Source organism: Pseudomonas sp. SM4 (assembly GCF_051913165.1).
Classification (GTDB): domain Bacteria; phylum Pseudomonadota; class Gammaproteobacteria; order Pseudomonadales; family Pseudomonadaceae; genus Aquipseudomonas.
On the sequence record NZ_JBODOE010000020.1, the window covers coordinates 57,522 to 100,210 of the forward strand.

Annotated in this window: 43 protein-coding genes and 1 tRNA gene (1 of these 44 only partly in view); 9 read left to right on the plus strand and 35 right to left on the minus strand. The window is 59.8% G+C overall.

Annotation, left to right across the window (positions count from 1 at the left end; all coding sequences use genetic code 11):
- The 14 genes from ACQ4MY_RS27425 to ACQ4MY_RS27490 form a co-directional block, all read right to left on the minus strand.
- A protein-coding gene (locus tag ACQ4MY_RS27425; RefSeq protein ID WP_007908276.1) for a TetR/AcrR family transcriptional regulator crosses the window boundary here: on the minus strand, nt 1–524 show its 5' portion. Its footprint begins 115 nt before the window's first position; 524 of the gene's 639 nt are visible here — the first part of the coding sequence; the start codon lies at nt 522–524; its stop codon lies beyond the left edge, outside the window.
- Between the two features lie 439 nt (nt 525–963).
- Nucleotides 964–1,755, minus strand: coding sequence for a TatD family hydrolase (locus ACQ4MY_RS27430; protein WP_008086260.1), 792 nt, complete (start codon nt 1,753–1,755; stop codon nt 964–966).
- 15 nt (nt 1,756–1,770) lie between these two features.
- The gene (locus ACQ4MY_RS27435; protein WP_008086261.1) at nt 1,771–2,127 is read right to left on the minus strand and encodes a PilZ domain-containing protein; all 357 of its coding nucleotides are present in this window, start codon (nt 2,125–2,127) and stop codon (nt 1,771–1,773) included.
- A 42-nt stretch (nt 2,128–2,169) separates the two neighbouring features.
- Entirely contained in the window at nt 2,170–3,153 is a 984-nt protein-coding gene (locus ACQ4MY_RS27440) for a DNA polymerase III subunit delta' (RefSeq protein ID WP_008086262.1), read from the minus strand.
- The gene (tmk, locus tag ACQ4MY_RS27445) at nt 3,146–3,778 is read right to left on the minus strand and encodes a dTMP kinase (RefSeq protein WP_008086263.1); all 633 of its coding nucleotides are present in this window, start codon (nt 3,776–3,778) and stop codon (nt 3,146–3,148) included. The genes ACQ4MY_RS27440 and tmk overlap by 8 nt, the downstream gene beginning before the upstream one ends.
- A 19-nt stretch (nt 3,779–3,797) precedes the next feature.
- Nucleotides 3,798–4,979, minus strand: a complete 1,182-nt coding sequence (gene mltG, locus ACQ4MY_RS27450) for an endolytic transglycosylase MltG (RefSeq protein WP_008086264.1) — start codon at nt 4,977–4,979, stop codon at nt 3,798–3,800.
- Between the two features lie 3 nt (nt 4,980–4,982).
- A complete protein-coding gene (gene pabC, locus ACQ4MY_RS27455) occupies nt 4,983–5,798 on the minus strand; it encodes an aminodeoxychorismate lyase (protein WP_440097083.1) in 816 nt (271 codons plus the stop codon).
- Entirely contained in the window at nt 5,798–7,042 is a 1,245-nt protein-coding gene (fabF, locus tag ACQ4MY_RS27460) for a beta-ketoacyl-ACP synthase II (protein WP_008086266.1), read from the minus strand. Before fabF ends, pabC begins: the two co-directional genes overlap by 1 nt.
- Nucleotides 7,043–7,153: 111 nt before the next feature.
- The gene (gene acpP / locus ACQ4MY_RS27465; protein WP_003175607.1) at nt 7,154–7,390 is read right to left on the minus strand and encodes an acyl carrier protein; all 237 of its coding nucleotides are present in this window, start codon (nt 7,388–7,390) and stop codon (nt 7,154–7,156) included.
- 196 nt (nt 7,391–7,586) lie between these two features.
- Nucleotides 7,587–8,330: a 3-oxoacyl-ACP reductase FabG gene (gene fabG / locus ACQ4MY_RS27470; protein ID WP_008086267.1), complete on the minus strand. Its 744-nt coding sequence runs from the start codon at nt 8,328–8,330 to the stop codon at nt 7,587–7,589.
- 16 nt (nt 8,331–8,346) lie between these two features.
- On the minus strand, nt 8,347–9,285 hold the full coding sequence (gene fabD / locus ACQ4MY_RS27475; RefSeq protein ID WP_440097084.1) for an ACP S-malonyltransferase: 939 nt from the start codon (nt 9,283–9,285) through the stop codon (nt 8,347–8,349).
- A gap of 123 nt (nt 9,286–9,408) precedes the next feature.
- Nucleotides 9,409–10,419 (minus strand): phosphate acyltransferase PlsX, encoded by a 1,011-nt coding sequence (plsX, locus tag ACQ4MY_RS27480; RefSeq protein WP_440097085.1) that lies wholly within the window; start codon nt 10,417–10,419, stop codon nt 9,409–9,411.
- A 4-nt stretch (nt 10,420–10,423) separates the two neighbouring features.
- Complete coding sequence (gene rpmF, locus ACQ4MY_RS27485) at nt 10,424–10,606, minus strand: 50S ribosomal protein L32 (protein WP_003179396.1); 183 nt, start codon at nt 10,604–10,606, stop codon at nt 10,424–10,426.
- A gap of 13 nt (nt 10,607–10,619) precedes the next feature.
- Nucleotides 10,620–11,147 carry a YceD family protein gene (locus ACQ4MY_RS27490; RefSeq protein ID WP_008086273.1) on the minus strand — a complete coding sequence of 176 codons (528 nt, stop codon included), beginning with the start codon at nt 11,145–11,147 and terminating at the stop codon, nt 10,620–10,622.
- Nucleotides 11,148–11,252: 105 nt separating this feature from the next.
- Between ACQ4MY_RS27490 and ACQ4MY_RS27495 the strand changes: the two genes are divergently transcribed.
- Entirely contained in the window at nt 11,253–11,831 is a 579-nt protein-coding gene (locus ACQ4MY_RS27495) for a Maf family protein (protein ID WP_440097086.1), read from the plus strand.
- A gap of 95 nt (nt 11,832–11,926) precedes the next feature.
- Here ACQ4MY_RS27495 and sppA read toward each other — a convergent pair whose 3' ends face one another.
- Genes sppA through rluC form a run of 3 tightly spaced genes read right to left on the minus strand, consistent with a single transcriptional unit; the run spans nt 11,927 to nt 14,549 of the window.
- Nucleotides 11,927–12,916 carry a signal peptide peptidase SppA gene (gene sppA, locus ACQ4MY_RS27500; RefSeq protein WP_440097087.1) on the minus strand — a complete coding sequence of 330 codons (990 nt, stop codon included), beginning with the start codon at nt 12,914–12,916 and terminating at the stop codon, nt 11,927–11,929.
- A 24-nt stretch (nt 12,917–12,940) separates the two neighbouring features.
- Nucleotides 12,941–13,603 carry an HAD-IA family hydrolase gene (locus tag ACQ4MY_RS27505; protein WP_053122618.1) on the minus strand — a complete coding sequence of 221 codons (663 nt, stop codon included), beginning with the start codon at nt 13,601–13,603 and terminating at the stop codon, nt 12,941–12,943.
- Nucleotides 13,590–14,549, minus strand: coding sequence for a 23S rRNA pseudouridine(955/2504/2580) synthase RluC (gene rluC, locus ACQ4MY_RS27510; RefSeq protein WP_440097088.1), 960 nt, complete (start codon nt 14,547–14,549; stop codon nt 13,590–13,592). The genes ACQ4MY_RS27505 and rluC overlap by 14 nt, the downstream gene beginning before the upstream one ends.
- A 697-nt stretch (nt 14,550–15,246) precedes the next feature.
- Here rluC and rne point away from each other — a divergent pair.
- The gene (gene rne, locus ACQ4MY_RS27515) at nt 15,247–18,474 is read left to right on the plus strand and encodes a ribonuclease E (RefSeq protein ID WP_440097089.1); all 3,228 of its coding nucleotides are present in this window, start codon (nt 15,247–15,249) and stop codon (nt 18,472–18,474) included.
- A 158-nt stretch (nt 18,475–18,632) separates the two neighbouring features.
- Here the strand turns inward: rne and ACQ4MY_RS27520 are convergent, their stop codons facing one another.
- The 12 genes from ACQ4MY_RS27520 to ACQ4MY_RS27575 all read right to left on the minus strand — a co-directional run bounded on the left by ACQ4MY_RS27520 (nt 18,633) and on the right by ACQ4MY_RS27575 (nt 30,089).
- Complete coding sequence (locus tag ACQ4MY_RS27520; RefSeq protein WP_008086288.1) at nt 18,633–19,223, minus strand: nucleotidyltransferase family protein; 591 nt, start codon at nt 19,221–19,223, stop codon at nt 18,633–18,635.
- Nucleotides 19,220–20,200: an XdhC family protein gene (locus tag ACQ4MY_RS27525; protein ID WP_440097091.1), complete on the minus strand. Its 981-nt coding sequence runs from the start codon at nt 20,198–20,200 to the stop codon at nt 19,220–19,222. Before ACQ4MY_RS27525 ends, ACQ4MY_RS27520 begins: the two co-directional genes overlap by 4 nt.
- On the minus strand, nt 20,200–22,521 hold the full coding sequence (locus ACQ4MY_RS27530) for a molybdopterin cofactor-binding domain-containing protein (RefSeq protein WP_440097092.1): 2,322 nt from the start codon (nt 22,519–22,521) through the stop codon (nt 20,200–20,202). The genes ACQ4MY_RS27525 and ACQ4MY_RS27530 overlap by 1 nt, the downstream gene beginning before the upstream one ends.
- Complete coding sequence (locus tag ACQ4MY_RS27535; protein ID WP_440097093.1) at nt 22,518–22,988, minus strand: (2Fe-2S)-binding protein; 471 nt, start codon at nt 22,986–22,988, stop codon at nt 22,518–22,520. Before ACQ4MY_RS27535 ends, ACQ4MY_RS27530 begins: the two co-directional genes overlap by 4 nt.
- A gap of 246 nt (nt 22,989–23,234) precedes the next feature.
- Entirely contained in the window at nt 23,235–24,254 is a 1,020-nt protein-coding gene (murB, locus tag ACQ4MY_RS27540) for a UDP-N-acetylmuramate dehydrogenase (RefSeq protein ID WP_440097094.1), read from the minus strand.
- Nucleotides 24,251–24,715, minus strand: coding sequence for a low molecular weight protein-tyrosine-phosphatase (locus ACQ4MY_RS27545; protein WP_440097095.1), 465 nt, complete (start codon nt 24,713–24,715; stop codon nt 24,251–24,253). Before ACQ4MY_RS27545 ends, murB begins: the two co-directional genes overlap by 4 nt.
- The gene (gene kdsB / locus ACQ4MY_RS27550; protein ID WP_440097097.1) at nt 24,715–25,479 is read right to left on the minus strand and encodes a 3-deoxy-manno-octulosonate cytidylyltransferase; all 765 of its coding nucleotides are present in this window, start codon (nt 25,477–25,479) and stop codon (nt 24,715–24,717) included. Before kdsB ends, ACQ4MY_RS27545 begins: the two co-directional genes overlap by 1 nt.
- Entirely contained in the window at nt 25,476–25,661 is a 186-nt protein-coding gene (locus ACQ4MY_RS27555; protein WP_003174668.1) for a Trm112 family protein, read from the minus strand. The genes kdsB and ACQ4MY_RS27555 overlap by 4 nt, the downstream gene beginning before the upstream one ends.
- Nucleotides 25,662–25,682: 21 nt before the next feature.
- Nucleotides 25,683–26,693: a tetraacyldisaccharide 4'-kinase gene (gene lpxK / locus ACQ4MY_RS27560; RefSeq protein ID WP_440097098.1), complete on the minus strand. Its 1,011-nt coding sequence runs from the start codon at nt 26,691–26,693 to the stop codon at nt 25,683–25,685.
- Nucleotides 26,693–27,121: an ExbD/TolR family protein gene (locus ACQ4MY_RS27565; RefSeq protein ID WP_008086304.1), complete on the minus strand. Its 429-nt coding sequence runs from the start codon at nt 27,119–27,121 to the stop codon at nt 26,693–26,695. Before ACQ4MY_RS27565 ends, lpxK begins: the two co-directional genes overlap by 1 nt.
- A complete protein-coding gene (locus tag ACQ4MY_RS27570) occupies nt 27,118–27,753 on the minus strand; it encodes a MotA/TolQ/ExbB proton channel family protein (RefSeq protein ID WP_007908216.1) in 636 nt (211 codons plus the stop codon). Before ACQ4MY_RS27570 ends, ACQ4MY_RS27565 begins: the two co-directional genes overlap by 4 nt.
- Before the next feature lie 101 nt (nt 27,754–27,854).
- Nucleotides 27,855–30,089: a DNA internalization-related competence protein ComEC/Rec2 gene (locus ACQ4MY_RS27575; RefSeq protein ID WP_440097099.1), complete on the minus strand. Its 2,235-nt coding sequence runs from the start codon at nt 30,087–30,089 to the stop codon at nt 27,855–27,857.
- A 136-nt stretch (nt 30,090–30,225) separates the two neighbouring features.
- Between ACQ4MY_RS27575 and ACQ4MY_RS27580 the strand changes: the two genes are divergently transcribed.
- The gene (locus ACQ4MY_RS27580; RefSeq protein WP_008086309.1) at nt 30,226–30,744 is read left to right on the plus strand and encodes a DUF2062 domain-containing protein; all 519 of its coding nucleotides are present in this window, start codon (nt 30,226–30,228) and stop codon (nt 30,742–30,744) included.
- 151 nt (nt 30,745–30,895) lie between these two features.
- On the opposite strand, the gene ACQ4MY_RS27585 is transcribed toward ACQ4MY_RS27580, so the two are convergent.
- From ACQ4MY_RS27585 to ACQ4MY_RS27600, 4 genes are all read right to left on the minus strand, one after another.
- Complete coding sequence (locus ACQ4MY_RS27585) at nt 30,896–31,675, minus strand: ABC transporter permease (RefSeq protein ID WP_008087860.1); 780 nt, start codon at nt 31,673–31,675, stop codon at nt 30,896–30,898.
- Nucleotides 31,672–32,604 (minus strand): ABC transporter ATP-binding protein, encoded by a 933-nt coding sequence (locus ACQ4MY_RS27590; RefSeq protein ID WP_440097100.1) that lies wholly within the window; start codon nt 32,602–32,604, stop codon nt 31,672–31,674. The genes ACQ4MY_RS27585 and ACQ4MY_RS27590 overlap by 4 nt, the downstream gene beginning before the upstream one ends.
- 123 nt (nt 32,605–32,727) lie before the next feature.
- Nucleotides 32,728–33,351 (minus strand): glutathione S-transferase family protein, encoded by a 624-nt coding sequence (locus tag ACQ4MY_RS27595; protein ID WP_440097101.1) that lies wholly within the window; start codon nt 33,349–33,351, stop codon nt 32,728–32,730.
- A gap of 43 nt (nt 33,352–33,394) precedes the next feature.
- On the minus strand, nt 33,395–34,054 hold the full coding sequence (locus ACQ4MY_RS27600; protein ID WP_440097102.1) for a transglutaminase-like domain-containing protein: 660 nt from the start codon (nt 34,052–34,054) through the stop codon (nt 33,395–33,397).
- Between the two features lie 249 nt (nt 34,055–34,303).
- Here ACQ4MY_RS27600 and ACQ4MY_RS27605 point away from each other — a divergent pair, with 249 nt between their 5' ends.
- Complete coding sequence (locus ACQ4MY_RS27605) at nt 34,304–36,751, plus strand: acyl-CoA dehydrogenase (protein ID WP_440097103.1); 2,448 nt, start codon at nt 34,304–34,306, stop codon at nt 36,749–36,751.
- A 74-nt stretch (nt 36,752–36,825) separates the two neighbouring features.
- The gene (locus tag ACQ4MY_RS27610) at nt 36,826–37,233 is read left to right on the plus strand and encodes a PA2817 family protein (RefSeq protein ID WP_008087850.1); all 408 of its coding nucleotides are present in this window, start codon (nt 36,826–36,828) and stop codon (nt 37,231–37,233) included.
- 94 nt (nt 37,234–37,327) lie between these two features.
- Here ACQ4MY_RS27610 and ACQ4MY_RS27615 read toward each other — a convergent pair whose 3' ends face one another.
- The gene (locus tag ACQ4MY_RS27615; protein ID WP_158829183.1) at nt 37,328–38,326 is read right to left on the minus strand and encodes a LysR family transcriptional regulator; all 999 of its coding nucleotides are present in this window, start codon (nt 38,324–38,326) and stop codon (nt 37,328–37,330) included.
- A gap of 90 nt (nt 38,327–38,416) precedes the next feature.
- On the opposite strand from ACQ4MY_RS27615, the gene ACQ4MY_RS27620 reads away from it, so the two are divergent.
- The 4 genes from ACQ4MY_RS27620 (at nt 38,417) to ACQ4MY_RS27635 (ending at nt 42,469) form a co-directional block, all read left to right on the plus strand.
- Nucleotides 38,417–39,043 carry an alanyl-tRNA editing protein gene (locus tag ACQ4MY_RS27620; RefSeq protein ID WP_440097104.1) on the plus strand — a complete coding sequence of 209 codons (627 nt, stop codon included), beginning with the start codon at nt 38,417–38,419 and terminating at the stop codon, nt 39,041–39,043.
- An 88-nt stretch (nt 39,044–39,131) separates the two neighbouring features.
- Nucleotides 39,132–39,902, plus strand: a complete 771-nt coding sequence (locus ACQ4MY_RS27625) for a 2OG-Fe(II) oxygenase (protein WP_008087844.1) — start codon at nt 39,132–39,134, stop codon at nt 39,900–39,902.
- Nucleotide 39,903: 1 nt separating this feature from the next.
- Nucleotides 39,904–40,542 (plus strand): LysE family translocator, encoded by a 639-nt coding sequence (locus tag ACQ4MY_RS27630; RefSeq protein ID WP_008087842.1) that lies wholly within the window; start codon nt 39,904–39,906, stop codon nt 40,540–40,542.
- 187 nt (nt 40,543–40,729) lie between these two features.
- On the plus strand, nt 40,730–42,469 hold the full coding sequence (locus tag ACQ4MY_RS27635; RefSeq protein ID WP_440097105.1) for a dipeptidase: 1,740 nt from the start codon (nt 40,730–40,732) through the stop codon (nt 42,467–42,469).
- A 143-nt stretch (nt 42,470–42,612) separates the two neighbouring features.
- Here ACQ4MY_RS27635 and ACQ4MY_RS27640 read toward each other — a convergent pair.
- Nucleotides 42,613–42,688, minus strand: a tRNA-Gly gene (locus tag ACQ4MY_RS27640).
- Nucleotide 42,689 lies beyond the last annotated feature (1 nt).

A 42,689-nucleotide genomic window follows, 5' to 3' on the forward strand; every position in this document is an offset into this window, starting at 1 on the left:
GAGTGATACAGCGCCACAGCGCCATGCACCAGCGCCCAGGATGCGCAGTAGTGGAAATACGGCGGCACGTCTTCGAGCTTGCCTTCGCTGATGCGGCCCTTGATGAGCAGGGTCAGACGTTCGAAGTTCGAGGCACGAATCTTGTGCAACTCCTCGACCATCTCCGGCACTTGATTGCCCTTGACCACCTTCTCTTCGAGACGGTCGAACAGACGATAGCGCTGCGGGTCACGCATGCGGAATTCGAAGTAGGCGCGGGACAGCGCTTCCTTGTCCTTGTCGACATCGGCCGAATGCAGCAGCTCGTTCAAATCGCGCTCGTAATCGAGCATCAGGCGCAGATAGATCTCGGCCTTGGATTTGAAATGCTTATAGATCGTGCCTTTGCCGATACCCACGGCATCAGCAATCATCTCGACGGTGACACTGTCTTCACCTTGGTCGAGGAACAGCTTGAGCGCGGTATCGAGAATTTCTTGCTCGCGGCGACGAAACTCACGGACCTTACGAGGTTCTTTGTGCATAAGAAAAGGTCTGAAGGGTCAAAATTCGAAGCCGCGTATTATGCCTAACTTGCGCAAAAATGCACGGATCATCCGACCATATCTGTGTTTCTTGTTCATTTTGAGAACGTTTTGGGCGCAATGAGAACTCAACTGAAGCAAACGTATTCCAAATTTGTTTAAAAACCCCGACCGGCTCACTGGACTGCACGCCAGACTGATCAATACTTCAACTGTCGGGCGACATCTCCCCCAAGTGTCGCGCCGATAAAGGTACCAACGGACCGCGTGCCTTTGTTTTACTCCTAATGGTCTTAACCCGGATTCACCCCCCAGAACCCGGGTTTTTTTTGCCCGCGATTTGACCTTTATCCCACATCACACCTGTAGGAGCTGCCGCAGGCTGCGATCTTTTGATCTGACTTTTTTAAGATCAAAAGATCGCAGCCTGCGGCAGCTCCTACAGGGCAGATTTGACCGAAGCCAGCGGGAACAGACGCTTGAAGTTCTCGGTGGTCTGTTCGGCAAAGCGCTCGTAATTCTCACCGCGCAACATCGCCAGGAATTCCGCAACCTCACGCACATACTGCGGCAGGTTTGGCTTGCCGCGATACGGGATCGGCGCCAGATACGGCGAATCGGTTTCCACCAGCAGGCGGTCGGCCGGAACCTTGCTCGCGACATCGCGCAACGCATCGGCATTACGGAACGTGACGATCCCCGACAGGGAAATGTAATAACCCATGTCCAGCGCTGCTTTGGCCATGTCCCAGTCTTCGGTGAAGCAATGCAGCACACCGGCCTGCGGCAACGCCGCTTCGCGCAGCAGTTCAAGGGTGTCGGCCCGCGCGCCACGGGTGTGGATGATCACCGGTTTGCCAGTCTGCTGCGCCGCTTGCAGGTGCAGACGAAACGACTCCTGCTGCAATTCAGCGGCTTCCGGCTCGTAGTGATAGTCCAGACCGGTTTCGCCGATCGCCACTACTTTCGGGTGATTGAGTTCGTGCAGCAACCAATCCAGCGCCGGCGCCGCGCCCGGTTGTACATCCAGCGGGTGCACGCCAACCGAGCAATCAACGTCGTCGTACCGTTCAGCCAGGGCTTTGACGTCGGCGGCGTTGTCGGCACTGACGCCGATGCACAGAAAGTGCCCTACTCCGCGCTGCCGGGCTGCATCGAGTGCGGCATCCAGCGAGCCATCATGGGCGGCGAGGTCGAGGCGATCGAGGTGACAATGGGAATCTACGAGCATAAAAAGGACGGCTACTTACATCGTATGAGTGGGACGGTCGGACTTGAGGGCTCCGGCCAGATGGGTTTCGATGCGACTGCGCGCGGTGTTGTCGCCATCATTGAACTGCACGCCGACACCGGCGGCGCGATTGCCTTGCGCCCCTTTGGGCGTGATCCAGGTGACCTTGCCGGCCACCGGAATCTTTTCAGCTTCGTCCATCAGATTGAGCAGCATGAACACCTCGTCGCCCAACTTGTAGCTCTTGTTGGTCGGGATGAACAAGCCACCGTTCTTGATGAATGGCATGTAGGCGGCGTAAAGCACCGATTTGTCCTTGATCGTCAGGGACAAAATGCCGTTGCGCGGCCCCGGGCTGACAGGTTCATTCATGTTGACCTCCACTGCTGATGTTCAGAGTCTAGGTACACATTGTTATCTTTGGCCAGGCAATCCCGCCCATTGCACCAACAACGCTTCCAGCAACAGCGCCGGATTGAGGTTGGCCTTGCTCATGACTTTCTGCCGCTGGGCGAGAATCCAGTCCTGAATCTCAAGGACTTTGCCCTGCGCACTTTTCTGCGCAAGGTACTGCACGACTTTACGCATATCGGTCAGGCCAAGGCCCGCTTCATCCTGCGTCAGTTGATAGCGCAGGATCAGGCTCGACCAGTCGCAGAACCAGTCGAACAGGCGCAGCATCGGAATGCTTTTCCATTCTTCGGCCAGTTGCGTCGGCGATTGCTGCTGCTTGAGCAACTTCTTCACGCCTTCGACCACTTGCGCGCGCTGTTCACGCACGCCCTGGGATTGCAGACTGACTGCCATCAACGGCGAACCGGCCGCCAGCGTCAGCAGTTCGACACGTTCTTCTTCAGAGCAATCCGGCAACGCCTGAGCCAGCCATTGCAAGCTCATCGCTTCGCCCGGCAGCGGACAAGCCTGCTGCACGCAACGGCTTTTGATCGTCGGCAGCAAACGGCTGGTCTGATGGCTGACCAACAGCAACACAGTATCGCCGGACGGTTCTTCAAGGCTTTTCAGCAAGGCGTTGGCGGCGTTGATGTTCATCGCCTCGACCGGCTCGATCAGCACCACTTTGCGCCCGCCCAGTTGCGCGGTCTGCACCACGAAACTGACCAGATCGCGCACCTGATCGACTTTGATGGCCTTATCGGCTTCTTCCGGCTCGAGGATGTAATTATCGGGATGACTACCCGCCCTGAGCAGCAGGCAGGATTTGCACTCGCCGCACGCTTCTGGCGTCGGACGCTGACACAGCAGGCTCGCCATCAAGCGCTCGGCCAGCGCGCGCTTGCCGATCCCGGCGGGGCCATGCAGCAGATAGGCGTGCGCGTGCTGCTTGCGGCCGGCCAGTTGCTGCCAGAGGCTGTCCTGCCATGGATAGGCCTCAGCCACGGGCCAGCTCCAGCAAGTTCGGCAGCAAGGTATCCAGCGATTGTTGAACTTTGGCTAACGGCTGACCGGCATCGATGCGCACATAGCGCGCAGGGTCGGCTTCAGCGCGCTTGAGAAACGCATTGCGCACCGCCTCGAAAAACGCCCGGCCTTCCAGCTCGAAACGATCCAGACGGCCACGAGCGCTGGCGCGGGCCAGGCCGATTTCCACCGGCAGATCGAAAATCAGCGTCAGGTCAGGACGCAGATCGCCCTGAACAAAGGTTTCCAGCGTGGCGATACGCTCCAGCGACAAACCGCGACCGCCGCCCTGATAGGCATACGTCGAATCGGTGAAGCGATCACACAGCACCACCGCGCCACGGGCCAGTGCCGGGCGGATGACTTCGGCCAGGTGCTGAGCGCGCGCGGCAAACACCAGCAGCAGCTCGGCGTCCGGGGTCATGACTTCGTCGGCCGGTGCCAGCAACACTTCGCGAATCCGCTCGGCCAGCGGCGTACCGCCGGGCTCACGGGTCAGCACCACCTCAATACCGGCGGCGCGCAGGCGCTCGGCGAGGTATTCGCGGTTGGTGCTTTTGCCGGCACCTTCCGGGCCTTCCAGGGTAATAAACAAGCCAGTCACAGGCAGTCCTTAATCAAAGTCATTGCGCGTTTTGTGGAGCAGCGGCTTCCGGGGCCGGGGTCGGCGCAGGTTCCTCGGCGGGAACTTGCGGCAACGCCTCCGGCGCCGTATCAGGTGAAGCCGCAGGAATCGTTTCCTCGGCAGGCGCAGCGGCTTCAGGCGTCGCCGTCGGGGCCGGGCTCGAACGATAATCTGCGCGGCGCTTGAGCTGGAATTCACGCACCGCACTGTTGTGCGCATCAAGATCGTCGGAGAACACATGGCTGCCGTCGCCGCGTGCGACAAAGTACAGGCTGGAGCCTTCCACGGGGTTCAGCGCCGCGTGAATCGCTTCACGCCCGACCATCGCAATCGGGGTCGGCGGCAAGCCGGGAATCACGTAAGTGTTATACGCCGTCGGCTCTTTCAAATGCGCGCGCGTGAGTTTGCCGGTGTAGCGATCGCCGAGGCCATAAATGACCGTCGGGTCGGTCTGCAATTGCATCCCCAACGCCATCCGGCGCACGAACACACCCGCGATCTGCCCGCGCTCCTGCGGCACGCCGGTTTCTTTCTCGACCAGCGAGGCCATGATCAACGCTTGATACGGCTCGCTGTACGGCGCATCGGCCGAACGTTTTTCCCATTCATTGGCCAACACTTCGTCGAGACGCTCAAAGGCTTTTTTCAGCAACTCGGCGTCGGACATGCCGCGCACGAAGCGGTAAGTGTCAGGGAAAAAGCGGCCTTCCGGGAACAGACCCTTATGACCGATCTTCGCCATGACGTCGCTGTCGCTCAAACCATTGAGGGTCTGGGTGAGTTTTTCGTCTTTGGCCAGTGCCGCGCGTACTTGATGGAAATTCCAGCCTTCGACCAGCGTCAGGCTGTATTGCACCACGTCGCCACGCTTCCACAAGTCGATCAGGCCGTTGACGGTCATGCCCGGCTGCATGCGGTATTCACCGCTGTGGATTGGTGTACCTGCGAGGTTGAAGCGCCAATAGACCCGCAACCAGAACGCGTCCTTGATGACGCCATCGGTTTCGAGTGAAAGGAAAGTACGGGTAGGGGTGGAGCCTTTCGGCACATCCAGCAGTTCTTCCTGCGTGATGTTCAGGGGCTGTTCCAGCGCGGAGTGAATCTTCCAGGCGCTGGCGCCCAACAGCAGCCCTGCCAGAACCAGTCCGGTTTCCAGCAGCAGCAAAAGTTTACGTCTCACGAATCAGGCATCCAGTAGGGCGCGGGCAATGGTTTGCAGTTTACGGGTGAGCGAGCCAACCGGCCAGCTCAGTGCAGCGTAGGCGCGTACCGGCCAGACGCCATAAACGCTGTTGCAGAGAAACACTTCGTCAGCCCATTGCAGCTGTTCGAGGCTGATGTCGGCGATTTGCGTGGGGATGGCCAAGGACTCGGCCTGAAACAATATTTCGGCGCGCATCACACCGGCGACGCCGCAGCGCTTCAAGTCCGGGGTGATCAACACACCGTCGCGCAGCAGAAACACATTACTGAACACCCCTTCGATCACTCGACCGGCCTGATCGAGCATCAAGCCTTCGGCGTGCTCGCTGTCCTGCCATTCGGCACGGGCGAGAACCTGTTCAAGGCGATTGAGGTGTTTGAGTCCGGCGAGCAACGGCTGCGTAGCCAGACGCGTGCTGCACGGGAACAGGCGCACGCCGTGCTCGGCATGAGCAGCAGGATAAACAGCAGGAGGATTGCCTTGCAGGATGCGTCGGCCCGGCGCCGCCGGATCGGGCGCATAACCACGCAAACCGTCACCACGGCTGAGGATGAGCTTGAGCACGCCCTCGCCCATCGCTGCCGCATAGCTCAGCAGCTCGTGGCGAATCAGCTCGATATCGGCCGCGATGGCCAGACGCGAACAGCCATCGGCCAGTCGCGCCAAGTGCCGATCCAGCAGGATCGGCTGGCCGCGATGCACAGCGATGGTCTCGAACAGACCATCGCCGTAAGCCAGGCCGCGATCTTTCAGCGACAGACTGTCAGCCGGTTGACCGTCGACCCAGCTTTCCATCAGCCTGCGAACCGACGGAACGCCAAGGTGCCGTTGGTGCCGCCAAAACCGAAGGAGTTGGACAGTACGACATCGATGTCCATGTTGCGCGCGGTGTGCGGCACGAAATCGAGATCGCAGCCTTCATCCGGCTCTTCAAGGTTGATGGTCGGCGGTGCCACCTGGCTGTTGATCGCCAGCACGCTGAAGATCGCTTCGACCGCGCCCGCTGCACCCAACAGGTGACCGGTCATCGACTTGGTCGAGCTGACCGCCAGTTTGTAGGCGTGCTCACCGAACACCGACTTGAGCGCATTGGCTTCGGCGAGGTCGCCGGCCGGGGTCGAGGTGCCGTGGGCGTTGATGTACTGCACTTGATCGACGTTGATCTTGGCATCGCGCAATGCATTGGTGATGCAGCGTGCGGCACCGGCGCCGTCGGCCGGTGGCGAGGTCATGTGGAACGCATCGCCGCTGGTACCGAAGCCGATCAGCTCGGCGTAGATGGTCGCACCGCGAGCCTTGGCGTGCTCCAGCTCTTCGAGAACCAGAGCACCGGCACCGTCGGACAGGACGAAACCGTCACGGCCCTTGTCCCACGGACGGCTGGCGCGGGTCGGCTCATCGTTGCGCGTCGACAGCGCACGGGACGCGCCGAAGCCGCCCATGCCCAGACCGCACGCAGCCATTTCGGCACCGCCGGCAATCATCACATCGGCTTCGTCGTACATGATGTTGCGCGCCGCCATGCCAATGCAGTGCGTACCGGTGGTACACGCGGTGGCGATGGCGTAGTTAGGTCCCTGTGCACCCAGATGGATAGACAGGAAACCGGAAATCATATTGATGATCGAGCCAGGCACAAAGAACGGAGAAATCCGGCGCGGGCCAGTCTCGTGCAGGGTGCGGCTGGTTTCTTCGATGTTGGTCAGACCGCCAATGCCCGAACCCATGGCCACGCCAATGCGTTCACGGTTGGCGTCGGTAACTTCGAGCCCGGCATTGCGCACGGCTTGAAAGCCCGCGGCGAGACCGTACTGAATGAACAGGTCGAGCTTGCGCGCTTCCTTGACCGACAGGTATTCCTCGACATTGAAGCCTTTTACCGAGCCGCCAAAGCGGGTGGAATAGGCAGAAAGGTCGGTGTGTTCGATCAGACCAATGCCACTGCGGCCAGCCAGAATGCCCTGCCAACTGCTCGGCACATCCGTGCCCAGTGGCGACAACATACCCATACCGGTGACTACGACGCGTCTACGCGACACAGCACTCTCCTTTTTCAAATGACGACGACTTTGCATCAGGCCTAAAGAAAAAACCGCACGCCATGATGGCAGTGCGGTTTTTCCATGACAGCAAACAACGATTACAAACTATTACGCCTGGTGGCTAGTAACGTAGTCGATTGCAGCTTGTACAGTAGTGATCTTCTCAGCTTCTTCGTCAGGGATTTCGGTCTCGAATTCCTCTTCCAGAGCCATCACCAGCTCAACGGTGTCAAGGGAGTCGGCACCCAGGTCTTCAACGAAGGAAGCAGTGTTGACCACTTCTTCTTCTTTAACGCCCAGTTGCTCGGCAACGATTTTCTTGACGCGCTCTTCGATGGTGCTCATACCTTGTTTTCACTCCTAATGGACAAATTCAGGCAGCTGGCCAGTGGGTAAGTGTATAGAAAGACTTTTCAGCTTTTCAACTGAAAGCTTCACTCCTCAAACCCTGCGGCCCTCTGCCTATAAATAGATTGCAGCTTTATAACGGATTTTAGACAGCTCGTATGACATTTTTTTGAAGCAATCCGTCACATTTTACTTACATGTACATCCCACCGTTCACCGGGATTGTAGCCCCAGTGACGTATGCCGCACCGTCGGATGCAAGAAAAGCGACCACAGACGCGATCTCTTGAGCTTGTCCCAGACGACCCAGCGGAATCTGCGTCTGCAAGGCTTCACGCTGTGCTTCAGGCAGTTCGCGGGTCATATCGGTGTCGATGAACCCTGGGGTTACCGAGTTGACCGTAATCGAACGCGAACCGACTTCACGCGCCATTGCACGGCTGAAACCTTCCAGACCGGCCTTGGCGGCTGCATAGTTTACTTGGCCAGCGTTGCCCATGGCACCCACCACCGAGCCAATACTGATAATTCGACCCCAACGCGCCTTGGTCATGCCGCGCAGAACGCCCTTGGACAGGCGGAATAGACTGTTCAGGTTGGTATCGATCACGTCGTACCACTCATCGTCTTTCATGCGCATCATCAGGTTATCGCGGGTGATACCGGCATTATTGACCAGGATCGCCACTGGCGCACCGAACTGCTCCTGAATGCTCGCCAGCACCGCGCTGACGGACTCGTCGCTGGTGACGTTCAGCTCAAGGCCAGTGCCCTGAATACCGTTTTCCTTCAGGGTCGCAGCAATGCGCTCAGCACCCGACGCGGAGGTCGCGGTGCCAACAACGATGGCGCCCTGACGACCCAGTTCCAGCGCGATGGCCTGGCCGATACCGCGGCTTGCACCGGTGACCAGTGCAACTTTACCTTGCAGACTCATGCAAGTTTCTCCTGATTCAGGCTTGCGCTGCACGAGCGGCAGCGAAAGCGTCTGGGGTATTGAGATTGGAAGTCGCCACGCCTTCGGCGCAACGTTTGTTCAGACCGGCCAGCACTTTGCCCGGGCCGCATTCGACCAGATTGGTCGCGCCCTTGGCGGCCAGCGTCTGTACCGACTCGACCCAGCGCACTGGCTTGTAGAGTTGTTCGAGCAGATCACGCTTGAGGGTTTCCAGATCGGCCGGCACTTGCGCGCTGACGTTCTGTACCACCGGGATCTGCGGCGCCTGCCAGTCGATGGCGGCAATGGCTTCGGCAAAGCGCTCGGCGGCCGGACGCATCAGCTCGCAGTGCGAAGGCACGCTCACCGGCAGCGGCATGGCACGCTTGGCGCCACGGGCCTTGCAACCTTCAATGGCGCGCTCGACGGCAGCCTTGGCGCCGGCGATGACGACCTGGCCCGGCGAGTTGAAGTTGACGGCGCTGACCACCTCGCCTTGCGCAGCTTCAGCGCAGGCCGCCAGCACATCAGCGTCTTCCAGACCGAGAATGGCAGCCATGCCGCCCTGCCCGGCCGGAACCGCTTCCTGCATCAGTTGACCACGGCGCTCAACGAGCTTGACCGCGTCAGCCAGCGTCAGGCTGCCCGCAGCAACCAGCGCGCTGTATTCGCCCAGGCTGTGACCGGCAACAAAGGCCGGGCGCGCGCCACCTTCCGCCAGCCACAGACGCCACAGGGCGATCGAAGCGGTCAGAATGGCCGGTTGGGTTTTATCGGTTTGATTGAGCAGCTCTTCCGGCCCCTGCTGGGTCAGTGCCCACAGGTCATAACCCAGAGCCTCAGAGGCTTCTTTGAATGTTTCGAGGATCAACGGATATTCCGCGCCCAGCTCGGCCAACATGCCGAGGGACTGCGAACCCTGTCCTGGAAAGACGAATGCGAGGGAAGCAGACATGTAACAAGCCCCTAATGATCTTGTCGTCGGAAAATGACGCCCCGCTTGGGGACGCAAGAAACTGACAGTTGGATGGCCCTTTGAACCGGGCGGTCACATTTAAGCATTGTCCGACGAAAACGCCTAAGACAACAAATCCTCCAGACGACCGTGGAGGCGCTCAGGCAAGTTCTCCTGAATCTCGATCAGCGCACGCTGAATCGCACTCTGAAAGCCCTGCACCCCGGCCGAACCGTGACTTTTCACGACGATGCCCTGCAAGCCGAGAAAGCTTGCTCCGTTATGTCGCGCCGGCGCCAGATCCGCCTGCAAACGCTTCATCAATGGCAGCGCCAAAGCACCGACCGCACGGGAAGCGAGATTCTTCTTGAACAGCGCCTCGATACGCGCAGCAATCATCGTCGCCAGACCTTCGCTGGACTTGAGCAGGATGTTGCCGACAAAACCGTCGCACACCACAACATCAGCCTCACCACGATACAGGCCATCGCCTTCGATGAAGCCGATGTAGTTGATGCCACGAGCAGCCTGCAACAACGTCGCCGCGAGCTTGACCTGCTGATTGCCCTTGATGTCTTCAGTGCCGATGTTCAGCAGCGCTACACGCGGGCGGTGGATACCCAGCGTCTGCGCTGCCACCGAGCCCATCACCGCAAACTGCAGCAGATGCTCGGCACTGCAATCGACATTGGCACCCAGATCGAGCAACTGACAAAAACCCTTCTGTGTCGGAATCGCCGCCACCATCGCCGGGCGATCAATACCGGGCAGCGTCTTCAGCACAAATCGCGACAACGCCATCAGCGCACCGGTATTGCCGGCACTGACACACGCTTGCGCCTTGCCATCACGCACCAACTCCAGGGCGATACGCATCGATGAGTCCGGCTTGCCACGCAAGGCCTGGGTCGGTTTTTCATCCATGGTGATGACTTCGCTGGCCGCAACAATCGTCAGGCGCGCGCGATCGGCAGCCGATTGGCCGTGGATCAGTTCTTCAAGAAGGGAGGGTTGACCGACGAGGGTCAGGTGTAGCGAGGGCGTAGCAGACAGGCAAGCGAGGCTGGCCTGAACAATGCTGCGGGGACCGAAGTCCCCGCCCATTGCGTCAATCGCGATGACTTGAGCGGACAAGTGATTACTCGTCAGCGCCCTTGTCGATCACTTTACGGCCACGGTATACGCCTTCTGGCGATACGTGGTGACGCAGGTGAACTTCACCAGTGGTTTTTTCTACAGACAGGGTGCTAGCCTCGAGAGCGTCGTGCGAACGGCGCATGTCACGGGCAGAGCGGGATTTTTTGTTCTGCTGAACAGCCATAATTGATTAACTCCTAAACGTTTGGGTCACGCTTTAACTGCGCCAATACACTGAACGGGTTGGACCGCGTTGACTCGTCCTCGCTCGGTTCGGGCTCATCGAGACCCGCCGGCTGCTGGCATTCTTCCGGATGATGAGCAGGCACAATGGGCAAGGCGAGCAGAAGCTCCTCCTCGATCAGTGACTGCAGATCCAATGGATCTTCGCCCAGTTCCAGCACGTCATAACCTTTCGGCAACGACTGGGTATTCGCACCCTCTTTCACCACAGCATAACTGCATTCGCTGTGGATCGGCAGGGTGACCAGCTCAAGACAACGCTGGCAAACCATTTTGACTTCGGTGTCGATAAAGCTGTGGATTACCACAGATTTACGTTCATCTCGTTCAAAAACGAATTTCGCCTGCACCGTACCGACATCGTCGGAAAGCGGGTCGCAGAGTCTCTTCAAATCGGCTAGCAGCAATTCACCTTGAAGGGTGGTGCCACGATCAGCCAATTTGCGCGGGTCAACGTGAGGTGGAATCGGGTCATTCAACATAGGCGCAGCATTATAGGGATGCACCCACCCATGTCAAAGGAAATTGTGCCCTGTCCGTCACTTGCGTGCCTCCGCTAGAATCTGCACCTGCCTCAGGAGACGCGAATGCTGCCTTTATTACTCGCTTCAAGCTCGACCTATCGTCGCGAATTGCTCGCCCGCCTGCACCTGCCGTTCGTCTGCAGCTCGCCGGATATCGATGAAAGTCATCGCCCGGGCGAGTCAGCCATGGAACTGGTCAAACGCCTCGCCGAACAAAAAGCCCGGGCATTGGCCGACAGCCATCCCGCTCATCTGATTATCGGTTCCGACCAGGTTGCCGTACTCGGCGAACAGATCATCGGCAAACCGCACACCTTCGAAAAGGCCCACGAACAACTGATGGCCGCCAGTGGCGCCAGCGTGACATTCCTCACCGGCCTGGCGCTGCTGAATAGCCAGACCGGCGAATGCCAGGTCGACTGCGTACCGTTTACCGTGCACATGCGTCAGCTCGATCAGGCGCGCGTTGAGCGCTACCTGCGCATTGAGCAGCCGTATGACTGCGCTGGCAGCTTCAAGGCCGAAGGGTTGGGGGTGAGTCTGTTTCAGTCCACTGAAGGGCCTGACGCTACCAGCCTGATCGGTTTGCCGCTGATTCGGCTGATCGACATGTTATTGGCTGAGGGCGTGCAGATTCCTTAAAAGCAAAAGATCGCAGCCTTCGGCAGCTCCTACAAGGGAATGTAAAACCCTGTAGGAGCTGCCGCAGGCTGCGATCTTTTGATCTTTACAACGAATTAACGCAACGAAGGCCCGTGGAAACCCATCCACATCGCCAACTGCTCGGCCACGCTGGCACCAAGCTTTTTCGAGAAGCGATCAAACGGCGATTCCTGAACGGTGAAATCCACCAACTCTTTCTCGCCAATCACATCCCGCGCAACCGAACTGGCATTGCCCAGCCCATCGATCAACCCCAGCGGCAGCGCCTGCTCGCCCGACCAGACCAAACCCGAGAACAGCTCCGGATGCTCTTTGTCTTTCAAGCGATCGCCACGACCCTGCTTGACGCTATTGATAAACTGCTTGTGCGTGGTATCCAGCACCGTCTGCCAGAACGCCGTTTCATCCGGCTTCTGCGGCTGGAACGGATCGAGGAACGACTTGTGCTCGCCCGAAGTGTACGTGCGACGCTCAACGCCAAGCTTCTCCATGGTGCCGACAAAACCGTAACCGGCCGCCGTCACCCCGATCGAACCGACCAGACTCGCCTTGTCGGCATAAATCTGATCCGCCGCGCTGGCGATGTAATAAGCACCGGAGGCACCCAGGTCGGAAATCACGGCATACACCTTGATATCCGGGTGCAGGCCGCGCAGGCGCTTGATCTCGTCATACACATAACCTGACTGCACCGGACTGCCGCCCGGGCTGTTGATACGCAGGACGACACCTTTGACCTTCTTGTCCTCAAACGCAGCGCGCAGACTGCCGACAATATTATCGGCGCTGGCCGGCTCTTTATCGGCAATCACCCCGGTGACATCGATCAACGCGGTGTAGTTATCGCTACGGGTGGCGCTCTTTTCCATATCCATCAGCGGCGTGAACAGGATCAGCGCAATAAACAGATAAACAAACGTCAGCAGCTTGAAGAAGATCCCCCAACGCCGCGAACGGCGCTGCTCTTGCACGCCGGCCAGGAGAGTCTTCTCCAGCAGCTTCCAGCCTTTCTCGTCACCGCCGTCGGCATCTGCCTTGGCCGGTGCTTTCCATTCGTCGGTCATGCCATCCACCCCAGCAAAAACGTATTAAGCCTGCTGCGCCAGCCAGGCATGCAATTCGGAAAAACGGTCGATCGACAGGCGCGGCTCGAACTGCTGAAGCGATTCGATCGATTGCGCGCCATAACTGACCGCCACCGAATCCATCCCCGCGTTACGCGCCATCAGCAGATCGAAGGACGAATCACCAACCATCAGCGCCTGTTCGGCGCGCACGCCGCAATGAGCAAGGATCTGCTCCAGCATCAGAGGGTGCGGCTTGCTCGCAGTTTCATCGGCAGCGCGGGTGATATCGAAATAATCTTCCCAGCCATTGGCCTTGAGCACTCGATCCAGACCCCGGCGATTCTTGCCGGTGGCCACGGCCAGGTGATAACCCTGCTCGCGGAACGACGCCATCGACTCGACCACCCCTTCGAACAACGGCGAAGGCACGGCTTCGGCGGCGATGTAGTGATCAGCGTAATACTCGCGAAACAAGGTCATTTCAGCGTCGCTGATCTCGGGATACAAGGTGCGGATCGCCTCAGGCAGGCCCAGGCCGATGATGCCTTTGACGGCGAAATCATCACGCAACTCGAAACCGGAACGCCCGGATGCCGAGTGCATCGCCTCGACGATCCGATGGATGGAATCGGCCAGCGTGCCGTCCCAATCAAAAATCAGCAGCTTGTAATCAGATGGGCGCACTCAATCGCTCCACGGTCTTGGCCCACATTTCGTCGACCGGCGCCTGCAAGGTCAGCTTGCCGCCATCCGGCAGCGGCACGGTCAGCATGTAAGCGTGCAGAAACAGACGCTTGCCGCCCAGATCGCGGATTTCCTTGGTGAAATCCTCATCGCCATACTTGCTGTCGCCAGCAATGCAATGGCCAGCATGCAAGGTGTGCACGCGAATCTGGTGGGTGCGACCGGTAACCGGTTTGGCTTCGACCATGGTGGCGAAATCACCGAAGCGGCGCAGCACCTTGAACATCGTCAGGGCTTCTTTGCCTTCTTCGTTGACTTCGACCATGCGCTCGCCGGAACGCAGGTTGCTCTTGAGCAATGGCGCGCTGACTTTCTTGATCGAGGTCGCCCAGTTGCCACGCACCAGCGCCATGTAGCGCTTGTCGACGCCATCACCACGCAATTGCTCGTGGAGGTGACGCAACATGCTGCGCTTTTTGGCGATCATCAGCAGGCCGGACGTGTCACGGTCGAGACGGTGAACCAGCTCCAGCTCTTTGGTATCCGGGCGCAACTGACGAAAGGCTTCGATCACACCGAAATTCAAGCCACTGCCGCCGTGAACCGCAATGCCCGCGGGCTTGTTGATCACGATCAGGGCTTTGTCTTCGAAGACAATCGAGGCTTCCAGGCGCTGCAACAGACCCTGGGCCAATGGCACCGGTTCGTCGCGCTCAGGCACGCGAACGGGCGGCACGCGCACGATATCGCCGGCCTGCAGCTTGTATTCGGGCTTGATCCGACCTTTGTTCACGCGCACTTCGCCTTTGCGCAAAATGCGGTAAATCAAGGTCTTGGGCACGCCTTTGAGCCGGGCGAGAAGGAAATTGTCGATTCGTTGGCCGGCATACTCCGGCGAGACTTCAAGCATTTGAACGCCTGGAGTCGAAGGGGCAGTAGTTGTCATGCCGCGGATGATAACAATTTTTATGGAATTGAAGCACTTAATCATTGCTGCTATAGTCGCGAACGCCGCCAAAAGCGGCCTGGACAGCGGCACCACGGTCAAAAACCGGCCCTGACCATCGCAATTCACCAGGACGCGAGGCCGTCCTACGGGGCTTTTGCTACGTAACGGTGGAGTTTGCAGTTGTAACAAGCGCAGGTGACATGAGGCCTGAATTACACCGTCGAGCAGAGTTTTTACTCGCCTGACAGGCAGATATTCACGGCCAGTTCACAAAGTGCAGTCAACCGCAGATGACCCCGAGCGAAAGCTTCGGAAACACCGCCTGATTAGCCATGATGCGTGACCTCCCCTTTCGGAGCTCACGGTAAATGCCAACCCGCTGCGGATTCTGCGCGCGGCAGCACCCGAATTATCAGGGATACGTGTAGGGTGGAGATGCACAACCGCTGGACTGTGTAGCAATAGGCTTTATCAAGACGCTTCATCTCGTCCACAGCCACGGTTGATTCCTCCTCCTGACTGAGTGCTTAAGTAGCCACAGCAAGCAGGACGCGTACGTCGCTATATCGGCCCAATTGGCCGCATATCGCTGGACACGGGAATGGCCAACCACTCCCGACGCACCTGACACCGACCGTGAGAAGTCGTGTGTGCCGAACGCCGTTTCCGGCAGCCCGGAAACCGACGGTACTACATGAAAAGAATGCTGATTAACGCAACTCAACCCGAAGAGTTGCGTGTTGCACTGGTAGATGGCCAACGCCTCTACGACCTGGACATCGAATCCGGTGCACGCGAGCAGAAGAAGGCCAACATTTATAAAGGCCGTATCACTCGCATCGAACCAAGCCTTGAGGCTGCCTTTGTCGATTTTGGCTCTGAGCGCCATGGCTTCCTGCCCCTCAAAGAAATCTCCCGCGAATACTTCAAGAAAGCCCCCGAAGGCCGCGTCAACATCAAGGACGTCCTGAGCGAAGGCCAGGAAGTTATCGTTCAGGTCGAAAAAGAAGAACGTGGCAACAAGGGCGCAGCCCTGACCACCTTCATCAGCCTGGCCGGTCGTTACCTCGTGCTGATGCCGAACAACCCGCGTGCCGGCGGTATCTCCCGTCGCATCGAAGGCGAAGAGCGCAACGAACTGCGTGAAGCGCTGAACGGTCTGGTTGCACCGGCCGACATGGGTCTGATCGTGCGCACTGCCGGCCTTGGCCGCAGCAGCGAAGAAATGCAGTGGGACCTCGATTACCTGCTGCAACTGTGGACCGCTATTAAAGAAGCCTCGCTGGATCGCTCCGCGCCATTCCTGATCTATCAGGAAAGCAACGTGATCATCCGCGCCATCCGCGATTACCTGCGCCAGGACATCGGCGAAGTGCTGATCGACAGCGTTGAAGCCCAGGACGAAGCCCTGACCTTCATCCGCCAGGTGATGCCGCAGTACGCCAGCAAGATCAAGCTGTACGAAGACAGCGTTCCGCTGTTCAACCGTTTCCAGATCGAAAGCCAGATCGAGACCGCTTTCCAGCGCGTCGTTGAACTGCCTTCCGGCGGCTCCATCGTTATCGATCCGACCGAAGCCCTGGTGTCCATCGACATCAACTCGGCGCGCGCCACCAAAGGCAGCGACATCGAAGAAACCGCTCTGCAGACCAACCTTGAAGCCGCCGAAGAAATCGCCCGTCAGTTGCGCCTGCGCGACATCGGCGGCCTGATCGTCATCGACTTCATCGACATGACCCCTGCCAAGAACCAGCGCGCCGTGGAAGAGAAAGTCCGCGAATGCCTGGAAGCCGACCGCGCTCGCGTGCAGATCGGCCGCATCTCGCGCTTCGGCCTGCTGGAAATGTCGCGTCAGCGCCTGCGTCCATCGCTGGGCGAAAGCAGCGGCATCGTCTGCCCGCGTTGCAACGGCACCGGCATCATTCGTGACGTTGAATCGCTGTCGCTGGCGATCCTGCGCCTGATCGAAGAAGAAGCCCTGAAAGACCGCACTGCCGAAGTTCGCGCACAAGTGCCGATCCCGGTGGCCGCGTTCCTGCTCAACGAAAAACGCAACTCGATCACCAAGATCGAACTGCGCACCCGTGCTCGTATCGTCATTCTGCCGAACGATCACCTCGAAACGCCGCACTTCGAAGTTCAGCGCTTGCGTGACGACAGCCCGGAAGCCGCGACCAACCAGTCCAGCTACGAAATCGCTGCCGCCGCTGCCGAAGTTGAAGAAGTTCAGCCAGCCGCCGCGACCCGCACCTTGGTTCGCCAGGAAGCCGCGGTCAAAACTGCACCGGCTCGCGCCAACGCTCCGGTGCCGACCGAAGTGGCCGCACCTGCTGCTGCCGCCGCGCCGGCTCCGGCTGCCGCGCCAGAACCAAGCCTGTTCAAAGGTCTGGTGAAGTCGCTGGTCAGCCTGTTCGCTACCAAAGAAGAGCCAGTTGCTCCGGCCGTGGTTGAAAAACCGGCTGCCGAGCGTCCGGCCCGTAACGAAGAGCGTCGCAACGGTCGTCAACAGAGCCGCAACCGTAATGGTCGCCGTGATGAAGAACGCAAACCGCGCGAAGAGCGTGCACCGCGTGAAGAACGCGCCCCACGCGAGCCGCGTGAAGAACGCGCTCCACGTGAAGCCCGTGAAGTTCGCGAGCCGCGTGAAGCCCGTACCGAAGCAGCGCCGGCCGCTCGTGAAGAACGCGCGCCACGTGCGCCGCGTGAAGAACGTGCACCGCGCGCTCCGCGTGAAGATCGCAAGCCACGTGGCGAGCGTGAAGAACGTGTACGTGAACTGCGCGAGCCGCTCGACGCCGCTCCTGCCGTGACCACCGAGGTGGCTGCTGAAGAGCGTCCGGTTCGTCAGCCACGCGAAGAGCGCGCACCGCGTCCGCCGCGTGAGGAGCGTCAACCGCGCGCCGAACAGGCCGCTGCTGCCGTCGCTGAAGAAGAAGTGAACACCAACGAAGAGCAACTGCCGGAAGACGGTTCGGAGAGCGCCGAAGGCGATCGCCCACGTCGTCGTTCGCGCGGTCAGCGTCGTCGCAGCAACCGTCGTGAGCGTCAGCGTGATGCCAACGGCAACGTGATCGAAGGTTCGGAAGAATCCGAAGCCGGCGAAAACGCTGAAGAGCCAAGCACTGCCGATCTGGCCGCCGGCCTGGCTGTTACCGCAGCCGTTGCCAGCACCGTGATCAGCGCTCCGGCCGAAGCCCAAGCCTTTGAGCAAGCCGAACGCGCCACCGCTGCCGTACAGGAAACCGCTCCAGTGGAAGCGCCGGTTGTTGAAGCGACCACTCCAGTAGAAGTGGTTGCTGCTCCGGAAGTCGAAGTGGCTCCGGTTCAGGAAACGCTGCCTCAGGTAGAGCCGGCTCCACTTGTGGTTGCTGAGCCGGTGGTTGAAACCGTCACTGAAACCGTGACCGAAACCGTACGTGAAGTTCGCGAAGAGCAGACCGCGTTCAACTGGGTCGCCGAGCCGGTTGTCGCTGAAACACCAGCGCCAGTGGTTGAAGCGCCGGTTGTTGAGACGCCAGTGTTCGAAGCACCAGCGTACGAAGCGCCTGTTGCCGAAGCTCCAGTGGTTGCAGAGACCAAAGCTGCCGAGCCAGTGGTTGCTGCTGAGCCAGCTCCAGTCGTCGAAGCGCCGGTAGTTGTCGAAGCTCCTGCTCCGGTGGCTGAAGTGGCTCCGGTCAGCGCTCTGGCTGCTAACGGTCGCGCACCGAACGATCCTCGTGAAGTGCGTCGTCGCAAGCGTGAAGAAGAGCGCCTGCAGAAGGAAGCCGAACAGGCTGCCGCTGCTGCTCCGGTTGCAGAAGTCGTCGCTGAACAAGCGGTTGTTGAAGCGGCCATCGCTGAAGCGCCTCGCTCCGTTCAAGACGCAGCAGAGCACCACGAAGAAGCCCAGGAAAAAGAACACGAGCCTAAACCCCTCGTCTGATTCCTGAAGCTGTAAAAAAGCCCCGCCCGGTGAAAGCCTGGCGGGGCTTTTTTATGCCATTTAAAAGATCAAGAGATCGCAGCCTTCGGCAGCTCCTACAATTTGAAATGCGTTCCCCTGTAGGAGCTGCCGAAGGCTGCGATCTTTTGATCTTGCTGTTATTTAAAAACCAAAGCCTCAGGCACATCGATATCCCACAACACTCCGGGATCATCCACCACCACTTCAACCACCCTGCCCTGTTTGAACAACGGCCGAGCCCCGCGATCTCCGCTCAATGCCAACAACCCCGGACCAAACGCGCGACCAAACCCCACCGGATGCCCAAACTCGCCATCCTGCACCGGCACGCTCACCGCATCATCAGCTATGGCTGCGACCACCCGCTCAATACTCGACGGCAAGATAAACGGCATATCCCCCAGCACAATCAGCCACCCATCGACGTCAGGGCAAGCCGCAACACCCGCCGCAATGCTGTCGCCCATCCCGGTGGACTCGATCGTCACAACCTCACAACCATAAGCTTGAGCCATACGCATCGCTTGCGGTCGCGCTTCAGTGGTGACCAGTACGCGCTTGTCGAGACTCGCTGGCAGATTCACCAGAATCTGCTCGATCACCGAACGCACCGCGCCATCGCGTCCCGTACAGTCGGCCAACAACTTGTCCTTATCAACACCCGCCACCTGGCGAAAGCGACTGCCCTCGCCCGCCGCCAATACGATCACTGCGATGGATCGACTCATGCGTCCTCCAGGGGTTTCTTCTGTTTCAACTCGACACCGTTCTTGATCGCGACGATCTCCGCCAACAGCGATAACGCAATCTCCGCCGGCGAATGACTGCCGATGTGCAAACCGATGGGGCCATGCAGTCGATCAATCGCCTGTACCGACAAGCCTAGCTGAGCCAGATTATCCCGGCGCTTCAGACTGTTGACCCGCGAGCCCAGCGCGCCGACGTAGAAGGCCGGTGAATCCAGCGCCGTGAGCAGCGCCATGTCATCCAGACGCGGATCGTGAGTCAACGCCACAATCGCTGTGCGCTCATCCGTTTGAATACTCAACACCGCCTCGTCCGGCATGCCCGCCACGAAGCGACCATGATGCTCTTCCCAGCCATAAACGAATTCAGTGCGTGGATCGCAGATCAGCACTTCGAAATCCAGCAGCCGCGCCATGTCCGCTACATAGCGCGACAATTGCCCGGCACCGATCAACAGCAGTCGCCAGCGCGGGCCGTAGATCGCGCGTAAGGTCTTGCCGTCGAATTCGAGCGAATCGGTTTTGCTCGCCGCCGACAGCACAACCTCACCGGTTTCGATGTTCAGCTCACGGGCAACGATCTCGTGCGCTTCGCAACGCGCCAGCAACTCGGCAACCCACTGGGGATCGCCGACCCGTTCTTCGGTCAAGCGCAACGTGCCGCCACACGGCAAACCAAACCGCGCGGCTTCCTCACGGGTGACACCGTAGGTAATCAGTTGCACGGGCGGGCCATCGCTGGCGATACGCCCGTCGTGCAGGCGCGCGATCAAATCATCCTCGACGCAACCGCCCGACACTGAACCGATCACCACGCCATCCTCGCGCAAAGCGAGCATGGCACCGGGTGCCCGAGGCGCCGTGCCCCAGGTCTGCACGACACTGAACAGCACCACCCGCTGCCCGGCGCGGCGCCATTCAAGCACGCTGCGCAGGACATTGAGGTCGACGCTGTCCATTACGCCTCGGCCTTCTGCCAGCCCTGCAACTGATAACGCACCGGCAGGTTGCGAATACGCTTGCCGGTGGCAGCAAAGATCGCGTTGCACAGCGCCGGCGCAATCGGCGGCACACCGGGCTCACCAACCCCACCCAGCGGCACGTCGCCCGGCGGCGTCACCAGATGCACCGCGACATCCTTCGGCGCCAGCGACATGCGCGCCACTTCATACATATGGAAGTTGTCCTGCTGGACCTTGCCGTCCTTGAAGCTGATTTCACCCAGCACCGCGTTACCCAGGCCCATCACGCAAGCCCCCTCGAACTGCGAGCGAATCCGCTCAGGGTTGATCTGCGGCCCGCAGTCGACGGCAATATCCGCCTTGTGCACGATCAGCGTGCCATCGTCTTTAACTTCGACTTCGATCACTGCCGCCACGTAAGTGACGAAGCTGTAATGCACGGCCAGCCCCAGACCACGCCCCTTGGGCAGTTTGCGCCCCCAACCGGCGGCTTTGGCAGCGGTTTCCAGCACGGTGCGCATGCGCCCGGTATCGATCGGATAACGCTCGGGAGATTCGCCGTAGTTCCACTCTTCGCTCAGCGTGCGCGGGTCGATCTGCCGGTTCGGGCCGAGCAGTTTGATCTGGTACTTGAGTGGATCTTCACCGGCCTTGTGCGCCAGTTCATCGACGAAACTCTGGATCGCAAAACCATGGGGAATGTTCGACACCGAGCGATACCAGCCGACCCGCGTGTGCACGGTCGCTTCGGGGTTTTCCAGGCGCACATTGGGAATGGCGTAGGCCATGTTGGTGAAGCCCATGCCCAGCTCGAACGCCGCTTCATGGTTCATGCCCGGCGCGAACAGCGCGGTGATGCTCGGCGCCACGGTGCGATGCAACCAGCCGGACGGCATGCCGTCCTTGCCAACGCCAGCCTTGAGGTATTCGGCGGACACGGTGTGGAAATACGAGTTGTGGATGTCATCTTCGCGCGTCCACTGCACCCGCACGGCTTTGCCGGGGAATTCCTTGGCGAGGATCGCCGCTTCGACGACGAAGTCCGGCTTGGATTTACGTCCGAAACCACCGCCGAGCAGCGTGACATTAAAGGTGACGTTGTCAAACGGCAGCCCGAGACGCTCGGCAATCCGCTCGCGAGTGACTTGTGGCGCCTGACTCGGCGCCCAGGCCTCGCAAACACCGTCCTTGTAACGGGCGATGGCAACCATCGGCTCCATCGGTGCCTGCGCCAGATGCGGCAGGTAATACGAAGCTTCGAGGATACTGCCAGCGCCGCTCAAGGCTTTGTCGATATCGCCGGTATTGCGCACGACTTTGCCGGGCTTCAGCGACGCGGCTTCCAGTTCCTTGCGATAGGCGATGGAGTCGTAACTGGCATTGGGGCCGTCATCCCATTCGATCTTCAGCGCTTCGCGACCCTTGATTGCAGCCCAGGTGTTGCTGGCCACTACGGCCACGCCACCCAGCGGCTGAAACTCCGAAGGCAGTGGACGGCCTTCAATCTGAATCACTTTCAGCACGCCGGGGACTTTCAGTGCGGCACTGTCATCCAGCGATTTGACCTTGCCGCCATATACGGCCGGACGGGCAATGGTCGCGTACAACATGCCGTCGAAATGCACGTCGGCACCGTACACGGCGCGGCCGTTGACGATGTCGTCGCCATCGATGGCTTTGGTGCCTTCCTTGCCGATGTAGCGAAATTCCGATGGTTGCTTGAGGCGCAGGCTGTCACGCGCAGGCACCGTCAACGCACTGGCTGCGGCGGCGAGTTCGCCATAACCCAGCTCACGCCCGGATGGCTGGTGAATGACTTTGTGCAGTTGCGCGTGGCATTCGCCGACCGGCACTTTCCACTGCGCGGCCGCCGCTTGTTCGAGCATCGTCCGGGCCGCAGCGCCGCAACGCCGCATCGGTTCGTACCAGTGCCGCATGCTGCGCGAGCCGTCGGTGTCCTGATTGCCGAAACGCACTTCATCGCCCGGCGCCTGCTGCACTTTGACCCTGGCCCAATCGGCGTCCAGCTCATCGGCAACGACCATGGTCAGACTGGTGCGCACGCCCTGGCCCATCTCCGAACGGTTGCAGACCACGGTGACGGTGCCGTCAGCGGCAATGCTCACATAAACCTTGGGATCATCGATCCAGCCATTGGGCATGCCATCGGCGCCAAATTTCTTTTCTTTCTCATCGGCCAACGCGTCCTGCCAACCCCAGCTCGCGGCCAGCACCAAAGCGCCTGTCGCGCCAACGCCTTTGAGGAAACCGCGGCGACTGAGATTGCTCAGGGCGAAATCGTTCGGAAGGCGGCTCATGCTTTCGCCTCATTCAGATGCGTGGAGGCCTGGCGGATTGCAGTTTTGATCCGGTTGTAAGTGCCGCAGCGGCAGATGTTGCCGACCATGGCTTCTTCGATCTGCTCGTCGCTCGGGTTCGGATTGGTTTTGAGCAATGCGGTGGCCGACATGATTTGCCCGCCCTGACAGAAACCGCACTGCGCGACCGCCGTGTCGAGCCAGGCTTGCTGGACGACTTGCCCGACGGGGTCGGCATGCAGGTTGTCGATGGTGGTGACGTTCTGCCCGATCACCGAGCCGATCGGCGTGATGCAACTGCGTGCCGGCAGACCGTCGATGTGAATGGTGCAGGCACCACACAGGCCCATACCGCAGCCGAATTTGGTGCCGTTGTAACCGGCAACGTCGCGGATGGCCCAGAGCAGCGGCATGTCTTCCGTGACATCAAGGGGATGGTCTTGACCATTGAGTTTCAGGGTAATCATGGGCACGCCCGCATATTGTTGGTGGTTATGGGGTCGAGCAATCTGCCGCCGTTGCATCGGCGGTGGTTCACGCAGATCGACTCAGGCTAATGAGGCTCTCTTGTGTCGACGCGAACGTCTGCACCGGGCCTTTGGTGGAGCAAATGACGGTTATCGTTAGCTCGCTAAGTTAACCCAGCGTTAACAAAAAAGCCCTGCACTTTTTCATCAGTGCAGGGCTCTGGATGGCGCTTGGAAAGCGTAGCCTCAATAGCGATTGGGCTCCATTTCCAGGTCGACATTGAAACGTTCGGCAATGTCTTTCTGGATACGTTGCGCCAGATCGAACAATTGCAGGCCGGTCGCGGTGCCGTAATTGACCAGCACCAGCGCCTGCAATTTATGCACGCCGGCATCGGCTTCGCGGAAACCTTTCCAGCCGGCGCGCTCGATCAACCAACCAGCGGCCAACTTCATCTGGCCGTCCGGCTGCGCGTAAGCCACCACATCCGGGTGCTGCGCTTTGATCTGCGCGACGATGGCCGCCGACACCAGCGGGTTTTTGAAGAAGCTGCCGGCATTGCCGAGCACCGCCGGATCCGGCAGTTTTTCACTGCGGATGCTGCAGATGGCGCGGCTGACATCGGTCGGCGTCGGATGCTCAATGCCCTGCTCGGTCAGGCGCTGACGCACCGGGCCATATTCCAGATGCAATTGCGCGACGCGATTGAGCGTGAAGCGCACCCGCAGGATCAGCCAACGCCCCGGCTGCTGCTTGAACAGGCTGTCGCGGTAGGCGAAGTTGCATTCTTCCAGGGTGAAATCGCGCAGCTCGCCGGTCTGACGATCCAGCGCGGTGAGCCCGGCGAACACATCCTTGATCTCGACGCCGTAAGCGCCAATGTTCTGCATCGGCGCAGCGCCGACGGTGCCCGGAATCAGGCTGAGGTTCTCCAGCCCGGAGAAACCTTGCGCCAACGTGTGCTGTACGAACGGATGCCACGGCTCGCCCGCTTCCGCCTCGATCACCACGCGACTGCCGTCATCGCTCAGCACACGAATGCCACGGGTGGCCATGCGCAGCACCAGCGCCGGAATGTCTGCGGTCAGCAGCAAATTGCTGCCACCACCGATCACCAGCAACGGCATGTCGTGGGCAGTGGCATAAGCCAGCGCTTCGCGAACGTCAGCATCGTTGTGGGCTTCGGCGAACAATTGCGCGCGAACATCCACGCCAAAACTGTTGAACGGTTTCAGGGAAACCTGCGGTTGCAGCTGCAAACTCATAACCGGCCCTTCACTTCGATCAACAATTGGTCACAAGCCGCTTCAATCAGATCCAGCACCTGCTCGAACCCTTGATCGCCGTCGTAATACGGGTCCGGCACTTCATCGACCAGCCCGGCATAACGGCGCAGGAACAGATCCAGCTCGGCTTTACCGGTGAACGGCTGCAGGGCCTTGAGGTTGCGCAGGTTGCTGTTGTCCATCGCCAGAATCAGATCGTAACTGGCGAAGTCGGCACGGCTGACCTGTTGCGCGCGTTGCGCCGACAGGTCATAACCGCGCACTTTGGCGGCGGCCTGACTGCGTTTGTCTGGCGGATTGCCGACGTGCCAGTCACCGGTGCCGGCGGAGGCCACTTCGACCTGTTCCGCCAGCCCTGCTTCACGCAATTTGTGGCGCAATACGCCTTCGGCCGTGGGCGAACGGCAAATGTTGCCCAGGCACACAAACAGAACGCGCATCAGGCCCCCAGCAGGCGACGAACGCGCTCAAGGTCTTCAACGGTGTCGACGCCGGTTGGCGGAGCGATCAGCGCGTCGGCAACATGAATGCGCACGCCGTGCCACAGGGCACGCAGCTGTTCGAGCGACTCAGTGTTCTCCAGCCAGCACGGGCCCCAGCTGACGAAATCCTGAAGGAAACCGGCGCGGTAGGCATAGATGCCGATATGGCGACGGTACGGCACGCCTTCGGGCAATTGCTCGCGGCTTTTGGCGAAGGCATCGCGTGCCCACGGCAAGGTCGCACGGCTGAACGTCAGCGCCAGACCATTGAGGTCGCTGACGACTTTGACCACGTTCGGATTGAACAGGGTGTCGACGTCTTCGATCGGCTCGGCCAGCGTGGCCATGCGCGCTTCGGTGTGGGCGGCGAGGTTGGCGGCGACCTGATCGATCACGCTTGGCGGAATCAGCGGCTCGTCACCCTGCACGTTGACCACGATCGCGTCGGGCTCAAGGCCCAGTTTCGCCGCGACTTCAGCCAGACGATCGGTGCCGGAGTTGTGATCTTCACGGGTCAGCACCACTTCGGCGCCAAAGCCTTTGCAGGCCTCGACGATGCGCGCATCGTCAGTCGCAACCACCACACGGGTGGCGCTGCTTTTGCTCGCCTGTTCCCACACATGCTGGATCATCGGCTTGCCGGCGATGTCCAGCAACGGCTTGCCCGGCAGGCGGGTCGAGGCGTAACGCGACGGGATGACAACGGTGAAGGCGGTGGTCATTTATCCAGACGCTCGTCGGTGGTCAGGGTGCGCGCTTCGCTTTCGAGCATCACCGGGATGCCGTCGCGGATCGGGTATGCCAGGCCGGCACCCTTGCTGATCAGTTCGGTCTTGTCGGCACTGAGCTTGAGCGGGCCTTTGCAGATCGGGCACGCGAGGATGTCGAGCAATTTGGTGTCCATGAACATTCCCTGGATAAAGAGTTAAGGCAAAAGACGATCGGGCAACAGGCGCATCAGCTGTGTGTCGAACCAGGCCACGAAGGCCGGCGACGGCACGGCATCGACCGCCAGATACCACCAGTCGGCAGCAGCAAAGGCACGGCACTTCACCGCGTCCTTTTCGGTCATCACCAACGGCAATGACGGGGTGAAATTCAACGCCTGCACGCTGTATTCGGCGTGGTCGGCAAACGCATGCGGGACTGCTCGCCAGTCTAGCGCTTCGAGGGTATTGAAGAAACGTTGCGGATTGCCGATCCCGGCGACCGCGTGCACGGCCTGGCCTGCTGGAAAAAGATCGAGCGATTTACGCTCGCCGCTGCGCAGATTGACCAGCGCGGTCGGCTGCAGATGGAAAGCGAAACCGTCGTCGCGATCAGCCGTGGCACCGTTGAACAATACGCCGTCGACACTTTGCAGACGCTCGATCGGCTCGCGCAACGGCCCCGCCGGCAGGCAACGTTTATTGCCGAGTCCACGGGCAGCGTCGATCAACACCAACTCCAGATCCCGCGCCAGACGATAATGCTGCATGCCGTCATCGGAGAGGATCAGATCCAGCGGTTCACTGGCGAGCAAGGCTTTGACGGCGGCGCTGCGATCGGGGTCGATCATCAATGGCACGCCGGTGCGCTGGACGATCAGCAGCGGTTCGTCGCCAGCAACGTCGGCGGCCTGATCGGCCTCGACCCGCCATGGCAACTGCGGCGGCTTGGCGCCGTAGCCACGGCTGACTACGCCAACGCGCAGGCCGCTGCGCCGGCAGTGTTCGATCAGCCAGAGAATCATCGGCGTCTTGCCGGTACCACCCACGGTGATGTTGCCAACCACGATCAACGGCACTGGCGGCTGGTAAATCTGGCCTTCACCGTCGAGAAAACGCTGACGTTTGTTGATCACCACGCGGCGGTACAACATTTCCAGCGGCCGCAGCAGCGTCAGGGCCGGGTGACCCTGATACCACGCGGCGAGCAAGCGATCGGCCAGGCTCATCAGGATTTCGGCGCCGCCTCAACCGTGGTCATGCGCAGATGGCTGAAACCGAGCTTGCCGGCCGCGTCCATGGCGGTGATCACTGATTGATGCTGAGTCTTGCCGTCGGCACTGATCGACAACGGCATAGTGGTGTCGCCGTTGGATTCTTTCTGCATGGCTTCCATCAAGGTCGCCAGATCATTTTTCGGCAAAATCTTGTTGTTCACCGAAAACACGCCTTCAGCGCTGATGGCCACGTCGATCTGCTTGAGTTGCTGATCTTCGGCCGGCGAGCCACTGACCGCTTCCGGCAGATCGACGCGCAACTGGGTTTCGCGGGTAAACGTAGTGGTCACGACAAAAAACAGCAGCAGGATGAACACCACGTCGATCAAAGACGCGAGGTTGATGTCGATCGTTTCCCGAGGCTTGCGACGGAATTTCACGCGCGGCCCTCGGCCAGGTCAACGTCACGGTCGCCCTGCACCACTTCAACCAGTTTGATCGCTTCCTGCTCCATGCCCACCACCAGCTCATCGATGCGGCGTTGCAGGAACCGGTGGAAGAACACCGCCGGAATACCGACCATCAGGCCTGCCGCCGTGGTGATCAGCGCTTTCGAGATACCACCGGCCAATACCGAAGCGTTGGTGGTCATGCCGGAACCGGTGAAGGCGCTGAAAATATCGATCATGCCCAGCACCGTACCCAGCAGGCCGAGCAGCGGCGACATCGCAGCGATGGTGCCCAGCGCATTGACGTAGCGTTCGAGCTCGTGAATGACGCGGGCGGCGGCCTCTTCAATGCACTCTTTCATGATCTCGCGACCATGCTTGGAGTTGGCCAGACCGGCGGCGAGGATTTCGCCCAGCGGCGAGTTGGCACGCAGCTCCTTGAGTTTTTCTTTGTTGAGCTGCTTGTCCTTGATCCACACCCAGACCTGGCCCAGCAGATGCTCGGGGGTGACGCGACTGGCGCGCAGGGTCCACAGGCGCTCGGCGACAATCGCCATGGCCGCGATGGAACTCAGAATGATCGGCAACATCATCCAGCCGCCGGATTTGACCAATTCCCACACAGTGACAGTCCCCTCGAAAAAGTGCGCCACTTTACCATACCGATCCGCGATTAAGACCCGCCCCTCCGACGACCGTGATGTGCCATCCATGCTGGCACCGATCAACGGGCGAGCGCAGGCGGATCGCGCCAGAAACGCCGCTGTTGACGCATCGTCCACGGTGGCGTGAAGCGACCCAGTTGCAGATGAATAGCGCCCTGCTCGGCACTGTCATAGATGCGCAGGCCTTGTTTGCGATAGCGCGCCAGTACGGTCGGATGCGGATGGCCGAAGGAATTGCCGTGACCTCGGGAAATCAACACGGCTTCAGGCTTCAGCGCCTTGAGCAGGGCCATGGACGACGAGCTGCGGCTGCCATGGTGCGGGGCCTGCAACCATTGCGTGGGCACGGCCAATGGACTGTCGAGCAGAACGCGTTCGGCGTGAGTGTCGATATCGCCCGTCAGCAATAGACGTTCGCCACTGGCCTCGATCTGCAACACGCAGGAGCGCTGGTTGCTGTCGTGGGCGTCCGACCATACCCAGAGCTGAAAACGCACGTCATCCCACTCCCATTGCTCACCACTTTCGCAGGCTTGAGCGCCAAGCTCGGCCGGCAGCCCCGGCGGATCGCCACTGAGTACCCTGCCGACCTTCAGGCCTCGGGCGACGGCCAGCGCACCGCCGGCATGATCGGCATCGGCGTGGCTGAGCAGCATCAGATCGAGGTTCTCCACGCTGAGTTTGCGCAACGCCGGCAGCACCACGCGCTCGCCCAGATCGAAATCGCCGAAACGCGGGCCGGCGTCATAGAGCAGCGCGTGGTGACGGGTTCTGATCAGGATCGCCAGCCCCTGACCGACATCCAGTTGCCAGACGTCAGCCAGACCTTCGTCCAACCGCTCACGCGGCGGCACCACCAGCATCAGCAACAATGGCCAGCCCAGCGGCCGCATCGGCACGCCGCGCGGCAACAGCAACAACACGGCACCCAGACTGCCGAACGCCCACACCCACGTGGATATCGACGGTGCTGTCCACGCAGGCCAGATCCCGGCAATCACCGCCAGCGCGCGAAACAGCCAATCGATCAATCCACCGGCCAGCCACAGCAAGCTTTCGCCGACATAGGGCAGCGGCAACAACAACGTGCCGAGCAAGGCCGGCGGCAGCACCACCAGGCTGACCCACGGCACCGCCAGCAGATTGGCCAGCGGCCCGCTGAGGCTGATTGGCAGGTTCAGCGCCAGCAACACCGGGCATAAGCCGATGGCAATCAACCACTGCGCCCGCGTCCAGGTTTGCCACCAGCGCCACGCGCCCAGCCGACCGCTGAAGGTGAAAACCAGCACCGCCACAGCAGCGAAAGACAACCAGAAACCCGGGCGCAAGCTGGCCAGCGGGTCCAGCAACAACACGCCGTTGAACGCCAGCAGCAGCGGCCACCACGCCCCCAGATGGCGAAAGCGCAGGCGCCACAGCAGCACCAGCCCGACCATCACGCAAGCGCGCTGCACCGGCACATCAAAACCGGCGAGCAAGCCGTAACCGACGGCAGCGGCGAAAGCCAGGCCACAGGCCCACGGCAGCCACGGCCAACGCAGCGGCCACAACCCGTAACGAGCGAGTCCTGCAACCAGCAGGTACATCACCGCCGCGAGCAATCCGATGTGCTGGCCGGAAATCACCAGTAAATGCACGGTGCCGGTGTCCTGCAGGACCTGCCAATCCTCGCGACTGAGCCCGGAACCGTCACCGAGCACCAGCGCCGCCAACGCGCCTTCGCGACCTTGCGCATCGACTTCAAGCAAACGCTGACGAAGGCTGTCGCGCCACGCCCATCGCGCCGTGCTCCGACGCTCACCGTCCTTGATCGTGCCCGTTGCACCGATGCGCTGCGCCAACAGCCACGCTTCGTAATCGAAGGCCTCAGGATTGAGCAGGCCAGCGGGACGTTTGAGCTTGACCGCCAGTCGCCAGCGCTCGCCGCTGTTGACCGGCGGCCCGGCATACCAGGCCAGACGCATCAGCGGCGGCAACGTTGCGTGACGCGAACGCGCATCGGCCAATTCAAAACGCACGACGCCATCACTGTGTTGCGGCAGGCCGACGACTCGCCCCTCCAGCCAACGCGTCTCGCCGTCGAGATGGCTCGCCAGTTGATCATCCAGTGCCCAGTGCGCGCCGACACCGGCCCAGGTTAAACCGAACAGCAAAAACGCCAATGGATAGCTGCGAAACGGCAGCAACATCAGCCCCACCACCGGCAATACCACCAGTAACCCGACCGGCGGTAAAACCGGCAAAAAAACCACCACCAGCAGACCGACTGCCAGCGCCATCATCCCTGTGCGCATAAGCCCGTCCTTGAGAGTCGCACCTCTAGGCATAGCGGCTGTTCGGCATGGCCGTCGTCAACAATTGTCACAAAGTCTGAATGGGCGCCCCCTAGAATCCAGACATACTTGCCGCCTTAACCGACCGAGAAGCCTTATGCCCCGGCGCTTATTCAAACGTTACATGCCCGACCCGACGAGCATCAGGGAACACAAATCCTTACGCTTTCTCGGCAAGTTGCTGCATGACCCCAACCTCTGGCACCTCAATCGCCACTCGGTCGCGCGGGCGATGGCCGTCGGTTTGTTCGCCGCTTTCCTGCCCATTCCAGCACAGATGCTGGTGGCGGCCGCGCTGGCCATCACTGTGCGCGGGAACATGCCGATTGCCGTCAGCCTGGTGTGGCTGACCAACCCGATCACCATGCCGGCGGTGTTTTTTTGCACCTATCAGGCCGGGGCGTGGTTGATGGATGTGCCGGCGCGGCATCTGCCGGATGAGCTGACCTGGGAGTGGATCAGCGGGGAGCTGTCAACGCTGTGGCAGCCGTTTCTGCTGGGTTCGGTGGTGTGCGGGCTGGTACTGGGTGCCCTCGCCTACTTCGTGGTGATGATGTATTGGCGCTGGTGGGTGGCGCGACAGTGGGCGCGGCGCAAGAAAAGCCGCCAGCCTTGAACGCAAAACGGCCTCCGCAATGGGAGGCCGTTTTGTTTGGTGCTGCCGGACACGACCTGTAGGAGCTGCGGCACGCTGCGATCTTTTGATCTTGAAGGTCACAATCAAAAGACCGCAGCGTGCCGCAGCTCCTACAGGGATTGTGTGTGGATCAGGTACGCATCCCGCGCCCGCTCACCAGCAACCGCGCGCAGCCGAGATACAGCACCACCGTCGCCACCAGCATGAAGGTGATCGCGATGCCGATCTTAATGTCCGACACACCGAGAATGCCGTAACGGAAGGCGTTGACCATGTGTAGCACCGGGTTGGCCAGCGACACGGTCTGCCAGAACGGCGGCAGCAAGGTGATCGAGTAGAACACCCCACCCAGATACGTCAGCGGCGTCAGCACGAACGTCGGGATGATCGAAATGTCATCGAAGTTGCGCGCAAACACGGCGTTGATGAAGCCCAGCAGCGAGAAGATCGTCGCCGTCAGTACTACCACCAGAATGGTCACGCCGAGGTGATGCACCTGCAAATGGGTGAAGAACAGCGACAGAATCGTCACGATCACGCCGACCATCAGACCGCGCAATACGCCGCCAATGGTGAAGCCGATCAGAATCGTATGCGGCGACACCGGCGAGACCATCAATTCTTCGATGGAACGCTGGAACTTGCTGCCAAAGAAACTCGAGACCACGTTGCCGTAAGAGTTGGTGATCACCGACATCATGATCAGGCCCGGCACGATGTACTCCATGTAGGTGAAGCCACCCATGTCGCCGATCTGCCGGCCGATCAGGTTCCCGAAGATCACAAAATACAGAACCATAGTGATTGCTGGCGGCAGCAGGGTCTGTGGCCAGATCCGCGTGAAGCGTTTGACCTCGCGGTAAACGATGGTCTGCAGGGCGACGAGGTTGGGACGGAATTCGGAACTCATACCGCCACCTTCGACAGATTTTTCTCCACCAGGGACACGAACAGCTCCTCAAGGCGATTGGTTTTGTTGCGCAGACTCAGCACTTCAATGTTCTGCTGCGCCAATTGGGTGAACAACGCCGTGATGCCCATGGATTTGTCGACCTGGACTTCCAGGGTATGGCTGTCGATCAACCGCGCGGGGTAGCCGAGCAATTGCGGAGTGAAGCTCAAGTCGTTTTTCAGGTCGAGCAAGAAGGTTTCCACGTGCAACTGGCCCAGCAACTGTTTCATGCTGGTGTTCTCGACGATGGTACCGTGGTCGATGATGCCGATGTTGCGGCACAGCTGCTCAGCCTCTTCCAGATAATGCGTGGTGAGGATGATGGTGATGCCTTTCTGGTTCAGTTCGGTGAGGAACGTCCACATCGAGCGGCGCAACTCGATGTCGACACCTGCGGTCGGTTCATCGAGGATCAGCAGACGCGGTTCGTGCACCAGCGCGCGGGCAATCATCAGACGGCGCTTCATGCCGCCGGACAGAGAACGCGACGGCACATCGCGCTTGTCCCACAGGCCCAGTTGCGTCAGGTACTGCTCGGCGCGTTCCTTGGCGACTTTCGCCGGAATGCCGTAGTAACCGGCCTGAGTGACGACGATGTCGAAGGTCTTCTCAAACTGGTTGAAGTTGAATTCCTGCGGCACCACGCCGATCGAGCGCTTGAGCTGCGCAGGATTTTTGTCGAGGTCGTGACCGAAGATATTCACCGTGCCGCTGGTCTTGTTGACCAGGGTCGAGAGAATGCCGATGGTTGTGGATTTGCCGGCACCGTTAGGGCCGAGCAAGGCGAAAAAGTCACCTTCGGCGACGTCCAGATCGATACCACTCAAGGCCTGGAACCCGTTGCCGTAGGTTTTGGTTAGCTGCCGGATGGACAGAGCGGAACTCATATCTGATTTACGCACCATTGAAGGGAAAAAGAAGACGGCGGCGAAGGATCGAACCGCAGCGCAAGTGCGCAATGGTGCTTGCCGCCGCCGTACAAGTACAGTCAAGTGTGTCGATAGTAGGTATTAAGTCAACGCGGTCATGACTGCTTTCTGGTAGGCCGGACGCTGCTTCAGACGCTCGTACCAGGCCTGCAGATGCGCTTGCGGGGCGCGTTCGATGGGCATCTCGAACCAGGCATAAATGAAACTGCCGAGCGGGATATCGCCCATGCCGATGTCTTGGCCGGAAAGATACGGTTGGCTGGCCAACGCCTCGTCGGCCATGCTCAACAACTCAGTGCATTCCTTGATCGCGGCGTTGATCGCCGACCAGTCCTGCTTGTCCGCCGGGGTGCGCAAGACGCCCCAGAACACGGTGCGGAACGGCCCGGCAAAACTCGACGTGGTCCAGTCCATCCACTTGTCAGCGATGGCGCGGGCTTGCGGATCCGCCGAATACCAAGTGCTGTTCGGCGCATGCTTGCCCAGCAAGTAGCGCACGATGGCGTTGGATTCCCACAGCACGAAACCGTCGTCTTCGATCACCGGCACGCGACCGTTCGGGTTCATCGCCCGGTACTGCGGTGTGTCGACCACACCGAACGCGCCACCGGCATCAATCGCCTCGTAAGCCAGGCCGAGTTCCTCGGCGGCCCACAATGGCTTCCTGACATTCGATGAGTTTTTCCGTCCCCAGATCTTCAGCATGACCGCCTCTTTGCAAATGCGTGGGCGGCCAGCATACGCCGGATCAGACGCGGCTTACATCGTTGCGCATGTCGCCCAACAGTTGTGGCTGCTGATCGCCGAACAGGTGCGGATAGCATTTTTCCAGGTGTTCGAAGAAGAAGGTTTCCGGCACATCGGCGAACTGACCGTGATCGACCAGGTACTCCATCAATTGTGCGCCATCACGATTGAACGGATGGAAAACGCTGTCATTGATGCCGTCGAATTCCAGCGGCGCGACGTTGAACAGTTCGCAGAGTTTCTGGTTGAACGCCGGCGTTGCCTTGACCCAACGATCGTTGAGGAAAAACTCGGTGTAACCGTGCATGGCGAACATGTCGCTTTTCAGCAATTCGAGCAGACGCGGCGTCGATAAATGATTCTTCACGTCGGCCAGACCGATCCGCGCCGGGATCCCGCAATGCCGCGCGCAACCGGCGAGCAGCGTGGCTTTGGGCACGCAATAACTCTCCCCCGCCGCCAACGCGTAGCTGCCGCGCAGGGTTTGCGGATCGCGACTGAAAGTGTAGGGGTTGTAGCGCACCGCTTCGCGCACGGCGTAATAAAGATTGATCGCCTGCTCGACCGGGTCGCCACTGGCACCCCGATGTCGTTCAGCGAACTCCACCACCGCCGGGTGGTCACTATCGATGAAGCGGCCGGGACTCAGATACTCGTGCATGACGGCAGTCTCCTGAATGAATCTGGAGTCTAGCGACAGCTCAAGCACAGAGATAACGACGTTTCGGCCAAACATGGATGCAAAGACGCGGGATCACCGAACGATTTCCCACACGTGTTGCCCACCGAACCTACGAAAACGATCCGGGGTTTCCCACGATTTCAATCACCTTGGTCTGACCACCCGGTTTTGCAGATGCGGTCTAAGCTCTGGAGGGTCGATTTGCCTTGGTTCACGGAGGACTGAAATATGCTGCTGTTGTGGATACTGGTTTTGATTGTCGGCGTGGCGTATATCGCCCACCGACGTATCGCCCCGTTGCCCGCGTTGGGCATCGTTGCCGTCTACTTATTGGCAATGGGCATTTTCAGTCACGCACCGGGCTGGTTGCTGCTGGTGTTCTGGGTGCTGCTGGCGGTGGTCGCCGCGCCGTTGCTGCTGCCTGACCTGCGCCGCAAACATTTCACCGCGCCGCTGTTTAACTGGTTCCAGAAAACCTTGCCGCCGATGTCGCAGACCGAGCGCGACGCGATCGATGCCGGCACCGTGTGGTGGGATGGCGAGCTGTTCAGTGGCCGTCCGGACTGGGACAAACTGCTGGCCTACCCCAAGGTGCAACTGACTGAAGAAGAACAAGCCTTCATCGATGGCCCGACCGAAGAACTCTGCGCGATGGTCACCGACTGGCAGATCGGCCAGTCGATGGATCTGCCGCCCGAGGCCTGGACGCACATCAAGGAACACGGCTTTTTCGCCCTGATCATTCCTAAAGAATTTGGCGGCAAAGGCTTCTCGGCCTACGCCCACTCGCAAGTGGCGATGAAACTCGCCACCCGCAGCGGCGACCTCGCCTCCACCGTGATGGTGCCCAACTCCCTCGGCCCGGCTGAACTGTTGCTGCATTACGGCACCGACGAACAACGCAATCACTACCTGCCCCGTCTGGCCCGTGGCGACGACATTCCATGCTTCGCCCTCACCGGCCCGCTCGCCGGTTCCGATGCCGGGGCGATGCCCGACACCGGGATCATTTGCAAAGGTCAGTGGGAAGGTCAGGAAGTCATTGGCCTGCGCCTGAACTGGGAAAAACGCTACATCACTCTCGGGCCGGTGGCGACACTGCTCGGCCTCGCGTTCAAAGCCTATGACCCGGAGCATCTGCTTGGCGACAAAGAAGACCTCGGCATCAGCCTCGCGCTGATCCCGACCGACACCGACGGCGTCGAAATCGGCCGTCGTCACCTGCCACTGGGCGCTGCGTTCATGAACGGCCCGAACTCCGGCAAAGACGTGTTCATCCCGCTGGACTTCCTTATCGGCGGTCAGGAGATGCTCGGCAAAGGCTGGATGATGCTGATGAACTGTCTGTCGGTCGGCCGTTCGATCTCGCTGCCAGCAGTGGGTACCGGCGCCGCCAAGTTCACCAGTCTGGTCACCGGTCAGTACGCGCAAATCCGAGAACAATTCAACGTGCCGCTGTCGGCGTTCGAAGGCATTCAGGAAGCGATGGCGCGCATCGGCGGCAACGCGTGGATGATGGACGCCGCGCGCATGCTCACGGCCAACGCGGTGGATCTCGGCGAGAAACCATCGGTGCTGTCGGCGATTCTCAAGTACCACCTCACCGAACGCGGTCGCGAATGCATCAGCCACGCCATGGATGTCCACGGTGGCAAGGCGATCATCATGGGCCCGAACAATTACCTTGGGCGCAGCTGGAACGGCGCGCCGATCTTCATCACCGTGGAAGGCGCGAACATCCTGTCGCGCAACCTGATGATCTTCGGTCAGGGCGCGATTCGCTGCCATCCATTCGTGCTCAAGGAAATGGCCCTGGCCGGTCGTGAGGACAAGGAACAGGCGCTGAAAGAGTTCGACGGTCTGCTGCTCAAGCACATCGGTTTCGCCGTGAGCAACGCCGCCAGCACGCTGGTGCTGAACCTTGGTTTCGGCCACTTCGAACATGCGCCGGGCGACAAGATCAGCCAAGGCTACTTCCGCGCGCTTAACCGTCAGGCAGCCGCTTTCGCGATGCTTGCCGACTTCAGCATGATGCTGCTCGGCGGCGAGCTGAAACGCCGCGAGCGTCTGTCGGCACGACTGGGCGATGTGTTGAGCAACCTGTACCTGGCCTCGGCGGCGCTCAAGCGTTATCACGATCTGGATTCGCCGGCATATATGGAGCCGCTGTTCCGCTGGGCCATGGAAGAAAGCCTCGGCCAGGCGGAGCGGGCAATGGACGAGTTGCTGCGCAACTTCCCCAACAAAGTCTTCGGTTGCCTGCTGCGCGTCATCGTCTTCCCGTTTGGCCGTCGTCACAAAGGCCCGTCGGACAAACTCGGTGTCGAAGTGGCTGGTGTGATTGGTCGCGCGAAAGGCGATCCGGCGCTGGAAGAACTGCTTGCCGGTTGCTATCGCCCACAATCGCCGGACGATGCGGTCGGTGCGCTGCAACACGCCAGCGACCTGCTGACGGCTGCGCAACCGCTGCACAAAAAACTCCACGCTTCGCTGAAAAGTGGTCAGGTCAAACCGGTTGCGGGCGAACACGCGATCGACGCGGCACTTGAAGCGGGCGTGTTGCAAGCAGTGGAAGCGCAGAGCCTGCGTGATGCCGAAGCGGCGCGACGCAAGGTGATCGATGTCGATGATTTCGACAAAGAGGAGCTGAAACAGGCAGAGGGCAAAGTCCGCTGATCCTGAGACCCATGTCCAAGCGGGCGCAGGAGCTTTATACTCCCGCGCCCGTTTTGCTCTTGAGGACTTATCTCGTGTCCAACGTCGTTGCCGATCATCTTGTGTTGCTCGACCACCTGCGCAGTATCCTGGTCGCCGTAGGTGAGGCCGAACAGGTTCCCGAAGAAAGCCATGCCTTGTTTCTGGAGCGCTTCGACGAACTGCTCGCATCGCTGCCGATCGATCCGATCGAAAGCCAATACCTGGGCCAGGACATCCTGACTCAAGTGATTACCCGTTATCCGCAAATCGCTCACCTGATTCCGCGGGATCTGCTGTGGTTCTTCGCCGGTGACTGCCTGCATTACCTGTCCGATGAAGAAATCGACATGTATCAGGCGCTGGAAGAGCGTCGTTACGAAGCTGAACAGAACGACGAACCGTTCGACTGGAATCAGGAAAAGCAGTTGCTGGCGATGTCCGCTCAGGACAGCAAGCACTGATTTAACATCAAAAGATCGCAGCCTGCGGCAGCTCCTACAGGAAGGCGCATTCCTCTGTAGGAGCTGCCGAAGGCTGCGATCTTTTGCTTTTGCGCTACAACAACCCTTCACTTTCCGGCAGCTCATACGCCATCGCCGCGTTATTCACACTGCCCACCTTGCCCGGCTTGCTCAACGTCGGCTCCCTCTCCAGACACTCCACCAGATAGTCGATGAACACGCGCAACTTCGGCGGCAAATACCGCGTGGGCGAATGCAACAGCCAGAGTCCACCGTGGTAGGAAGCCAGGAACGTCCAGTCCGGCAACACCTGCACAATCAACTTCTGCTCCAACGCATAACGCGCCGTGAAGTACGGCAGACTGCCAATGCCGATGTGCTGCAACACCGCGCCCAACCGCACGCCCGTATGGTTGGCGGCATATCGACCACGTACTCCGACCGTTACCGACTTACTGCCTTTCTTGAATTTCCAGCGCGCATCGCTCGGGGTTTCGCCCAGGTAAATGCAGCTGTGGTTGAGCAAGTCATGCGGGTGCGTCGGCGTGCCATGTTCGGCCAGGTATTGCGGGGTGGCGCACAGCATATGGTCGATGGTCAGCAATTGCCGACCGACCAACCCGGCCGGTGGCCGATCGGTGATGCGAATGGCCAGATCAACATGATCGTCGATCAGATCAACCTGACGGTCCTCCAGCAGCAACTCGACATCGACCTTGGGATAGCGCCGCAAAAACTCCGGCATGTGCGGATGAATCACAAAGCGCCCGACCGCTTTCGGCACGCTGACCCGCACCAGCCCTTCGGCTTCATGCGTGAACTGGCCGCTGATTTCCATCACTGACTTGGCCGCGCTGACCATTTCCTGACAGCGCTTGAACACTTCTTCGCCGCCGTCACTCAAGCGCAGCTTGCGTGTGGTGCGCTGCAACAAGCGGGTGGCCAGAGCTTTTTCCAGGCGGGAAATACTGCGGCTGACTGCGGACGGTGACGACCCCAGTTGGCGGGCTGCTTCAGAGAAGCTGCCGGTCTCCACGACCTTGACGAAAATCGCCATTTCGCCGAGCAGCGGTAGCGGCAGATTTATGCTCACAGCGCACAAGTCCTTTGATGTTTGAACGGATTATCACGTTATTACACGATTCATATAATAAAAACAGAAACTTTAATAAGGGCATGGAATATGACGCTTCGCCTCTTTTTCCATAGCGATGACCTCAAGGCTAATGTGGAAGTGCTCGATTGCACGGCCCATGAGCAAGAATTCGCCGTGGTGCTGCGCGCCACGCTGTTTCATCCGCAGGGTGGCGGCCAGCCTTGCGATACCGGCTGGATCGGAGAAGCCCAGGTTCTGCGCGTGGTGCAGGATCCGGAGCGGATCATTCATTTCGTCGACCGCCCTGTTCCGCTCGGCATGACCGCTATCCGGGTTGACCAGCCGCGGCGCGAGTTCAACACGCGCATGCATTCTGCCGGGCACCTGATCGGCCATTTTGTCCAGGCCATGGGCTGGATGCCGATCAAGGCGCATCACTGGCCAGACGAAGGCCGGGTGCAATTCAAACCGAGCGACAGTGCACAGGAGGTCGACGCGCAGACCCTCCAGTCCGGGATCGGGCAGTGGATCGACGACGATCTGCCGCGCCTGACCTCGCTGCGTGAAGGCGCACGGGAAATCGGTTTTGGTGAACTGCCGGCCTATGGCTGCGGCGGCACCCACGTTCGTAGCCTGAAGGAGTTGGGCACAGTCACGATCGCGTCCCTGTCGCAGAAGAAGGGCACGCTGTCCGTCCACTACCACGTGGATTGAGCATTTCGGGCGCTGCCCTGCGCAGCGTCCGACGCCGGGGAACCGCACTCGCAGGTTCCGTTGACTATCGATAGATGGACCTAAAAAAATGATGCTAGACGTCGAGCGTCTCGATGAGACGTGCATAAAAAAACTGGCCAACGAAGAAGTCCTCGCCATCCGCGTCAAAGGCTTTTTGCCCACGCCGCTGGCCATCGAAATTGGCGACAAGATTCTCGCTCCAGGCTTTGAGGGGTACATCAACGCACCGAGTATCGGCCGCATCGGCATGGCGTTTTACGAAGCAGAAAACCAGCCGCTGTTGATCGAGGATTACTTCGAACGCGCCACCGGCAATATTGCTGAATTGCGCAATCGCTGCGCGCCCTACTCTTCGCCGGTCGATACCTTGCGCTGCATGCTCGACGAATCCTGGCCGGCCGGCGCGCATCTGGAAAACCTCTACGGTCGCAAAATGTATGTCGGCCTGTCGCGGGTGGTGAAGCCCGGGGTGTGCTTTCTCGCCCACCACGACATTTTTGCCAAGGACGCGCCGGACAGTTTTCAGGCACGCAGCCTCGAAGCGCAATTTGCCTGCAACGTCTACCTGAACATGCCGACCGAGGGCGGCGCGTTGCAGATGTGGGACGACGACATCAGCCCGGACCAATTCGACGAAATGCGTGGTGACAGTTACGGCATCGACCCGGCGCTGCTCGGTCCGCCGGCGCTTGAAGTACGACCGCAACCCGGCGATTTCATCATGTTCAATTCGCGCTGCATGCACTCGGTGACCCCGGGCGTGGCAGATCCGCGCTTGAGCCTTTCTTTCTTTGTCGGCTATCGCGGCAATGCTTCACCCCTGACTTTCTGGAGCTGAGATGTATTCGAATTACCTGGGCGAGTTTCTGGCGCTGGCCACCATTCACTTTCTTGCCGTGGTCGCTCCCGGCCCGGACTTCGCCGTGACCATCCGCCAAAGCGTACGCTTCGGACGGCTGGTGGGGATTTGCACGGCACTGGGCATCGGCGCGGGAATTTCCGTGCACGTTCTGTACACCTTGCTCGGCGTCGGCGCGTTGATGCACACCACCCCATGGTTGTTGACCGTGGCCAAGGTAGTCGGCGGTGCTTACATTTTGTATCTGGGGGTCAGCCTGATCCGCAGCAAACCGAAAACCACCCTTGAAGGCGAAAAAGCCGCCGATGAACCGTTGGTGGAACAATCGTTGTTCAAGGCGTTCAGCACCGGTTTCCTGACCAACGCCACCAACCCCAAGGCAACGCTGTTCTTTCTGGCGATTTTCACCACGATCATCAGTGCCAGCACGCCCCTGCAAATCCAGGCCTTTTATGGCTTGTGGATGTGTTTTGTGAATGCGTTGTGGTTCGTGATCGTTGCGCTGTTTTTCTCCAGCAACAAGGTGCGCGTGCTGTTCATGCGCATGGGGCACTGGTTCGAACGCAGCATGGGCGTGATCCTGATTCTGTTCGCCGGGCGCTTGATGCTGTCGATGTAAGCGACAAAAAAGTCCCGGCAAACGCTTGCCGGGACTTTTTCATTTCTGCGCCTCTTTTGCGTTTCTGTGCGACAGATCAAGTTTCAGGACTCCCTGGGTAATCGCCCACAGTGTTAGTTTGCAAAATGTTTCTGACGCAACCGTCAGAAATATCTCTCATCAATTGCCCGCAAGGAAAGCCTCCGTAATGGATTTCTCCCTCAAGCAACTGGCCGCCGCTACCCTGATGCTGGCCAGCCTCGCGTCATTCACCAGCGCCGCTCAAGCCAACATCACGCCACAGCAAAGCGCGGTCATCCTGAAATCCTTCGACGACAAAACCGTCACGGATTTCCGCGAGTTTCTGAGCAGCCTGGCCAAGAGCGAAATCGCCAAAAGCGAAAATCTCGGCCCGGCCATCAGCGCCTTCCTCGACAACAAGACCCTGACCGCTGAACAACTGAATGAAGTTCACCGTCTGCTGGGTATCTACACCCGCGTGAAATACGGCAAAGCTGCGCTGGAAACCCTGCGTGAACTGGTCGAGATCCCGACCTTTCAGAAGGAAGGTGTGGCCCAGCACGACAACCCTGAGTTCATCAAGATTGCCGCGAAGATCCAGAGCCTGGCCGAATCGTTCAATCTGAAATTCCGCAACGTCGACAACCGCGTTTACGAAATTTCCCTCGACGGCGCAGGCGATGAAGTTGTCGGCATTCACGCCCACGCCGACGTGGTGCCGGTGACGCCGGAAAACTGGGTGCTCAAGGACGGCACCAAGCTTGATCCTTTCAAAGTCACCCTGATTGGCGACCGCATGTACGGACGCGGCACCGAGGATGACAAGAACGGCATCGTTGTCGCGTTGTACGCGATGAAAGTGATCAAGGAAGAAAAGCTGCCACTGGCACGCAACTTCAAACTGCTGGTCGACACCACCGAAGAGACCACTGGCGACGCCATCCCTTACTACTTCGAAAACAACCCGACGCCGGCCTACAACATGGCGCTGGACGGTGGTTACCCGGTGGTGATTGCCGAAAAAGGCTACGGCACCGTGATGGCCAAATTTGCTAAACGCACAGCCGAAGGCAAAGGCGCGGAAATCACCTCGATGACCGGTGGCCTGGCGACCAACCAGATTCCTTCGGCGTCCGTCGTCACATTGCTGACCGACAAACCTGCCGAACTGGCCACCAGCCTGCAAAAGGCCGGCAACGAGTTCGCCAAGCACAATGGCGGCAACTTCGAAGTGGCGGCCAAGGTTGACGGTAAAGACGTCAAGCTGACGGTGACCGGCGTTTCTGCGCACTCCTCCGAACCGGAGTCCGGCGTGAACCCGGTGGCGCGCATGCTGGTGTTCATCAATAGCCTGAACGGTAAAGTCGCCCTCAAGCACAACCAGTTCACCGATGCCGCCCGCTACGCCGCCGACAACTGGGGCCTGGATTACTTGGGCAACACTTTGAAGGTGGGCTTCTCCGACAGTTTCATGGGTCCGTTGACCACCTCTCTGACGTATGTCGGTGAGGATGACAAAGCCTTCAAACTGGCGGTGAACCTGCGCGTGCCGAAGGGCAAGTCGCCAGAAAAACTCAAGGCTGAAATCGCTGACAAACTCAGTGCCTGGACGAAGAAAACTCACGTTGCCGTGGCCTTCGATTACTCGGTTGCCGAACCGATGTACCGTAATCCGGAAGGTGAATGGGTCAAGGCGTTGCTGGCCGTGTCTACAGAAAACCTCGGTATGAAGCACGAGTTCGGCACCTCTGCCGGTGCCACGTCGGTGCATGAACTGCCTAATGGCGTGCAATTCGGCCTGGCACGCCCTGAGGTGAAATACACCGGGCACACCGATGGCGAGTTCAAGACCGTTGACCAGTTCTTGCTGGACCTGCAAATCGTCACCGAAATGATGGGCCGCATCGGGCAACTGCCGAAGCTGTGATCGATCGTTCGAACCCGGTCAGCGCATGGCCGGGTTCTGGCAGACGCAAAAAAAAGGACCGTGAAGGTCCTTTTTTGTGGGCGACGACAAATCGCGCACAAACAAAAACGCCGATCATCACTGATCGGCGTTTTTGTTGAATATGGAGCGGGAAACGAGACTCGAACTCGCGACCCCGACCTTGGCAAGGTCGTGCTCTACCAACTGAGCTATTCCCGCA

What these genes read in the sequence shown, in the direction of transcription:
- ACQ4MY_RS27430 (WP_008086260.1), bottom strand. Translation starts at nt 1,755, where the DNA reads ATGCTCGTAGATTCCCATTGTCACCTCGATCGCCTCGACCTCGCCGCC.
- ACQ4MY_RS27435 (WP_008086261.1), bottom strand. Translation starts at nt 2,127, where the DNA reads ATGAATGAACCTGTCAGCCCGGGGCCGCGCAACGGCATTTTGTCCCTG.
- pabC (WP_440097083.1), bottom strand. Translation starts at nt 5,798, where the DNA reads ATGGAAAGCTGGGTCGACGGTCAACCGGCTGACAGTCTGTCGCTGAAA.
- acpP (WP_003175607.1), bottom strand. Translation starts at nt 7,390, where the DNA reads ATGAGCACCATCGAAGAGCGCGTCAAGAAAATCGTTGCCGAGCAACTG.
- fabG (WP_008086267.1), bottom strand. Translation starts at nt 8,330, where the DNA reads ATGAGTCTGCAAGGTAAAGTTGCACTGGTCACCGGTGCAAGCCGCGGT.
- fabD (WP_440097084.1), bottom strand. Translation starts at nt 9,285, where the DNA reads ATGTCTGCTTCCCTCGCATTCGTCTTTCCAGGACAGGGTTCGCAGTCC.
- rpmF (WP_003179396.1), bottom strand. Translation starts at nt 10,606, where the DNA reads ATGGCTGTTCAGCAGAACAAAAAATCCCGCTCTGCCCGTGACATGCGC.
- ACQ4MY_RS27490 (WP_008086273.1), bottom strand. Translation starts at nt 11,147, where the DNA reads ATGTTGAATGACCCGATTCCACCTCACGTTGACCCGCGCAAATTGGCT.
- ACQ4MY_RS27495 (WP_440097086.1), top strand. Translation starts at nt 11,253, where the DNA reads ATGCTGCCTTTATTACTCGCTTCAAGCTCGACCTATCGTCGCGAATTG.
- sppA (WP_440097087.1), bottom strand. Translation starts at nt 12,916, where the DNA reads ATGACCGACGAATGGAAAGCACCGGCCAAGGCAGATGCCGACGGCGGT.
- rluC (WP_440097088.1), bottom strand. Translation starts at nt 14,549, where the DNA reads ATGACAACTACTGCCCCTTCGACTCCAGGCGTTCAAATGCTTGAAGTC.
- rne (WP_440097089.1), top strand. Translation starts at nt 15,247, where the DNA reads ATGAAAAGAATGCTGATTAACGCAACTCAACCCGAAGAGTTGCGTGTT.
- ACQ4MY_RS27520 (WP_008086288.1), bottom strand. Translation starts at nt 19,223, where the DNA reads ATGAGTCGATCCATCGCAGTGATCGTATTGGCGGCGGGCGAGGGCAGT.
- ACQ4MY_RS27525 (WP_440097091.1), bottom strand. Translation starts at nt 20,200, where the DNA reads ATGGACAGCGTCGACCTCAATGTCCTGCGCAGCGTGCTTGAATGGCGC.
- ACQ4MY_RS27530 (WP_440097092.1), bottom strand. Translation starts at nt 22,521, where the DNA reads ATGAGCCGCCTTCCGAACGATTTCGCCCTGAGCAATCTCAGTCGCCGC.
- ACQ4MY_RS27535 (WP_440097093.1), bottom strand. Translation starts at nt 22,988, where the DNA reads ATGATTACCCTGAAACTCAATGGTCAAGACCATCCCCTTGATGTCACG.
- murB (WP_440097094.1), bottom strand. Translation starts at nt 24,254, where the DNA reads ATGAGTTTGCAGCTGCAACCGCAGGTTTCCCTGAAACCGTTCAACAGT.
- ACQ4MY_RS27545 (WP_440097095.1), bottom strand. Translation starts at nt 24,715, where the DNA reads ATGCGCGTTCTGTTTGTGTGCCTGGGCAACATTTGCCGTTCGCCCACG.
- kdsB (WP_440097097.1), bottom strand. Translation starts at nt 25,479, where the DNA reads ATGACCACCGCCTTCACCGTTGTCATCCCGTCGCGTTACGCCTCGACC.
- ACQ4MY_RS27555 (WP_003174668.1), bottom strand. Translation starts at nt 25,661, where the DNA reads ATGGACACCAAATTGCTCGACATCCTCGCGTGCCCGATCTGCAAAGGC.
- lpxK (WP_440097098.1), bottom strand. Translation starts at nt 26,693, where the DNA reads ATGAGCCTGGCCGATCGCTTGCTCGCCGCGTGGTATCAGGGTCACCCG.
- ACQ4MY_RS27575 (WP_440097099.1), bottom strand. Translation starts at nt 30,089, where the DNA reads ATGCGCACAGGGATGATGGCGCTGGCAGTCGGTCTGCTGGTGGTGGTT.
- ACQ4MY_RS27580 (WP_008086309.1), top strand. Translation starts at nt 30,226, where the DNA reads ATGCCCCGGCGCTTATTCAAACGTTACATGCCCGACCCGACGAGCATC.
- ACQ4MY_RS27585 (WP_008087860.1), bottom strand. Translation starts at nt 31,675, where the DNA reads ATGAGTTCCGAATTCCGTCCCAACCTCGTCGCCCTGCAGACCATCGTT.
- ACQ4MY_RS27590 (WP_440097100.1), bottom strand. Translation starts at nt 32,604, where the DNA reads ATGAGTTCCGCTCTGTCCATCCGGCAGCTAACCAAAACCTACGGCAAC.
- ACQ4MY_RS27595 (WP_440097101.1), bottom strand. Translation starts at nt 33,351, where the DNA reads ATGCTGAAGATCTGGGGACGGAAAAACTCATCGAATGTCAGGAAGCCA.
- ACQ4MY_RS27600 (WP_440097102.1), bottom strand. Translation starts at nt 34,054, where the DNA reads ATGCACGAGTATCTGAGTCCCGGCCGCTTCATCGATAGTGACCACCCG.
- ACQ4MY_RS27605 (WP_440097103.1), top strand. Translation starts at nt 34,304, where the DNA reads ATGCTGCTGTTGTGGATACTGGTTTTGATTGTCGGCGTGGCGTATATC.
- ACQ4MY_RS27620 (WP_440097104.1), top strand. Translation starts at nt 38,417, where the DNA reads ATGACGCTTCGCCTCTTTTTCCATAGCGATGACCTCAAGGCTAATGTG.
- ACQ4MY_RS27625 (WP_008087844.1), top strand. Translation starts at nt 39,132, where the DNA reads ATGATGCTAGACGTCGAGCGTCTCGATGAGACGTGCATAAAAAAACTG.
- ACQ4MY_RS27630 (WP_008087842.1), top strand. Translation starts at nt 39,904, where the DNA reads ATGTATTCGAATTACCTGGGCGAGTTTCTGGCGCTGGCCACCATTCAC.
- ACQ4MY_RS27635 (WP_440097105.1), top strand. Translation starts at nt 40,730, where the DNA reads ATGGATTTCTCCCTCAAGCAACTGGCCGCCGCTACCCTGATGCTGGCC.